The organism is Cyclobacterium qasimii M12-11B (assembly GCF_000427295.1).
GTDB classification, from domain to species: domain Bacteria; phylum Bacteroidota; class Bacteroidia; order Cytophagales; family Cyclobacteriaceae; genus Cyclobacterium; species Cyclobacterium qasimii.
In genome coordinates this window covers 1-53634 of record NZ_ATNM01000096.1, presented here as the reverse complement: position 1 = coordinate 53634, position 53634 = coordinate 1, and the positions used below count along the sequence as shown (strand labels likewise).

At 37.5% G+C, this 53634-nt stretch carries 48 protein-coding genes and 1 pseudogene; 13 read left to right on the top strand and 36 right to left on the bottom strand.

What is annotated here, in order from left to right; all coding sequences use genetic code 11:
* On the top strand, positions 1 to 515 hold a 515-nt coding region (locus ADICYQ_RS10125; RefSeq protein ID WP_040415619.1), incomplete at its 5' end, for a molybdate ABC transporter permease subunit.
* The gene (locus ADICYQ_RS10120; protein ID WP_020893111.1) at positions 508 to 1185 is read left to right on the top strand and encodes an ATP-binding cassette domain-containing protein; all 678 of its coding nucleotides are present in this window, start codon (positions 508 to 510) and stop codon (positions 1183 to 1185) included. The genes ADICYQ_RS10125 and ADICYQ_RS10120, both read left to right, overlap by 8 nt.
* 260 nt (positions 1186 to 1445) lie before the next feature.
* On the opposite strand, the gene ADICYQ_RS10115 is transcribed toward ADICYQ_RS10120, so the two are convergent.
* Positions 1446 to 2678, bottom strand: coding sequence for a DEAD/DEAH box helicase (locus ADICYQ_RS10115; RefSeq protein ID WP_020893110.1), 1233 nt, complete (start codon positions 2676 to 2678; stop codon positions 1446 to 1448).
* A gap of 771 nt (positions 2679 to 3449) precedes the next feature.
* Here ADICYQ_RS10115 and ADICYQ_RS10110 point away from each other — a divergent pair.
* Together ADICYQ_RS10110 and ADICYQ_RS10105 are read left to right on the top strand one after the other, a co-directional pair.
* Positions 3450 to 4652: an MFS transporter gene (locus ADICYQ_RS10110; protein WP_020893109.1), complete on the top strand. Its 1203-nt coding sequence runs from the start codon at positions 3450 to 3452 to the stop codon at positions 4650 to 4652.
* A 380-nt stretch (positions 4653 to 5032) separates the two neighbouring features.
* The gene (locus tag ADICYQ_RS10105) at positions 5033 to 5638 is read left to right on the top strand and encodes an alpha/beta fold hydrolase (protein WP_161625593.1); all 606 of its coding nucleotides are present in this window, start codon (positions 5033 to 5035) and stop codon (positions 5636 to 5638) included.
* Between the two features lie 103 nt (positions 5639 to 5741).
* On the opposite strand, the gene ADICYQ_RS10100 is transcribed toward ADICYQ_RS10105, so the two are convergent.
* The 3 genes from ADICYQ_RS10100 to ADICYQ_RS10090 form a co-directional block, all read right to left on the bottom strand.
* Complete coding sequence (locus tag ADICYQ_RS10100; RefSeq protein ID WP_020893107.1) at positions 5742 to 7028, bottom strand: M56 family metallopeptidase; 1287 nt, start codon at positions 7026 to 7028, stop codon at positions 5742 to 5744.
* A complete protein-coding gene (locus ADICYQ_RS10095) occupies positions 7025 to 7396 on the bottom strand; it encodes a BlaI/MecI/CopY family transcriptional regulator (RefSeq protein ID WP_020893106.1) in 372 nt (123 codons plus the stop codon). Before ADICYQ_RS10095 ends, ADICYQ_RS10100 begins: the two co-directional genes overlap by 4 nt.
* Positions 7397 to 7589: 193 nt before the next feature.
* Positions 7590 to 8315, bottom strand: coding sequence for a 4'-phosphopantetheinyl transferase family protein (locus ADICYQ_RS10090; RefSeq protein ID WP_020893105.1), 726 nt, complete (start codon positions 8313 to 8315; stop codon positions 7590 to 7592).
* A 448-nt stretch (positions 8316 to 8763) separates the two neighbouring features.
* Here ADICYQ_RS10090 and ADICYQ_RS10085 point away from each other — a divergent pair, with 448 nt between their 5' ends.
* Both ADICYQ_RS10085 and ADICYQ_RS10080 read left to right on the top strand, forming a co-directional pair.
* Positions 8764 to 9204 (top strand): response regulator, encoded by a 441-nt coding sequence (locus tag ADICYQ_RS10085; RefSeq protein WP_020893104.1) that lies wholly within the window; start codon positions 8764 to 8766, stop codon positions 9202 to 9204.
* Between the two features lie 137 nt (positions 9205 to 9341).
* The gene (locus ADICYQ_RS10080; protein ID WP_040415603.1) at positions 9342 to 10919 is read left to right on the top strand and encodes an FG-GAP repeat domain-containing protein; all 1578 of its coding nucleotides are present in this window, start codon (positions 9342 to 9344) and stop codon (positions 10917 to 10919) included.
* A 173-nt stretch (positions 10920 to 11092) separates the two neighbouring features.
* Here ADICYQ_RS10080 and ADICYQ_RS10075 read toward each other — a convergent pair whose 3' ends face one another.
* On the bottom strand, positions 11093 to 11839 hold the full coding sequence (locus ADICYQ_RS10075) for a DUF4488 domain-containing protein (protein WP_040415600.1): 747 nt from the start codon (positions 11837 to 11839) through the stop codon (positions 11093 to 11095).
* Between the two features lie 304 nt (positions 11840 to 12143).
* On the opposite strand from ADICYQ_RS10075, the gene ADICYQ_RS10070 reads away from it, so the two are divergent.
* Entirely contained in the window at positions 12144 to 12755 is a 612-nt protein-coding gene (locus ADICYQ_RS10070; RefSeq protein WP_020893101.1) for a hypothetical protein, read from the top strand.
* 2 nt (positions 12756 to 12757) lie between these two features.
* Positions 12758 to 13852, top strand: coding sequence for a Gfo/Idh/MocA family protein (locus tag ADICYQ_RS10065; RefSeq protein ID WP_020893100.1), 1095 nt, complete (start codon positions 12758 to 12760; stop codon positions 13850 to 13852).
* A 7-nt stretch (positions 13853 to 13859) separates the two neighbouring features.
* Here the strand turns inward: ADICYQ_RS10065 and ADICYQ_RS10060 are convergent, their stop codons facing one another.
* The 8 genes and pseudogenes from ADICYQ_RS10060 to ADICYQ_RS10020 all read right to left on the bottom strand — a co-directional run bounded on the left by ADICYQ_RS10060 (position 13860) and on the right by ADICYQ_RS10020 (position 22580).
* A complete protein-coding gene (locus tag ADICYQ_RS10060; protein ID WP_020893099.1) occupies positions 13860 to 14618 on the bottom strand; it encodes an EcsC family protein in 759 nt (252 codons plus the stop codon).
* Between the two features lie 3 nt (positions 14619 to 14621).
* Positions 14622 to 15203, bottom strand: coding sequence for a DUF1572 family protein (locus ADICYQ_RS10055; protein ID WP_020893098.1), 582 nt, complete (start codon positions 15201 to 15203; stop codon positions 14622 to 14624).
* Positions 15204 to 15434: 231 nt separating this feature from the next.
* On the bottom strand, positions 15435 to 16688 hold the full coding sequence (gene metK, locus ADICYQ_RS10050; protein ID WP_020893097.1) for a methionine adenosyltransferase: 1254 nt from the start codon (positions 16686 to 16688) through the stop codon (positions 15435 to 15437).
* Between the two features lie 80 nt (positions 16689 to 16768).
* Positions 16769 to 17440, bottom strand: a complete 672-nt coding sequence (locus ADICYQ_RS25935) for a hypothetical protein (RefSeq protein ID WP_020893096.1) — start codon at positions 17438 to 17440, stop codon at positions 16769 to 16771.
* 285 nt (positions 17441 to 17725) lie between these two features.
* Positions 17726 to 20683 carry a protein translocase subunit SecDF gene (gene secDF, locus ADICYQ_RS10035; RefSeq protein ID WP_020893095.1) on the bottom strand — a complete coding sequence of 986 codons (2958 nt, stop codon included), beginning with the start codon at positions 20681 to 20683 and terminating at the stop codon, positions 17726 to 17728.
* Positions 20684 to 20791: 108 nt separating this feature from the next.
* Entirely contained in the window at positions 20792 to 21169 is a 378-nt protein-coding gene (locus ADICYQ_RS10030; RefSeq protein ID WP_040415594.1) for a hypothetical protein, read from the bottom strand.
* A 174-nt stretch (positions 21170 to 21343) separates the two neighbouring features.
* Positions 21344 to 21961, bottom strand: a pseudogene (gene udk / locus ADICYQ_RS10025) (uridine kinase).
* A gap of 37 nt (positions 21962 to 21998) precedes the next feature.
* A complete protein-coding gene (locus ADICYQ_RS10020) occupies positions 21999 to 22580 on the bottom strand; it encodes a non-canonical purine NTP diphosphatase (RefSeq protein ID WP_020893091.1) in 582 nt (193 codons plus the stop codon).
* 380 nt (positions 22581 to 22960) lie between these two features.
* On the opposite strand from ADICYQ_RS10020, the gene ADICYQ_RS10015 reads away from it, so the two are divergent.
* From ADICYQ_RS10015 to ADICYQ_RS10005, 3 genes are all read left to right on the top strand, one after another.
* Positions 22961 to 23545: an LOG family protein gene (locus ADICYQ_RS10015; RefSeq protein ID WP_020893090.1), complete on the top strand. Its 585-nt coding sequence runs from the start codon at positions 22961 to 22963 to the stop codon at positions 23543 to 23545.
* A 342-nt stretch (positions 23546 to 23887) separates the two neighbouring features.
* Positions 23888 to 24637 (top strand): SDR family oxidoreductase, encoded by a 750-nt coding sequence (locus tag ADICYQ_RS10010; RefSeq protein ID WP_020893089.1) that lies wholly within the window; start codon positions 23888 to 23890, stop codon positions 24635 to 24637.
* A 58-nt stretch (positions 24638 to 24695) separates the two neighbouring features.
* Positions 24696 to 25568, top strand: a complete 873-nt coding sequence (locus ADICYQ_RS10005) for an RNA polymerase sigma factor (protein ID WP_040415587.1) — start codon at positions 24696 to 24698, stop codon at positions 25566 to 25568.
* A 120-nt stretch (positions 25569 to 25688) separates the two neighbouring features.
* Here the strand turns inward: ADICYQ_RS10005 and ADICYQ_RS25930 are convergent, their stop codons facing one another.
* From ADICYQ_RS25930 to ADICYQ_RS09940, 13 genes are all read right to left on the bottom strand, one after another.
* Positions 25689 to 26105 (bottom strand): DUF7079 family protein, encoded by a 417-nt coding sequence (locus ADICYQ_RS25930; protein WP_020893087.1) that lies wholly within the window; start codon positions 26103 to 26105, stop codon positions 25689 to 25691.
* A 131-nt stretch (positions 26106 to 26236) separates the two neighbouring features.
* On the bottom strand, positions 26237 to 26887 hold the full coding sequence (locus ADICYQ_RS09995; protein ID WP_020893085.1) for a class I SAM-dependent methyltransferase: 651 nt from the start codon (positions 26885 to 26887) through the stop codon (positions 26237 to 26239).
* Between the two features lie 572 nt (positions 26888 to 27459).
* A complete protein-coding gene (locus tag ADICYQ_RS27110; protein ID WP_051160166.1) occupies positions 27460 to 28200 on the bottom strand; it encodes a CRTAC1 family protein in 741 nt (246 codons plus the stop codon).
* Complete coding sequence (locus tag ADICYQ_RS27105) at positions 28130 to 29737, bottom strand: FG-GAP repeat domain-containing protein (protein ID WP_051160165.1); 1608 nt, start codon at positions 29735 to 29737, stop codon at positions 28130 to 28132. The genes ADICYQ_RS27110 and ADICYQ_RS27105 overlap by 71 nt, the downstream gene beginning before the upstream one ends.
* Before the next feature lie 98 nt (positions 29738 to 29835).
* On the bottom strand, positions 29836 to 30057 hold the full coding sequence (locus tag ADICYQ_RS09980) for a hypothetical protein (protein ID WP_146948455.1): 222 nt from the start codon (positions 30055 to 30057) through the stop codon (positions 29836 to 29838).
* 353 nt (positions 30058 to 30410) lie between these two features.
* Positions 30411 to 30836 carry a hypothetical protein gene (locus ADICYQ_RS09975; RefSeq protein ID WP_040415581.1) on the bottom strand — a complete coding sequence of 142 codons (426 nt, stop codon included), beginning with the start codon at positions 30834 to 30836 and terminating at the stop codon, positions 30411 to 30413.
* A gap of 181 nt (positions 30837 to 31017) precedes the next feature.
* Positions 31018 to 31560 carry an STM3941 family protein gene (locus tag ADICYQ_RS09970; RefSeq protein WP_020893080.1) on the bottom strand — a complete coding sequence of 181 codons (543 nt, stop codon included), beginning with the start codon at positions 31558 to 31560 and terminating at the stop codon, positions 31018 to 31020.
* A 327-nt stretch (positions 31561 to 31887) separates the two neighbouring features.
* Positions 31888 to 32943, bottom strand: coding sequence for a metallophosphoesterase (locus tag ADICYQ_RS09965; protein WP_020893079.1), 1056 nt, complete (start codon positions 32941 to 32943; stop codon positions 31888 to 31890).
* A 237-nt stretch (positions 32944 to 33180) separates the two neighbouring features.
* Entirely contained in the window at positions 33181 to 34647 is a 1467-nt protein-coding gene (locus ADICYQ_RS09960) for an apiosidase-like domain-containing protein (RefSeq protein ID WP_020893077.1), read from the bottom strand.
* Between the two features lie 751 nt (positions 34648 to 35398).
* A complete protein-coding gene (locus tag ADICYQ_RS09955) occupies positions 35399 to 35884 on the bottom strand; it encodes a succinate dehydrogenase/fumarate reductase transmembrane subunit (RefSeq protein ID WP_235114543.1) in 486 nt (161 codons plus the stop codon).
* Between the two features lie 24 nt (positions 35885 to 35908).
* Complete coding sequence (locus ADICYQ_RS09950) at positions 35909 to 36400, bottom strand: hypothetical protein (RefSeq protein WP_020893075.1); 492 nt, start codon at positions 36398 to 36400, stop codon at positions 35909 to 35911.
* 59 nt (positions 36401 to 36459) lie between these two features.
* Positions 36460 to 37044: a Crp/Fnr family transcriptional regulator gene (locus ADICYQ_RS09945; protein ID WP_020893074.1), complete on the bottom strand. Its 585-nt coding sequence runs from the start codon at positions 37042 to 37044 to the stop codon at positions 36460 to 36462.
* 333 nt (positions 37045 to 37377) lie between these two features.
* Positions 37378 to 38433 (bottom strand): metallophosphoesterase, encoded by a 1056-nt coding sequence (locus ADICYQ_RS09940; protein ID WP_020893073.1) that lies wholly within the window; start codon positions 38431 to 38433, stop codon positions 37378 to 37380.
* A 258-nt stretch (positions 38434 to 38691) separates the two neighbouring features.
* Between ADICYQ_RS09940 and ADICYQ_RS09935 the strand changes: the two genes are divergently transcribed.
* Positions 38692 to 40005: a serine hydrolase domain-containing protein gene (locus ADICYQ_RS09935; RefSeq protein WP_020893072.1), complete on the top strand. Its 1314-nt coding sequence runs from the start codon at positions 38692 to 38694 to the stop codon at positions 40003 to 40005.
* Between the two features lie 623 nt (positions 40006 to 40628).
* Here ADICYQ_RS09935 and ADICYQ_RS09930 read toward each other — a convergent pair.
* From ADICYQ_RS09930 to ADICYQ_RS09910, 6 genes are all read right to left on the bottom strand, one after another.
* Positions 40629 to 41486: a hypothetical protein gene (locus ADICYQ_RS09930; RefSeq protein ID WP_040415576.1), complete on the bottom strand. Its 858-nt coding sequence runs from the start codon at positions 41484 to 41486 to the stop codon at positions 40629 to 40631.
* Positions 41487 to 41767: 281 nt separating this feature from the next.
* Positions 41768 to 42316 carry a hypothetical protein gene (locus tag ADICYQ_RS09925; protein WP_040415573.1) on the bottom strand — a complete coding sequence of 183 codons (549 nt, stop codon included), beginning with the start codon at positions 42314 to 42316 and terminating at the stop codon, positions 41768 to 41770.
* A 124-nt stretch (positions 42317 to 42440) separates the two neighbouring features.
* Positions 42441 to 42929: a hypothetical protein gene (locus ADICYQ_RS09920; protein WP_146948450.1), complete on the bottom strand. Its 489-nt coding sequence runs from the start codon at positions 42927 to 42929 to the stop codon at positions 42441 to 42443.
* Positions 42930 to 43140: 211 nt separating this feature from the next.
* A complete protein-coding gene (locus tag ADICYQ_RS09915; RefSeq protein ID WP_020893067.1) occupies positions 43141 to 44088 on the bottom strand; it encodes a beta-propeller domain-containing protein in 948 nt (315 codons plus the stop codon).
* A 111-nt stretch (positions 44089 to 44199) separates the two neighbouring features.
* On the bottom strand, positions 44200 to 44757 hold the full coding sequence (locus tag ADICYQ_RS28460) for a Fic family protein (protein WP_235114541.1): 558 nt from the start codon (positions 44755 to 44757) through the stop codon (positions 44200 to 44202).
* The gene (locus ADICYQ_RS09910) at positions 44706 to 45752 is read right to left on the bottom strand and encodes a hypothetical protein (protein ID WP_020893065.1); all 1047 of its coding nucleotides are present in this window, start codon (positions 45750 to 45752) and stop codon (positions 44706 to 44708) included. The genes ADICYQ_RS28460 and ADICYQ_RS09910 overlap by 52 nt, the downstream gene beginning before the upstream one ends.
* 1089 nt (positions 45753 to 46841) lie before the next feature.
* On the opposite strand from ADICYQ_RS09910, the gene ADICYQ_RS09905 reads away from it, so the two are divergent.
* Positions 46842 to 48596, top strand: coding sequence for a DUF5060 domain-containing protein (locus ADICYQ_RS09905; protein WP_081652327.1), 1755 nt, complete (start codon positions 46842 to 46844; stop codon positions 48594 to 48596).
* 241 nt (positions 48597 to 48837) lie between these two features.
* Here the strand turns inward: ADICYQ_RS09905 and ADICYQ_RS09900 are convergent, their stop codons facing one another.
* From ADICYQ_RS09900 to ADICYQ_RS27400, 4 genes are all read right to left on the bottom strand, one after another.
* A complete protein-coding gene (locus tag ADICYQ_RS09900; RefSeq protein ID WP_146948446.1) occupies positions 48838 to 50784 on the bottom strand; it encodes a hypothetical protein in 1947 nt (648 codons plus the stop codon).
* A gap of 730 nt (positions 50785 to 51514) precedes the next feature.
* Entirely contained in the window at positions 51515 to 52081 is a 567-nt protein-coding gene (locus tag ADICYQ_RS09895) for a methyltransferase domain-containing protein (RefSeq protein ID WP_020893060.1), read from the bottom strand.
* A gap of 206 nt (positions 52082 to 52287) precedes the next feature.
* Positions 52288 to 52803 carry a UCP032817 domain-containing protein gene (locus ADICYQ_RS09890; RefSeq protein ID WP_020893059.1) on the bottom strand — a complete coding sequence of 172 codons (516 nt, stop codon included), beginning with the start codon at positions 52801 to 52803 and terminating at the stop codon, positions 52288 to 52290.
* Between the two features lie 176 nt (positions 52804 to 52979).
* Positions 52980 to 53634: hypothetical protein (locus ADICYQ_RS27400; protein ID WP_040415562.1), on the bottom strand; the 655-nt coding region annotated here is incomplete at its 5' end.

The window sequence follows — 53634 nt, the reverse complement described above, 5'->3', positions numbered from 1 at the left end:
CTACTGTGTTGGGTTTTTATCTTTTATTGGCTTTCAGTCCGGAAAATCAACTGGGTAAATTTTTAGATCAGTATTTTGACCTGCGGTTGGTGTTTACCTTTCATGGCTTGGTTTTGGCTTCGGTCATTTATAGCCTTCCCTTTATGGTTCAGCCGCTACGTTCAGGATTTTCAGGAATACCCAATGCATGGCTAGATGCTGCAAAGACGATGGGAAAAAGCTCCTGGGTTACCCTTTTCCGCATACTATTGCCCAATATGAAGAATGCACTGATCACTGCTGGTGTGCTCACATTTGCCCATACAATTGGAGAATTTGGTGTCGTGCTAATGGTCGGCGGCAACATTCCTGAGGAGACCAGGGTGATCTCTGTTGCTATCTACAATGAAGTAGAGGGTATGAATTATGCCATGGCCAATCAATACAGTTTGTTATTAATTGGCTTTTCGTTTACCGTCCTGTTGGTTACTTACCTGATCAATCACCGTAAAAACCACATGCTCTCCTATGATTGAGTTATCGCTTAAGAAAGCACTTGCCGGAGCTGAAGGGAAAATAGCCCTGGACATTTCCTGCCAAATCCAATCGGGAGAATTGGTAGGCTTATATGGGCCTTCGGGTGCCGGAAAATCCAGCGTCCTACGGATGATTGCGGGCTTGATGCGTCCTGATCATGGCATATTGGCTGTTGGAAATGAAACATGGATAGACACTGAAAACAAGTTTTTTTTGAAGCCTGAGAAGAGAAATATAGGAATGATCTTTCAGGAGTATTCCATTTTCCCCAATTTGACTGTTTATGAAAATCTAGTGTTCGCCTTAGACAAAGGACAGGACAAAAGTTTTGTGGATGAATTGTTGAATAGCATAGGGATGGAAAAGATGGCAGGTCAGAGTCCCATGAAATTGTCAGGAGGTCAAAAGCAGCGGGTTGCTTTGGCAAGGGCAATGGTCCGGAAGCCAAAAATTTTACTTTTGGATGAGCCCCTTTCTGCGCTGGACATGGAGATGAGACGAAATTTACAGGAATACATCGTTAAATTTCATCGGGAATATGGACTGACGACTTTGCTTGTAAGTCATGATGCTTCTGAAATTTCCCGTATGGCCCAGCGTGTATTGGTTTTGGAAAATGGCCAATTCAGTTTTGATGGAAAGCCTGAATCGTTTTTTAAAACATCTTAACTTAATTAAGGCTTACCTCAATATAAAGAAATAATCCTTCGTAGACTTAGCCTGGTTTAAGAGGATGAATACCTTAGCAATTCCCGAAAACTGGGACTGCCACACCCTTTCCCGTCGCAATAGCTCCCCAAAAAGGGTTCGCAGTGACGAATTCCTACTTTTTAGGGGCCAGTCTTAAATCGAATTTTGGTTAATATGTCAAAAAAAATGCTATTGCCTCATTCAAGACAATAGCATTTGTAATACAACACAGGAAGTGTTTATCTTGACTTTTTTCTATTGGTGAAAAAGGCCTGCTTTTTACGCATTTTCTCTTTGTTAAAGTCCTTCTTCTCCATAGCAGACATGGGTTTATCAGTCTGAGGATAAGGGTTGTCTTCTACTTCTTTAATTTTCTGGTTGATCAACCTTTCGATCAATCGAACATAGGCATTTTCTTCTGGTTCGCACAATGCAATTGCAGTACCTGACTCTCCAGCTCTACCAGATCTCCCTATTCGGTGTACATAGGTTTCAGGATCTTCTGGCACATCATAATTGATTACATACTGAAGTTTGTCGATATCTATTCCACGGGCTGCGATGTCCGTAGCCACAAGCACTCGGATCGATCCCTCTTTGAATTGACTCAAAACCTTTTGTCTGTGATTTTGTGCTTTGTTGCCATGAATGGCCGCTGCATTGATGTTTTTACTCTTCAAGTTCCGGGTAATCTTATCGGCACCGTGTTTGGTTCTTGAAAAGAGCAAAACCTGGTCGATTTCCTTGTTTTCCAGGATATGGAAAAGCAAATCTTTCTTAGACTCCTTATTGGTATAATATACCTTCTGTTGAACGGTGTCAGCAGCGGATGAAACGGGATTGACCTCTATTTTAATAGGGTCTGTTAATATATTATCTGCCAATGAAACGATATTGTCCGGCATGGTTGCTGAGAAAAACAGGGATTGTCTTTTTCTTGGCAATAGTTTCAGGAGTTTTTTGATATCGTTGATAAAGCCCATGTCCAACATACGATCCGCTTCATCAAGAACAAATATTTTGACCTGGTCTAATTTTATAAAGCCTTGGTTGATGAGGTCAAGTAACCTTCCTGGGGTAGCTACTAAAATATCTACACCTCTTTTGATTTCATTTACCTGAGATCCTTGTTTTACTCCGCCAAAAATAACGGCATGTCTTAGTTTGGTATATTTACCGTAAAACTCCAGGTTTTCGTCTATTTGAATGGCCAATTCTCTGGTAGGCGTTACGATCAGAGATCTGATTGCTACTCTTCCTTTGTCATGGTTTTTTTCTGTATGTAATAATTGAATGATAGGAAGGGCAAAGGCAGCAGTCTTACCGGTACCGGTTTGTGCACTGCCTAAAATATCTCTTTTAGCCAGGATTTTTGGTATGGCCTGTTCTTGTATAGCAGTTGGTTCCTTGTAATTTCTTTCCTGAAGTGCTTTCAGAATAGGGGATATAAGTTCTAATTGTTCGAATGTCATGCTTAGCTTTTTATGATGGCATTTAGTGCCTGTATTTTGCACTTTTTAATTATTTTCATAAAGTGCAAATGAATAATTGGCCCATAGGCCGGTTTTGTCCCTATTTTCAATTGTTGTTCTAATAAGTTTGAAATAAAATCAAGACCAGTAAATGGTGGTCAGCTCCGACTTCACAATAGGAATTCCTTTTCCGGACTCCTAACTCGCCTTATTCTTTAGCAATTTCAACAGTCTCTATAAAAGCAATTGTATTTAGGGACTAAATAAAGTTCGTAAAGGTAGCTAGATTTATTGGATTGAAGGAGTCTTAAACCGTTTTAAATCAAGAACAAGCTGACATGACCGTGTCAATGTTAATATTTCTTATATAGGAATAAGCAAAATGGCTTTTAAATGCAATCAATTAGCGAGTTCTTTTTAGGCCAACAGGGATTGAATTTTGGAAGGAATGCTTAATTGTGTCTTAATTCTCATTGAAGCCAACAGCTATTGTCTATAGAATTACGATTCAATAATTGGCTTTAATAAAACCGGTTTGGGATTTGTCATTTCATCGCAAGTACAACAATAAAGCCAAAGTCATGTTGGACTTTTATTAAGCACCTTCCTAAATCCTGTTGGTAAATATTTTCATCCCCAAATCAGTAAATGTAACCTGATTTCTGACTAGTTTCAGTGGTCAATAAATAATCTATTGCCTATTTCGGATTAAACGAAATCTTAAGAACTTTCATAAGCCTTTGTGGGTTCTAAAGGGATAATTTCTAAAGAATGCAAAAGGAAAAATTACTGCTTTGGACTTTGGCAGCCATCAATTTTACCCACATAGTGGATTTCATGATTTTGATGCCATTGGGGCCTCAATTGATGCGCATTTTTGAAATATCTCCTCAGGAATTTGGACTTTTGGTTTCTTCATACACTTTTAGTGCTGGGGTCAGTAGTTTTTTCGGTGCCTTTATTTTGGATAAATATGACCGGAGGAGCATTTTAATGTGGGTGTTTTTAGGCTTTTTTGTAGGTACATTGGCATGTGCATTGTCACCTAATTACCCTTTTTTATTGTTCTCAAGAATTTTATCTGGGCTATTTGGAGGCCTTACCTCCGCACTGATCTTTGCGATTATAGGAGATGCCATTCCGGACCATAGAAGAGGAAGTGCTATGGGCCTGGTTATGGCTGCATTTTCTGTTGCATCAGTAGTAGGAGTTCCGTTTAGTCTTTTTATCGCCAGCATGTCCAACTGGCATGCGCCTTTTTTCTTCCTGGCATTTCTAGCGGTGGTTATTCTATTGCTGATTTATAAATTCGTCCCTTCCATAAAAGTGCCAAAGAAAGAAGGGAAGGACATGCCAAGTCCTCGTCAAGTGATCATGCGGGTAACTGGAAATGCAAATCAAATGCGTGCCATTTCGCTAACAATAATGATGATGTTTGGTCAATTTATGATCATTCCCTTTCTTAGTCCCTTTATGGTGGCAAATGTTGGTTTCTCTGAACTTCAACTGACCTATATTTATATGGCGGGGGGATTTTTCACTGTTTTTACTTCTCCATGGGTGGGACGATTAACAGATAAATATGGGAAAGTTAAAATATTTACCATATTTATGAGCTTAAATGTGATACCGATAGGCATTATCACCCATTTGGGACCAACACCTATTTTGCTGGCTTTGGTTGTTTCCACATTGTTTTTTGTCACTTCTAATGGGCGAATGGTTCCCGCTGCAGCCCTGATTACTGGTACGGCGAAATCCGAAAACCGAGGCAGCTTCCTAAGTTTTAACTCCTCTGTGCAACAATTGTCAGCGGGGCTTGCTTCTTTTTTTGGGGGGATGATTTTAGTTGAAAATGCTGCCGGTGAACTTCAGAATTTTGGCTACATAGGTTATATTGCTATAATCATTAGCCTGTTATGTATTCCACTTATTCGTAGGATTAAAGTTGTAGACACCTCTATGGCTGAGTAAGTATTATTTAGTTAAAAGCAAGTTTTATTAGAAATATGGTTATTTTCTATCGAATTTATTGATGGAATGACAATATTATTTTACTTTTACCAATGGGCACCCACATCTATTTTTAATCACCCAAATAACAGATCACCTATATTATTAATTAAAATGACCGAAAGATTTTTCTATCGGGGTTTAGGTATATTCCTAAATACACTGAATAGCGTTGCGCCATCTAAAAGTGGCAAATTAGGATTTAAGTTTTTTGTTCACCATCACGTCGCAAAATCACTAAATCCCAATATGCGTTTCTTCGAACAGCGGAAGAAACGGATTTAAAGTTTAATGGCAAATTAATCCGTCACTACCGTTGGGGAAATGGGCCTAAGAAAATAGTGTTTCTTCATGGATGGCAAAGTTCATCTTTCAGGTGGAAACAGTACATCGAATTGCTTTCCGAAGATCCAGCGTATACTTTATTGGCTTTTGATGCGCCTGCACACGGACAGAGTGGAGGGAAACTGTTTACTGTTCCAGCTTATGCATCCCTTATTAATAAGGTGTTAGAGGGGTATGGTCCCATTCATGCCGTAGTTTCCCATTCAATTGGGAGTTTTTCATTCTTTTATGCGCAAGCCAAGCACAAACTACCAGTGATTAATAAACTTATTGCTTTGTCAACTCCTGGTAGTGCCACTGAATTTATCGGTTTTTATAAAAATTCATTGAAATTAAATTCTGAAACAGTAAAAAGTATAACGGAGGAGTTTCAAAATGTTGCTGGGGACGATCTGGATAAGATTAGTTTGCCTTATTTGGCCAAGAATTTATCTATTCCTGGACTTATTGTACATGACCAAAAGGATGGATTAACTGATTTTAGCAATGCTCGCCTTCTTAATCAACACTGGCCTCAGGCTGAACTCATGACGACTACTGGTTTAGGACACCGGCTACGTTCTCCTGAAGTGGTAAAGGCCGTTATAGATTTTATCAAGTAATAGGACTTGCAAGTATACTATCGGCTGAGAAATAAGATTCCCGGCCGATAGTAATAATTTTACTAGCGACCGGGAAAATCAACTACAAATAATCCATTCTTATTTAATTCAGCTTAAATCTTATAGGAAAACGCATTTTTACATTTACATTTTTACCCTTTTGTTGTCCGGGTATCCAATCAGGGGAATTTCTTACTACTCTAAGTGCTTCTTCATTTAGGCTAGTGGCTAATGCCTTACGCGCTTCATCCTCTTCCCCAGCGCCTATTCCCTTTAGAATGGATGCATCTACTACATTCCCCTCATCTGTGATCGTGAAAACAAGGTAAGCGGTGCCTTCTACTTGGGCGTCTCTGGCGGCTTCTGGGTATTCAAGGTTTGCGCTAAGGTAATTGTTCCAACCTTCCATGCCACCCATTGGAGAAGGCATGTCTTCCACTACATCGAAAATACTTTCTTTCATTACCATCTCAGTAATAACAATTTCTTCCTCTTCCTGAGCTTCCAAATTTGGCATGTCCTCATTTGGTGTACAAGAAATTAATACAAACAAACAGGCAAAGAGCGGTAGCGCCAAAGCATACATGCCCCGGGCCATCCATTTTGATTTGGGTTGTGTCATCATTGTTAGTCTTTTTTTGATTTGAAATTGATTGAAATTATGCACTAATAAGCTTGAGTTTTTGGGTTTTGCGAGGTTGAGCAAAAGCCTGGCGTATTCTTGCAGAGGATAGGTCTGTGTCATTTTCTCATCCACCTGGTATTCATGAAGTACCTCTAATGCTTTTTCATACATCCGATAAATAGGATAAAACCAGAAGACTATTTTCACTACTTGTATCAGTAATTTGTCCAGGCTATGTCGGTAATCAGCGTGCGTGGTTTCATGTGCGATAATCCAATCCACCTTTTGCTGCAACTGAAGAGCACCTTCAGGTAAGAAAATTAAATGGAAAAAAGAAGATGGCTCAAAGGTAGGGTGCTCTAGAATGGTGTATTTTCCGTTGTAAAAAGCCTTGGCTTTTCGTGTTTGCAGCATTAAGGAAACAATTCCTATTATAAACCGGCTCAATGTAAATAGCATGCCGGTTATATATACTCCTAAAACCAAGTTTGATAATGAAAATGGGGAAGGGGTATTTTGCACTTGATTTGACCCGTTCATTTCAAACTGTGGCAGCTGCATTACAAAGGCTTCATTTCCTAAATTAAGACTGCTTATACCCGTTAAGTTTAATGCAGGAAAAACCAATGCGACAATTAATGCACAAAGTAGAAATGCCCTGTTCCAAGCGAAAAAAGTTTTTTTCTCAAGGAAAACCTTGTAAAATAACCAGAGTAGGGTCAGGCATATGGCTCCCTCCCACAAATAATTTATAAGATGTGTCATGATGATTTCTTTTTAAAGTTCTCGACCATTTTTTCCAAGTCCTGAATGTCCTTTTCTGATAGTTTATCCTCCTTCACCATAAAAGACAAAACATTCTTGGCAGATCCTTCAAAGTAGTTTTTAACCAAAAGATTAAAACTACTGTGTTGATAGGCCTTTTTATTTATCAATGGAAAATACTCGTGCGTATTGCCGTAAGTCTTATGATCCAGATATCCTTTGTTCTCCAGCTGTTTTATCACTGAAGCCAGGGTAGTGTAGGGAGGTTTTGGCTCAGGAAATTGATTCAGAACATCTCTCACTAGCGCTTTCTCTAGTTCCCAAATGATTTGCATCACCTGTTCTTCATTGTTTGTTAGTGCTTCCATGACCTAAATGTATTAAATATAATTTAGTTTACCTACGTAAAAATCGTAAAACTACGAAAAGTACGTAAAATAGGCTTTAATCGTGCTTACGGCTATTAAATTTGTTTTGATACTTAAGTTATGGAGAAAAGTTTGGCCTACCTTGAGTGTTGTCAGTTGCTATCACCATCTTTTTTCAAAGGGGCAGCAACTATCAATAGTTTAAAAAGCGAATAGTATTAAGCGGGTTGGCCGCACAAAGACTTACAGCATAGATTTGATCCATCAAGAAGCTTTTAAGATCCCAATGCTCTTTAATTGACAATGAAGGAAATTCGAATTCCTGAGCTTCTTCCATACAGGTAAATTGGTTTAGCTCATCAACCATGCCATTGCTGGTAGCTTTTAAGAAAGCTTCTTTTCGAGTCCAAAATTTAAAAAAATCTGTAGTTGAGTCACCTGATTCCTTTATGACTTTGATTTCTTGCCTATGAAAACATTGTTCCATAAGTATGTCAGTTATAAAATCCCCTGTTATTTTTTCAATATCGACTCCAAGCTCTTCTGGACCGAAAGCAATAAGCACCCAATCTCCTGAATGGCTGATATTGAAATAAAGCTTATGTACTGGGGAAATACAAGGCTTGCCGTTTGTTCCTATATTTAGGGATACTTGAGCAACTTCTATGTTTAAGTAGCGAGCGATTAAATCCTTGGCGCATGCATGTCCTATAATGAAACGGGTTCTGTCTTGTTCCCGCAAATAATTACTGGCCTTTTGAAGCTCCTCAGGAGAAAGAAATTCTTGCAACGCTGACAAATTGTGAAAGCTTAAGTCGATGTTTATTCGCCACAAATGCACTTCCTGTCCCTGTAGATTTTGGACAGTATTTGAAGCCCAAACAGGAGGTGCAATTTGTTCACAATTTATGGAAGTCATACTCATCTACTATTGTCATTGATTAAATCCTGATTATACAATAGGGCTAATTTTGAAGTCATGCCATCATCCATAAGAATGACGCTTGTTTATTCGGGTAAGATACTTACAAAACCCGTAATATTTATTTTTCAATCGGGTACATTCATCTTGTTGGCTATTATTATCGAAATCTCTCACGCTTTATCATTTCCTTCTGGAAGTCCTTTGATGTTCCTTTCTCGACTTGTAAATAGAAACATTCGGGAGGTCTGAATCAATAATTAATTCAATGATTAAGTTTGCTACTAATTTTGATTTTTTATCAATTTTTGAAAATGCTGAAATAATTATAAACTGAAAATTGAATTTGAATTCTATATTTTTGTTGTTGAAAATAATTATTTGTTAATTAAATATTAATTTTTTACTATTATACTCTTTGTAAGCATAAACACTACTTTTTTCAATGAATAACAGCAACCCAGCCAACCCTACTTTTAACTTAGAGGGTAAACAATTTTTAATCGTGGATGATGATCCTATAATAAGAATGGTAATGAGTTCCATGTTTAAAAAATGGCAAAATACTACAATTGAATTGGCCAATGATGGGTCTCAGGCATTAAAAAAATTACAAGATTCCTACTTTGACCTTATCATCATGGACTTGAATATGCCAGTTCTAAATGGATACCAAACTGCCAAAGCCATTCGTGAAGGAGAGTGTGGGGATTTTTATAAAAAGATTCCGATCATTGCTATTACAGCTGACCTTTCTGAAATGGCAAAAACCCAAACAGAAATAATGGACAGGGTATTGACCAAGCCATTTGACTACGAATCCCTTGAAATAGCAATACAAAGATGTTTGTTTTCAGATATGCGTTTGAGTATGGAAGCGAGTTAAATTCCAGTATTAGCGTATTTTCATAGGGTTATTTTTCATGGTATTTAGTATCGAAACAAAATAAATGGTCTTGCTTTTAGAAGACCTTGGTTATCTTTGGTATTCATTGTCTATCAGATCCAAACCCTTGAATATTCATGTTGATAGTTCGTTACTTCTTTGCTTTAACTCTAATTGTGCTGGGACAGGCTTGTAATAGTGGAGACCCTCAAAATCAAAAGAAAGACAAAACTTCATCCACAGCAAGTATAAAAAAGGAAGTACTGCAAAATCCCCTTGAAAAACCTGCGAATGTACTTGCCAGAACTTATTGTACAGGATGTCATTTGTATCCGGAACCCCAGCTATTAGACAAGGCTACCTGGGAAACAGTTCTACCTAGGATGGGCCATTTTTTTGGTATCTATGCAGACACGACTAGAGCCGGACTTATAGAAGGTGGTAGGGCTGGAGAAATAGTGGAACGTGGGAATATTTTCCCAAAAGACCCCACTATTGATACTTTGATTTTTAATAAGATAAAAGCTTTTTATCTAGATGAGGCACCAGCGCAACTCCCTGAGGCTTCTACTAAGGAGATCAAAGAAGGGTTAAGCTATTTTAAGCTTCACAAACCTGCTAGTAAAACAAAAAATCCGATGCATTTGATGGTCAAAATCATTGGTAAGAATCAATGGTACATCAGTGATGTTGGAAGGTCTTCTTTTGCTATCATGGACAACCAATTTAAAGTTCAAAGAACAGCTTCTAGTCCTGAAGGTACGGTATGGGTTCATCAGGGGAATGAGCATACCTTTGCCCTGGTTATAGGAACTTTTAATCCAACGGATATGGACCTTGGTTTTGTCATGCGATTGCCAAACGCTCCAGGAGAGCCAACCAAAATAATTGCAAAGAACCTACAAAGACCAGTTCACATGGACATGGGAGACCTTGATGGGGACGGACTGGAGGACATGGTGATTGCTGAGTATGGGAAAAATACAGGAAGTCTTGCCTGGTGGAAACAAGATCCTTCAGGTAATTTTCAGAAATTTATGTTAAGAAATAAGCCTGGCGCAACTAAAGCTTATATCCGAGACTTAAATAACAATGGTAAAAAGGACATTATTGCACTTTTTGGTCAGGGAGATGAGGGTATATTTGTTTACCACAATCAAGGAAATGGGAAATTCGCAGAGGAACCTGTTTTAAGGTTTCCGCCCACTTATGGCTCCAGTTATTTTGAGTTGTTCGATTTTAACGGTGATGGGAAAGAGGACATTATCTATACTGCCGGTGACAACGCGGATTATGACCCGATAGTAAAGGCTTATCATGGGATCAGGATCTTTCTCAATGATGGGACAAATCATTTCAAAGAAACCTTCTTTTATCCGCTTAATGGTGCATACAAAGCCGTTGCTTCTGATTTTGACAACGATGGAGACATAGACATAGCGGCAATTAGTTTTTTTCCGGATTATGAAAAAAGTCCTGAAGAGAGTTTTGTTTTCCTGGAAAACAAAGGGGAGATGAATTTTGAGGCCCAGACTTTCCCTGAAAGCTCAGACGGTAGGTGGATGGCAATGGATGTTGGGGACATGGACGGTGATGGAGACCAGGACATACTATTAGGTTCCATGATCTTTGGGACGGATCATACCCGATTCTTTGAGAAATGGTCAGCTGGTACCTTGCCTTTCGTGTGGCTTGAGAATACCAGTAACAAATAGAAAAAATAAGCCAAAAGGCAGGTGATGGCTTATTTCTTGAAACTCATATAAATGTAAATAACAATCTACCTTAAAGTTGGTATAGCCAGTTTATGGTACTGAAAGAGCAGTACCTGCATTCAGGCAAATAGCTCATGTTCATGGTAGATTTCCACAAGTCGAAAGCTACCTCACTATTTCTCGTCAGTACTGTAGGCTTCTTCATAAGGTGACCAAATTTCATAAATAGGATCCCCTTTTGAACTTAAACCAGTATGATGCCATTTTCCATCGACAACCTCGTAGTCAAATTCCAGATTGGCACCTACTCTACTATCGTCCTTAGAAAAGAAGGTGATTTTTTCTGTGTATTTCCCATCTTTAGCTTCATACTCGCCGCCGCCTGTGCCACCAAATTCTTTTGTCTCAGAATTGAAAGCAATCCATTGGAACCTGCCACCGCTTAAAATTTTCACTGTTCTCCTAGCTCCTGGTGTCATTTCCGACATATTATCGCCCCTCTTTCTTCCTGTAATCACCCAATTTCTTGTGAGGTCATCGCTTTCTTTCGATACCCTCTCCCAGATTTCTATGAGGTCTTCGCCTTTTATTTTTGTAGAGATGACGAGTCGATCATTGGCAAAATCCAATGTGAATCGATTGGTGGTTCCAATTTGATCCGGGTCTAGGGTTAAGAAATCCAGGTGCTCTTCATACACATTTCCCTCAAGGTTGTATTGGCCTCCCCCGGCATAAAGAAATTTATCCCCTTTCAATTCTTTTGCCCCAAAGGAAAAATAACCATCCTGGTAGATTTTTATAAATTCTTTGTCGGTAATCGCTGCGCCATTTTGGTGGGTCAATGTCCATGCACCTTCCAATTCCTGGGACATAACCGCGGTGCTAATGGTAAAGCAGATAATAAAAAGGATCGATTTCATAACTCAGGCTTTATTGTTAGACATAAATTTAATTATTTATTGATACAATATCACAAGACATGGGTAAATTTCCCCACACTGAAATGGTTTTTTTGATTGAATCATTAGTAGCATTTTAATTTTAAAGCGTGTTAACTTATCAAACCTTTGTTTAAAATGAAATAGAGGCTTAGAAGGTGCAAGATGTCGTTTTTTTGAATTCTTGATGAAAATGATTTTGGTTTTAAAAATTATTTATCAGAAACAGTAGCAATGAATTTTGGCTGAATTTTTGGTGCATATATTTGATATTAAATTTATTAGAATGCAAAAACCTCTTGTAATATTTATTCTCACCATTTTTTTATCTGCTGGCCAATATCACATGGCCATCGGTCAGAGTTATGGCACGAGTGGTGGATTAAGATTGGCCAACAACGATCAAGGTCGAATGTTGGGTCTTACAGTGCAGCAACGTATCGAAAAAGGTTTGACAATCGAGGGCATTATTCAGTCTGATTTTAGCTACAATACCACTGCTCATGCCATTTTGGAAAGACATCGGCCTTTGTTGACCAAAAGACTAAATTATTACTATGGGGCTGGTGTTTCAATGGGAATCGAAGAAAGTCGTCAAAAAGTCCCTGAAAGCATGCAAATCATACAAACCTATGGCAATGGAACTTTAGGTGTAGACTTGATTGGTGGAGTGGAGCTTACTTTGTTGGGTATAAATTTCTCCTTAGATTACAAACCAAACATCAATATCGTTGGAAGAGAGCCTTGGTACAGTGGACAAGTTGGTATCTCTGCGAGGTCTGTTCTCGTCAAGGGAAATAAACAGAACAAGAAAAAAAGACAAAGGAACAGACAAAAAAGACGCGCCAACCAGGATGGGTTTTTCCATAATTTAATTGATTCTATTAAAAATAAATAGCCATGAGAAAGCCGGTAGTTGCCTTTTTTACGATTGTTTTATTGCTCCCTATTCAACTTCTTTTGGCACAATCACCAGTGAAAATAGCAGTGGTAGGTCTTACTCACTCCCATGTCAACTGGATACTTGGTAGAGAGGACATTGGTGATGTTGAGATAGTAGGGATAGTAGAGCCAAACAAAGCTTTGGCCAAGCGATTAATGTCCAAACACAATTTAAGTGAGGAACTGCTCTATCCAGATATGGAGTCCCTATTTTCAGCGGTAAAACCAGAAGCAGTCACCGCGTTTGGGTCCATTTATGAACATTTGGAAGTGGTGGAGGCCTGTGCCCCACGTGGGATTCATGTGATGGTAGAAAAACCCCTGGCGGTCAGTATGGAACATGCCACTAAAATGGCTGATCTGGCCAGGAAGCATCAAATTCATTTGCTGACCAATTATGAAACCACCTGGTATGCGAGTAACCATGAGTTGAGGAAACGTTTAAAGGAGATGGCTATAGGTCCAGTGAGAAGGGTAATAGTCAATGATGGTCATGAAGGGCCCATGGAGATTGGAGTAAACCAGGAGTTTTTAGATTGGTTGACCGACCCGGTGTTGAATGGAGGAGGAGCGGTCATTGATTTTGGTTGCTATGGCGCCAATTTGATGACCTGGCTTATGGAAGGAAAAAAGCCTATTTCTGTAACTGCCGAGCTGAAACAAATCAAACCCGATATTTACCCACAAGTGGATGACGAAGCCACCATTTTACTAGAATATCCTGATGCTCAAGGGGTGATTCAAGCATCCTGGAACTGGCCATTTAGCCGAAAGGACATGGAAGTGTATGGCAAAACAGGATATATGGTAGCCAAAAACAGTACCCTTCTTCTAAGCAGAACCGAAGGAGAAAAGCAGGAAAAATCTGAAAACTTGGTCAAAAGAGGCAATCCATATAATGATCCATTTGCTTATCTGGCAGCAGTTGTGAAGGGAGAAATAAAAGTAGCAGCGGAAGACTTGTCTTCCCTGGAAAATAACCTGGTGGTTGTGGAAATTCTTGATGCTGCCAGGGAAAGTGCCAAAAAAGGAGAACGGGTTTACCTAAAGTAGGCTGGAATTAATCTAGTTTCTTTGCCTTTTGGAGGTGCCTTAAACGGTAGGCCTGAATGGCATTCTTTCCTAGTAATTTACTAAGTCTGTAATTGGCTACTGCACCAATTCCTGCTCCTATAATAGGAATCATTTGCGCTAATTTTGCCAAATCCATATAATCCCGGTATTCCAATTGGAATTTCCTCCAATCAAAATCATCTAGATTGTCAGGCAGCGTACTGGAATATTCGTCCCAGTTTTCTAAAATGTCAATGGTTTCATTTCTTGTTTTCTGTGTAGAAAAGGTGAGTTTAAAAATATGCAACATAAATAATCGCTCCTTGAAATCTTTGGTGTCATGCCCAAAGGCGGCGGAAATATCGAAAACCATCTTCATCTTTATCGCCAGAAAGGCCGGTAGGTCTGCAAATCCCATCAAAATGCCTCCAGCTCCAGTAACTGCACCTTCAACAGATGCTGTTCGGGTATAGATTTTTATGCTTTTTCGCGCTTTAAATTCTTTGACTCTTAGTTGGCCACCGAGGAAAGGTTTAGGGGCAATAAATTTATTTCCTATTAACACTCCTTTAACCATTTTTTCTATGGCATAGGTCACTGCCTGATGAATTTTATCAGGTATGATTTTATTAATGGATCGCTGGGTACCACTGGTCATTCGATTGATTATCGAAGGGCTTTTCTTGTTTTTTTCCAGCCAAACTTTTAGCTCCTTTTGGGCCAGGGATTCATATTGTTGGTCTATGTATTCTTTATTTATCGACATGCTTTATTTCCCGTCTTTCTTTAGGTAATCATCCGAAAATTTCCCGTCATTTTTGGGCTGATCAAATCGCTCTTTATTGAATGATTTGGATTCTCCTTTGGGAATGCTGAGGCTTTCCCAGGAACCCAAGTGCAGCATTTTTGACAGGTAGATCAATTGACCGACATGGGTGGAATAGTGGGTCAATTGACGACTAATTGCTTCTATCAAGCTATGTGATTGGTTTCTGATATATACCTTTTTGTCAAAGTCCGTTTCATCACAGCCTTCTAATGCTTGAAAAAGAGTGCTCCATCCAATTTCCCAAGCCTTCATCAATTCCTCCCTGTTTTTAAAGTCATTGTCAAATTCCGCATCCCTATTTCGCCAAGGTTTTTCCCCATCAGCGGTTAAGAAATCAGTCCACCTGGAAAGCATATTTCCAGACAAATGTTTGACAATCATGGCGGCACTATTGCTGTCCTCATTGAATTGCCAAAATAACTTTTCTTCAGGAATTTGATGAAGTGCTTTCTCACCCAGGGTTTTATAATAGGTGAAGAGATGCAGGCTACTTTCGAGAAATACTTGTGGATGGCTTTTCATATCAATTGTTTTAACGGAATCAGTTTGTTTAGGTTAATTCCTGATAATTGAAGGGCATATTTTGTAGTGTTTTAGACAAGGTTAAGGCTTGCGTATAAATCCATTTAAGGCTTTATAGGTAAATATTAATTTCTGTTTTAATGCTGACAAGATCTCTCGGAAATATGGGAGAGCCCTAAACAAAAAAAGACAGCCTTTATGGCTGTCTTTTGAATGTGCATTTAATTTTAATTAAATGTCGAAGGCTTTTTTAATGACCGTTACATGGTCCAGTTTTTCCCAGGTAAATAACTCTACATCCAGGGTAATGGACGCTTTATCAGGTGCGATAAACGTTTTGGTGACAACCTCATTTTCTCTACCCATATGACCGTACGCTGCAGTCTCTTCGTAGATTGGATTTCTCAGTTTAAGTCTATTTTCAATGGCAAACGGACGCATATCAAATAGGGTCTCAATTTTACGGGCAATTTCGCCATCAGATAAAGCGATATTGGCTGTACCGTAAGTATTGACATAAAGTCCCATTGGCTTTGCAACCCCGATGGCATAGGATACTTGTACCAATACCTCATCTGCTACACCTGCTGCTACCATGTTTTTGGCAATGTGCCTGGTTGCATATGCTGCAGATCTATCCACTTTTGAGGGATCTTTTCCTGAGAAAGCACCACCGCCGTGAGCACCTTTTCCTCCGTACGTATCTACGATGATTTTTCGGCCTGTCAAACCAGTATCCCCATGAGGACCACCAATCACAAATTTCCCTGTTGGGTTGATATGATACTTGATGTCTTCAGTGAAGAGCTTTTGTATGGCTTCTGGTAGCTGTGCTTTTACCCTAGGGATAAGAATAGCAACTATGTCTTTTTGAATTTTTTCCAGCATTGGTTTTTCTTCACCAAATTCATCATGCTGGGTGGATACAACGATGGTATCTATTCTTTCAGGTGTATTGTCATCACTGTACTGGATTGTTACCTGGGCCTTGGAATCAGGACGAAGGTATTTGATCTCATTGCTTTCTCTACGCAATGCTGCCAGCTCTTTTAATAACCTGTGAGACAAATCAAGGCCTAAAGGAATATAGTTGCTGGTTTCTTTAGTAGCATATCCAAACATCATTCCCTGATCTCCTGCTCCTTGTTCTTCTGGATCAGTTCGGTCTACGCCCTGGTTAATATCTGGAGATTGCTCATGGATAGCAGAAAGAACACCGCATGAGCTACCATCAAACATGTACTCACTCTTGGTGTAGCCAACCCTATTGATAACATCTCTTGCAATTTTTTGGACATCCAAATAAGTTGAAGAATTGACCTCACCAGCAAGGATTACCTGACCAGTTGTAACCAAAGTTTCACAAGCCACTTTAGCATTGGGGTCAAAAGCCAAAAAATTATCAATAATTGCATCTGATATTTGATCAGATATTTTATCTGGGTGACCTTCGGAAACAGACTCCGACGTGAATAAATAGGACATACACTGCTTTTTTTGATTAAAGTTTAAATTTACATCTAATGGCGAAAATTAAAAACTATATTTTCAAAACGAAGCACTTTTTAAGTGTAGTACTTATTAAATACTCTAGGAGCAAAAAAGGAAAGGCCCAATGAAAGGTACATAATTCCAGCAAGGAACTGTACCCAAATAAATACGTGACCTACAACATAATTGCCTATTGAAGGATAATAGTAGGTTAAAATAAAAAATATGTAGCGCTCCCCATAGGAGAACAATATGAGGGAAGCCATCCAGAAATAGGGCAATGATAGAAGGTTGACATCTCTAAATTTACTTTGCTTCAATATGTCTTTAAAAAAAATAACACTGTATGACAATACCAAGGCATGTCCTATAAGGTAGGTATAGGATTGTAGGTTTAAATCGATAGGTTGTAAGTAAAGACTGATTAATATACCGACGAATATAAACCCAGCCGTTGCAGGAAGTACTGTTTTTTGAAGTTGACAACTAAAGGGTAACTGACTGAACAGGAGCAACATAGTGGTGGGCCTGATGTAGACATACAGCAGGTTAAACAAATAAGCGTTTCCTGCAACACTTGCTTCTGAGTTTGACCAGATGAATACAGAAAGTAATTCTGTAAATAAAATAAGTAAGACTAGAAAGTTAATTCTTCTATATTCCTTAGGATTGAAACCCAACATCAAGTACAGTGTTGCAAACAAGATCCCAAGTAACAGTGCGATGGAATAGAATGACAATTGCATATGGTTATATTAAGAAGGTGCAAGTTATCATTTACTAAAAATTTAGACAATACCGTGTTCAGGGTATTTTATTTGCATTTTGAGCCCCAAATTGCAGGCACATAGTCTATTATCTGCTGAAGTTACGCCTGGATCAGCTAATTGTTGCCATTTTTCTGTTTCTGATCAAAAACTTGCGGAACTTAGCTTAACCTTTTTTCTCCATATAGAATACTGCTTAAACACAAAAGAGCCATCCTTTTTGGGGATGGCTCTTTTTATAAAAATTAATGCTGATTTTTTGGTTTAGGAAACCGTTTCTTCGTTTTCACTGTCGATCTCTCTTTTCATTAAATCAACTACTACTGGAGTAGCGATATAAATAGAAGAGTAAGTACCAACTAGAACACCTATTAATAAGGCGAAAGAAAAGCCTCTTAACACTTCTCCACCAAATACCAGTAATACTAGTACTACGATAAGGGTGGTAGCAGAAGTAATAAGTGTTCTGGCCATTGTTTGATTGATTGCATCATTGAACATTTGTACCATTTTACTTGTACCCCTGTTGGCAATGTTTTCTCTGATCCTGTCAAATACAATTACTGTATCATTTATGGAATAACCAATCACTGTCAACATAGCAGCAATAAATACCTGGTCAATTTCAAAGGTGGCACCAAAAGCACTTGCGATAGCGAAAGCAGCGATTACAAAGAAAGTATCGTGTATCAATGCAATAATAGAAGCAAGTGAGAACTGCCATTTTCTAAACCTCAACAGGATATAAAGGAAGATGGCAACTAGTGAGAAGAACATGGCCTCCAAAGAAGAGTTTTTGATGTCATCCGCCACTGTAGCACCTACTTTATTTGAACCTGTAATGGAGAAGTCTCCACCGGAAAGTTTGGTAGCATCATCCAGGTAAGTAAATCCTGTGACAGCAGCAATACCATTTTTTACCCTATCTTCCACTTCCCTGTTCGCTTCGTCATTGTCCTCGTTTACTAAATAGGAGGTGGTCACTTTCAGTACATTATTAGCACCGTAAGTTTTTACTTCAACTGCACCATCAAATTCACTGTCAAGTCCCACTTTTAATTCTGAAGCAGGTACTGATTCGCTGAATTCAACTACGTAATAGCGTCCTCCTGTAAAGTCAACGCCAAATTTGATACCAGACGTTAAAGCCAATACCATACCGACTACGATAATACCAGAAGATATGAGGTAAGCTACTTTACGTTTGCCTAAGAAGTCAATATTTAGGTCACTGAATAAGTTTTTCGCAAAAGGAGTAGCGAAGGAAATATTGCTTTTATCACCTTTCTTACTCATCCAATAAACAATCACTCTAGTAATAAATACTGAAGAGAAGAAAGAAGATGCGATACCAATCATAAGAACGATAGCAAATCCTTTTACAGGGCCTTGACCCAATGCGTACAAGATTGCTCCAGTAAGGAAGGTCGTAACGTTTGAATCAAGAATAGCACTGAAAGCCTTATCATACCCACTGCTAATTGCCTGTAGAATACCGGAGCCATTTTTTAGCTCTTCTTTTATCCTTTCAAATATCAGAACGTTTGCATCTATCGACATACCTATCGTAAGCACGATACCTGCAATACCTGGTAAGGTAAGCGCAGCGCCTAACTGGGCCAGGATACCAAGAATAAAGAAGATGTTAAATAGCAAAGCAGCAATTGCTACAAATCCACCTTTCGAGTAGTAAGCGATCATAAATAGCACTACCAAAACAAGACCAGCAATCATAGAATTGATTCCTTGATTTCTAGCTTCAACACCCAAAGTAGGACCTACTATGGCTTCCTCTACTATATTGGTAGGAGCAGGAAGAGTACCTGATTTCAATATATTAGCCAAATCCTTGGCTTCTTCCATTGAGAAATTTCCGGTGATTTCAGACTGTCCAGAAGGAATTTCTCCTTGTACTGTAGGGGCAGTGTATACATAATTATCTAATACTACTGCAATCCTTTTGCCTATGTTTTCTGAAGTTAATTTTCTCCAGTTTCTAGCACCTTCTGCATTCATTTGCATGCTTACAGCTGGTCTTGAGGCTTGATCCAAAGATTGTCTCGCATCCGTAATCACATCACCTTCTAAAGGAGCCTGATCCGTTCCTCTTGGGGCTTTGATAGCATGTAATTCCAATAATTCAATTCCGTCCTGAACCTGAGGTTTCACAGACCACATGAATTTTACATCTCTTGGTAACAATGCTTTCACATCGTCTCTTTTCATTACCCTGTTGATGGCAATGGTATCTCTTAATTCATAAACCAATCCATAATTTGCTTTTAGCAAAGCAAAAAGAGGAGAAGCGTCTATTCCTAAAGAATCTGCATCAGTAGCACCTTCAGCAAGTTGTCTCTCAAGGTCACTTTCTAAACCTGTAGTGTCAGTCGCCGCTGGCGTGTCAGAAGATACATTTGCTGCCTTTTGGCTTCTTGCTTCTTCTACAAGGAAAGCATTGATTTGCTGTAACGCATCACCATACTCATCCATTTCTGCTACTTGCCAGAATTGTAACTTGGCAACACCCTGAAGAAGGTTTCTTACCCTTTCAGCATTGTCTACACCTGGAAGTTCAATTTGAATCCTTCCGGTATTTTGAATTCTTTGAATGTTTGGTTGTGAAGTACCAAATCGGTCAATTCTGGTTCTTAAAATATTGAAAGACCTGTCAATCGCATTTTCAATTTCACTGTCAATGATATTTAAGATATCAGTATCAGAGGTCTCTAAAGAGATTCTTCCTCTATTGGCCGCTGTAGCGAAAATAGTATTCAATGACTTATCGCCAGCCTTTTCCTGCCAAGCCTGATAAAAGATGTTTACAAATTTATCATTAACAGTTTTGGCGCGCTCTTGGGCAACGGCTACAGCTTCATTAAAAATTTGATCCTTGCTGCCTCCAGCAAGACCTTTTACAATTTCTACTGGAGAAACTTCCAGTGTTACATGCATACCTCCTTGAAGGTCAAGTCCTAAACCAAGCTCAGTGTTTTTAACTTCCTGATAAGTAAATGGTAGGCCTAAGAAATTATAAACGGGCTCTCTCCAGATTGAATCCAGGTAGGTTTGTCTTTTGTCAAAATCGACATTACCCGATTGGTCAGTTGCATAGGTAGTGGCTTTCTCATGCACATTGTTGGAAACCAATGTGAAAGATAAGTAATACAGGCATAGGGCTGTAATGACCACCGTAAAAAAAACGATTATCCCTTTGTTTTTCATGTTCGTTGATTAGATATTAAATGTTGTATTTGATTTTGTATAGCATTTTTCATTTGAATCAAAGATTCAATGTTGGCAGTAAATGAAAAATTTAAAGATTGGTGTTACTCAGGGTGCATTCACAGAAATAATCTGCTCAAAAAGTATTTTGAATAATTGATTGTATTCAAGATCTGTACCTAATAGAAAATTGGTTTGAGGCCGGTCGGCAATAATGATTTCATAGATGAAGTGGTATGCAAAATCAAAGGCATACATTACAAAAGGAACTACAGCATCTATACCAGAGTGAATAAAGGTCCGCGTATCATTTGATTCTCCATCTTCATTGTCAGAAGATAAATCCAATTGTACTTCTAAAGAATTTTCCTTGGAATCAAGGCTTAGCACAATCTCTGAACTGGAAACAAATACGCAAAAAAGCATTACTATCAGTAATGTAAGCCTTTGGCGCATTAATCCTCTATTTTTCCTGTTCAGTTTCATGGGTTGCAAATATAAAAAAGTTTTTCCAATTAAGGCATGGCTGTCCTTTTTAATTTCACTTGTCAAACATGCTGTAATTCAGGTTTTTATGGTTTTATATCCTGGGTTGGATAGAATTTAGGACAGCAAATTGAGATATAGAAGGAATAAAACAGGAAGGATCAGTTGGGTTAGCTACTTAATTTTGGCACGTAAAAATGTTTTTATGACCTCTAATGCTCTTTTAAAATCGCTGTTATTGGGCACAATCAGGTCGGCATCGTGTTTAAATGGTGCAATGTACTTTTCATAAGTAGGCATGACATGCTTTTCATATCTGTAAAGCACATCGTCAAGATCATAACCACGCTCGACTTTGTCTCTTACAATTCTTCTTTTTAGCTTGATGTGTTCCTTGGCATCTATATAAACTTTTAGGTCCAATAGATTGGCAAGTTCAGGGTAGTACAAAACAAAAATACCTTCAACCACCACTACAGGGGCAGGAGTGAAAGTCAGCATTTTCGGCTTTTTGTTGGGGTTATTAAAGGTGTACTCCTGCCGGGTGATGGTTTGACCATCCTGGATCTTCCGGATATCTTCGGCATATTGTTCAAAGTCTATGGAATCCGGCGTGTCAAAATTATGTATGCCGCGCTCATCCATAGGCTGCTGATGCCTCGGTTTATAGTAGTTGTCCTAAGAAATCAAACATACCTGCCCAGGCTCGAAGGAATGCAATAGCTTATCTAGAAAGTGTGTTTTACCCGAAGCACTTCCGCCAGTAATTCCTATGATAAATGGTTTGGTCATATATTGATAATTTCAGAATTCAATAGTTACGGAGAATTTACGAAGATTTTTCTTTTAAAAACGTAGCCAATAATCTTACCGCTTTACCTCTATGGCTGATGGTGTTTTTTTCTTCCAGCGATAATTCCGCAAATGTTTTGTCATAACCCAGGGGTTTGAATATTGGGTCATAACCAAATCCACCTTCCCCAGATCTTGCGCCGATTAGTTCTCCTTCAGCTTTGCCATTAAATGCCCACTCTTCGTCTCCAATAATCAAAGCAATGACGGTTCTGAAAGCAGCTTTTCGGTCCTTTTTCTCAGCCATATTTTTCAACAGCAAGTCAACATTCCGGTCATCGCTCCTTGGTTCTCCCGCATACCTACCCGAATAAACACCGGGAGCACCGTCTAAAGCGTCTACTTCCAATCCAGTATCATCGGCGAAACAATCCACCCCGTAATGGGTTTTGACGTAACGGGCTTTTTGAAAAGCATTGTCCTCAAGCTTGTCACCGGTTTCAGGTAATTCCTCCTTACATCCGATTTCTTCAAGGGAGACAATTTCAAACTCTTTGCCTAAAACAGCCCTTACCTCTTTCAGTTTCTTTGAATTATTCGTAGCAAAACAGATTTTCATAACGTAAAATTACTTTAGCTTTTTCAAAAACCTTTGTTAAAACGTACTTTTTTGATTGAAAAGAAATTTTTTGACATCATTTCCCCTTCTGCCGGCTTCTTTCCTCTTCCCAAAAGGTACTTTAAATATAAGCCTATTATAAATTTCTTTTTAGCTTTGAACCCATAGAAGCAAATTACCCAACTATTGTTAGGATAGCGTGATTTATATTTAAAATGGCTTTAATTGGTTTAAGGTTTTGAACCAGATAAATAATTGGAGGGAAGTCAATTCTAATCTGATTGGGTAAAACAACCGTATAAAAAATAAAATCCCGACCTAAGCTAATGAATTTCTATTTTAGCACTGGTTACCAAAATTAAGTATTAAATATGTTTTCATTGAAAAATATCACCGTCTACTGCGGATCAAGTACTGGAATACTTCCAGAATATACGAGTCAGGCCAAAGCATTGGCCAAAGAAATGGTCAAGAGAAAGCTGGGGCTGGTTTATGGTGCCGGAAATGTAGGACTTATGGGGGTAATTGCCGATGAGATGCTAGCTTCCAAAAGCCCTGTTTATGGAATAATCCCCCAAAAATTAGTAGACATAGAAGTGGCACACCAAGGCTGCACAGACTTGATCGTAGTGGAAACGATGCGGGATAGGAAATGGCTAATGGCCGAAAAAGGCGATGGTTTTATTGCCATGCCCGGTGGAATAGGTACACTGGAGGAATTGTTTGAAATCATGACGCTCAATCAGCTGATGTACATCCAAAAACCATTGGCCCTTTATAATGTGTCCGGCTATTATGATAAGTTGTTGGATTTTTTAACCCATGTCGGTGACCAGGGTTTTTTGAAACCCGATCAATTGAGTAATTTAATTGTTGCTGCTGACCCTGTGGAGTTATTGGACAAAATGGAAGCTTACCAACCTTCAGGCACTCCTGATTGGCTGCAAAGGAAAAATAATCGCTAATGGGGTTAACTTATGGATTTAACCAGGAGTAACCCCACTAGCCACAATAATTTAACCCCTAACAGGGATTTTTTGATATTTATAATTTCACTAACTCCGCCACGTAGATTACCAAATGCATCTAATGCATAGAATGAAATCTCATCCGGCTGCTTTCTGTCTGAATGCTGCCATCCATATTTTTTCAATTGGCATTTCTGACAGCTCTACTTGGACCTATTCGCTACTGTACGGTCACCCGTTCTATTTTCATATAGTTTTGTAACACCTCTGTTTTTCCACTGTCTAAGTAATAGAGACAAAAATAAAATTCAGGTTTCAATTATTTTAAATAACAAAACAATGGGAAAATTAGAAGGTAAAGTAGCGGTCATAACAGGAGGAGCAAGTGGTATTGGTTTAGCAACAGCTCAAGAGTTTATTGATAATGGCGCCAAAGTAGTTCTTTTTAGTAGAGGGCAAGAAGCTTTGGATGCAGCGGTAAAACAATTGGGTGCCAATAGTCATGGTGTAAAAGGCGATGTTACCAATCATTCAGATTTAGAAAGGTTATTTGCAGAAACCACCTCTAAATTCGGAGGAGTTGATACCTTATTCATAAATGTGGGAAAAGGAAAATTAGCGCCTGTAGCAGATACGGATGAAGCATTTTTTGATGACATGATGAATGTAAACTTTAAAGGGGCATTTTTCACTTTGCAAAAAGGAATCAAAAATTTGAATGACAATGCTTCTGTGATTATCACAACCTCGTATTTAAACGAAGTAGGGTTTGGAGGAAGCAGCTTATTAAGTGCTAGCAAAGCTGCATTAAGGTCATTGGTTCGCGTTGCTTCAGCTGAACTTGCTGACAAAGGAATACGTGTAAATGCAGTAAGTCCTGGTCCAATAGGAACACCATTTTGGGGTAAAATTGGTTTACCAGATGATGTGCTTGCTGGTGCCGCAGAAGCTATAACCGCACAAACAGTATTGAAACGTTTTGGAAACCCTGAAGAGGTAGCAAAGGCTGTATTGTTTTTGGCTTCAGACGATTCGTCGTATATAATTGGTGAGGAAATTCCCGTGCATGGAGGAATCAACGCTATTTAATTCATCAATAAGCCTCATTTTGATATATTTGAAATGAGGCTTTTAAATTTTTATGCATATGGCTGATTTTCTTTCAGATAACTATACTGACTTTGGCGACAACAAACTAGTTGAATTGTCCATCGATGGTGATAAAAAAGCGCTTCAAACTTTGATTATTCGGCATCAACTTTTTGTCTATAACCTGGCCCTTAAAATGGCAGGAAATGTTCAAGATGCAGAAGATTTGACGCAAGAGGTTTTTATAAAAATAATTACCGCCTTATCAAAATTTAAAATTGAAAGTAAATTCACAACTTGGTTGTATAGGATTACTGTTAATCATTTTATTAACAGTAAAAAACAAAGTGCTAAAGCAAGATTTGTGAGCTTCGACAGTTATTTTGATTCTATAGACGCTGTTCCAAGCACTGATTTAAATGATCAAGAAGAAAAAGAGCTTAAAGATACCATTGAAGAGATAAGAATTAACTGTACCACCGGTATGTTGCTTTGTTTATCAAAAGAACAACGGATGATCTATGTTTTGGGTGAAATGTTTGAAATTGGTCATACCCTTGGAGGAGAGATTTTAGGCATAACACCAGGTAATTTCAGGGTTAAACTAACGAGAACGCGTAAAGAACTTTATAATTGGATGAACAAGCGCTGTGGTTTAGTCAATTCCGCCAACCCTTGTAGGTGTTCAAAGAAAACAAGGGGGTATATAAATGATGGAAAAGTAGATCCTGGTAATTTGAAGTTTAATACGGGGTACAAATCGAAAATCAGCGCATTATCAAAAAAGAAAGCTGTAGCATTGACCGATACAGTAGATGAACTAAACAAACAAGTCTTTCAAAGTCATCCTGCACAAACACCCGTGCAATCCTCAAAAATTATAAACGATATATTAAATAATGATTTAATTAAATCGATTTTAGACTTGTAAAAAAAATGCATCCGAAGCATTGAAGAGGTGTGATTTCAAGGCACAAGAAAGGGTTGATCAAGGGCTGAGGTTAACCCTTCATTCTTCCGAATGAAAATTGTCTCTTTTAACGTTTCATGGTCACCAAAGGAAGTGGTGCAGAAATGGCTTAATGTATTGGTGCATTTTTTCATTTCTTTTTTTTACGCGCTCCCAATAATCCTTCTTCATCCAATACCAGAGTCGGTTGTTTGCTCGGTACCAAAATTTGAAAAGGCGGCTTGTTCGTTTCTTATAGTTCTTCTGACATTTTGAAAACAGCCAGTCCTTGTCAAATCCCTCCCATTCACCTGCTACACTCAAGAGGTTCATTTGGAGTACTGGAAAGACTTCATAGCGATCAATGTCCATGATTTCTTCAAGGTCGTATGGGGACTTATGAAAAGTCTTGCAAATTTCTTTGAAGTCTTCTTCTTGTAGTTCCGTGTCCAGGTAAAATTTGGAAAGTGCTTCCCAAATTGGTTTTCTGTTCGCTATGTCGGTTTCGGTCGGGTTCAAGGTCAGTTTTCTGATTGTCTAAATTCCCAATGTGATAGGGGCTTTTTCTTTATCCAATAGCGGGTTTTGGGTGAAAATTCCAATGGAAGAACTTCATCTTTATTGGAGAAAACTAAAAATTGACTTTGCTGCTAGGGCTGTCTCTGAAATATTGTAAGATGGGTCGCTTCACCCATTTCAGTTTCAGTATTGCTTGAATGAAATATTTGTTTTAAACCACAACTTTCAAAGGATTCAAGGTACTCATGATTTAAAAGCCATGGAGGTCCATTTTCAAAAGTTCTTTTACCTTCTTGTGTTTCAGTGATGACCAATAACTTTCCGTTGTCTGCTACAAAGTCGGAGATGTTCTTTATCAAAGTTTTCTCATACTTAGGTGGAAGGGCTTGAATGGTGTAGATTTCTAATACAAAATCAAATTTTCGGTTCCAGTCTGAAATTCCTTCTAATAAATCGGCTTGAATAAATTTAACCTCAGCATTTGGAAATCTGGTTTTACAAAGTTCTATTGCACTGTTTGAAACATCAAATGCGGTTACTTTAAATCCTTGTGATTCAAGTTCAATGGCATCGTCACCCATCCCACAGCCGATTACCAAAGCTGTTTTTCCTTTTTGCGTATTTGGGTTATCGCTTATCCAACTTTTAAATACTGGATGGGGCGCCATATTTGCCCATGGAACACCTTCGCCTCCTTCATCAGCGTCAGAATAAAGCCTTTCAAACCAGTCGGTTGGTTTATTCTCCTCTACTCCTAATCTGTTTTTTGTTTTTTCGTCCATTTGTGAATTTTATAAAATATTTGGCGATTATTTACAATGCTTCGGCTATGGTTATTAAGGAAATAGAAATAGGGGACTTTAGATTAAGCCTTTAGCCAAAGCTTTTTGTTTTATTTTTTCAATTTGAATATATATCAAAAGGCCCAGCGGACTTGGTTAAAAACTTTGGTTTAAATAACAAAACCTGCATTAATCATGGCCATTTTTAGGCTTTCGTCATTTTGATATTTATCCATTTGAACACCACCAAAGTCAAAAATATACAGAAAGATATATAACACATTGGTATGCCGTTACTGGTGTTAGGGCAATCAGCAATGCCGAATAATTGAGACATGGTGCCATAAGTTGCAATCGTTAAAGCGATGGCTGTTCCTATAAAATATACCTTATTACTCAAACTGAATAGATGTGCTATGAGTGGAACAATTAAACATGCCATAATAATATAGCAAGCAGGTATGCCCAAGATTTGTGGGCATACCTGCTTTAGTGTGTATTCTCTGTATACCAATCCGCCTGCTCCATAAATTCCAAAACTGAAAACAAGGGTAATTAATATGTTAATTAATTTACTCAACATCTGAGGTTTCTTCTGCTATAATTTCAGGCACAAAAGTTATTGTGTTAATGCTAAAATCTTCTAAATTTTGCGTTTCACCATTTACATATTTCACTTGGATGCTTTTAATTTGCTCTTTTCCCAAGCCAAAATGCACAGCTGCTGATTGATCAGAAACCAAGCCTTCTCCGATAACATAGTCTTCTGTAAGGACCTGTCCTGAGCTCGTAGTTAATATTACTTTTGCGCCAATGTTCTTGGCATTTTCTGCAAATCGTAATTGAATAAAATTGTTTTCACCACCATTATTGATAAATACCTTTGTGGGCGACCCTATATTTACCCATACTAAATCAAGATATCCATCTTGGTTAAAATCACTAACCAGCGGTGTAATTCCGAAATTTTTGTTGACTACACCACTCTTACTTTCTGTAGCGACAAAGGTATGGTCGGCTTTCTGCGTTAGAAAACGACCAGGTAATTTAAACAATTTGTGTGGTGGGAATTCCACATAATTCTCGGCAACAATCAGGTCTTGCAGGCCATCGTTGTTCATATCGGCCATTGCTGCTCCCCAGGAAAATTCATAATCGCTTACCTCAATTTTTTTGGCTACATTTTCAAAAATAAAGTTTCCTTTATTTTCAAAGAATATCCAATCAGAATCAAATTCACTTTCATCTACCGTACCTCTTGCTAAAAAAATGAGGAGCCGTTGAGCCGGTATTGGAGAACATAAAATCCACATTGCCGTCATTGTTATAATCTCCTACAGCAATCCCCATAGGATAGCCGTATTTATCTGTTGTTGGGTTAGGCTTTACAGTAAAAGTGCCATCGCCATTATTCTGGTAAGTTCTTACTTCACCAGTATCATGTGCCACTACCAAATCTAGCCAGGAATCATTGTCAATGTCTACAAAAATCCCCATAAAGGTATTGTGCTGGTAGGTTAGGCCAGATTCTTTGGTAACGTCTTTAAACGTATTGTCTCCATTATTCAATAATAATTGACTTATCGGGCCGTATGTTTTACTGAAGTTATTTTGGCCCACCATCTGTTTTTTACGGATGTAGTTTGATATAAATATATCAATAGTCCCATCCTTGTTCACATCTCCCAATGCAAACCCAAGAGGAGAAGCATTGTCGGCTAAAGGGTAGTCAACCTTTTTAGGCGTAAATTTTCCGCCATTGTTATAATAAATTGTTATACCATCTTCACGAGAAATGATTAGGTCTGAAAAGCCATTGTTGTCAAAATCAGCCGAAGCGGCGCCTAAGGTTGAAAGGTTTTCTTTTTCTTGAAGATTAACACTTTTTGAAATGAGGGTAAAAGAGCCATCTTCATATTTGAAAAGTTCATCTTGATGATTGTACCCACCTCCTAAAAACAATTCATCTACTCCGTCATTATCAATATCTATCAAAGCAGAAGCTATTACAGGAAGTGACTCTTCTCCATTATGTTCTTGCGTAAAGGCAATAGAGGCTTCACTAAATGTGGGAATGAGATTGTCATCAATCTCATTGTTATAAGGATTATTGCCGTCCATTCCAAAACGAAGGAGAACGAATGACACAATTACCAGCACTAATGCTAAAACGCTAAAAAAGAAATATTTTAAAATTTTCATATTAACTGGTTTGTTTTTAAGTTGAAATAATAGAATAGTGAAGAATATAAAATGAGTTACGTTCATAGCTATTGGCGCAATGTGAATACCCAAAGGCTTGAACCAGACCAAAGAAGAAATGGTGATAATTAAAAGTACAATAGGGTTAAATATAGCCAACCATTTTGGCAAACCTTGTTTGTTTCTCAAAATCAGTAATACATATACCCCAGATAAAAGGACAATTATTATTCTTAAAGCCCAGACTAAAACCTGGTAATGATCTTCATAGGATTGAAGGTAAAAGGCATAGTCAGCTGTGCCTTGACTTCGCTGTAATACTTCAGCTCCAAAATATCTGGAGGATATCCAAATACCGCCAATAAAAAATGCCAAAACACCCAATACCAAAAGCATGTTTGCTAAAGCCTCATTAGATTTTTTAAAGAACGCACTAACGCCATAATAACCAGCAAAATACAAAGGGGCTCCAAAGACTGCAAAAAAATGTCCTATACTGGCCCGTTTTAAAGGCACATGCTCTAACATACTTACTTCTCCGCCTGGGCCTTCAGGTAGAAAGTGCAACAAATATTCGCCAATACCGACGAGTACTGAGCCTAACAGGCCAAGTAAGATTAGAATTTTAATATTCCTTTTGTTGTTCATAATTGACTGGTGCTAAATAATTGACAATATTATTTCTAATAAAAAGTCACCGTTGTGAATAATTGCCTTAGTAATGATGCCTAAAGGTGGGTAAGAAGTCATAGTATCCCGCAGGCTGCTATGATTTCCTTTACTTTAATATAGGGTTTTTTATTCATTAAAAACCCCATCAAATCTTTTATTGGCTTTTTACTTTCTTCTCCTTGCCAAAATAAATGTCCCCACTTGTTGTCATAGGTCTTTAATTCAGAATTTGTAATCTTCTGACTTGCATATTTTGCCATCTCAATATTAACAGACTTATCATTTAGACTATGCAAAATAAGCGTAGTGCATTTTATTTTATCAATTACCTCACCTCAAATAACCTGGTCTAAATCATTCTCAAATCCGCTACCTGATTTTGCTTAAATGTCATTACCGAACGTTGATATATATCCATGTTTTACCAAAGGAATTGCGTTAAACTAACTATTTATCAGTCGATTATGGTGGTTTTCCTTTAACAAATTAAGGGATTCTGACATGGGTTCCAGTGAAGTGGCGACATTTTATTGGAAAAAGCCAAAATAGAACTTTTCAACCAGAGCTGTTTGGTTTATTATAGAGGTTTAGGATTAAAAAAAGTGTTTGTTAGCTTAAGGTTGGAACCGTGTCCTATGGTAAACCTTTTTTATGGACCCTGAGCCTGTCGAAGGGTCAAGCTTTTTGCTATTCTTAATTCAAGTATAACAAGTGTAATTATAATCATAACTTCAAGTATAATATAAATCCAACCGAATTGTGTTATTTCTTGATAATGCCAAAATGCTAAACCGATTGATAGGCCACAATAAATTAGGTTCATAATAGCAATTCCTTCTAAGAATATTCCTAAATTTTCGTCAATTTTTCGGTAGCAATAAAAATCATAAATAGCAAAAAGGCAGGGTAAAACTGCAAGAAAATATAGCGTTGATTTAGGAATTCCAAAAATTCTTCTTAATTCAACTAACACAATTCCCAATAAAAATGCTGACAGGATTGCCCCAATTCCATCTATCATGAAAATTATCCTTGGATTCTTATTGATATTTTTTACCGTTTGATCAAATAACATCTTGGAATTTATCTTGAATTTTATTTTCCTTGTCTGCTTGCTGCCAACGCCTAGCTATGATGAGTGGGGGTTAGAAAGCACTAACCTTTCCTCTAGCACATAGCCACGTCTTATTTTAAATTTATTCATTGTGGCGGACTTTGCAAATACCGGCAAAGTTTCTTGACTGACAAAACCCCATTCATTCATAGCTGTTATTGTAAGGTGTTTTACTTTTTTCCAGGTGCTCCTTTAGCAGTCGTTCAAGTTCATCTGCCTTAATGGATAGAGAACTTGCCATTATTGTTAAGGGTGAACCCAGTGTTTTATTATTAGACTTCACTGTTCTTTTCGCAAATCCATTTTTTGCTCGATCAATATATTTAGCTGGTTTGCTTGTCTTAACTACTATGATCTTCGTGAAGGAAATTTTGAATGTCTTAAATCCTGTCACATCTTTCCATTCGATTAGACCGAGATCAAACACGTTGGAATTATCCCAGATTCCTTCCTCACTAATTCTCAGCCCTATTTTAGAATCCAGAAGTTTTCGAGTTATAAAAATCAAGCACCTTCCAAAAAAAACAAGACTCGCTATTCCACCGATTCTGATAAATGTTGGACTCGGATATCTGAAGGAGACATAAGCTGCTGGTTCAAATGTGAAAATGACTCCTAATAGAACGAATACTAAGGCGCCAATGAAATAAAGGATGATCTTGGTTTTACTTAGAGGTATTTCCATTGATTCGTTCTTGCGTTCTGATATGACCTACAACAATTGTATATATACATGTTTAATCTCGGAGTTCCGTATATATCAATTATGTAGCCAACCCCTTTGATTTGTAATTCTATAACAAATTAAGAATTTAGGACAAGGATTCCAGTGGAGAGCTGACATTTTTAATTTAAAAGGCCAAAATAAGACTTCTCGGTTTATAAGGGTTTCAATAAAAAGATCTATCGATAATTTTAAGTGTACTCCCATGTCCAAAGGGAAGTCATTGTGCCTACTGCTGCAGTATTTTATTTGGGTTGATACTTATTGTCAAGAGCGCTGCTTCTCCTTTTACTGCATAGGGTAATCCAAAGTAAACATGCTTGTGGGACGTGTGAGGAATTTATCCCTTACAGGCGAATAAGTCTGGACTTCAATGCTGTTTTTTTCAGGATAGAAAGTCATGATGCGTAAGAAACCACTTCCTGCTTTGATCTCAGGCTTGTCCCAATACCAATAATCTGCCTGAACCTGGTGCACAATATTTCCATGCTTGCCTTTGCTGCTCAGCAAATTCTCCATGGCATGTCCGGAAAGAACGAGAAAGATGTTCTTGTGTTGGCTAACAAATTTCTCCCACATTTCTTCCCCTGAGTTGCCTTTCACCAAATAGTTGTCATCACCTGTCCGTTCTCCCTTTTTTCTGCTTAGGTAACTGTGTGTGACAATGATGGTCCGGCAATCAGAATGCTGTGCTACGACTTTATTCGCCCATGCAAGCGTTTCGTCCCGAGGCTTAAATTCCAGGCTGAGCACAAGAAACTTCATCTCGCCTTCTTTCAGAAAGAGGTAATAGTTTTCGGTTTTCCCATCTTCTTTAAAATGCAGCTTTTTATTACTGCCGAGAATCGGTTTGTACAAAGGGTTCTTTGTGAAACGTGAAGGTTCGAAGTAGGAGCTAAGTAGGCTTTCACGGGAATGACTTGTTTTATGGTCTTCTGCTGAGTATCCCATGTCATGGTTTCCCGAGGACAATATATAAGGAACGGTGTTGTCAATGGTCTTGAAAGCTTTATCGGCTATTTTCCATTCTTCATCGTGGTCTGTCTGTGTGATATCCCCAACATGAGCCACTAATGCGATATTCAGCTTCTTTCTGTTCTTTTTGATCCACTCCGTCTGCATAAAGAAACTGTCACGCTGATCACCAATTCCCGGCCAGTGCTTCTGTGTCTCCTTATGCCTCGTGTCAGCATAGCCTTGGGTATCAGGTAGAACGATAATCGTGAATGGTTTATTGGTGGCTCTTTTGTTAAGGCTAGCACATCCATTTACTAAACTAAAAATAGCGATAAATGCTAGCCACAAAAACAAGCGCATCCCTCTACCTAAATTAGTATATTTCATTAGTAGTATGATTATTTCTTTGCCAACAAATTTGAAAAATTTATACCGGATATAGATCAGTTGTTTTTTTAGTCTTCCGACCTACCCACTAATGTATAGACCCAAATCTTTGTAGGATAATTTATCTTTAGTTATTCTGGAATTTTATCGATTTTAGAGATTCAAGATGTGTTTTGGGATCAAAATTGTGAGCTATTTCACTACCTAGATCTACCTGAAAGGCTATTTTCCATGCAATCACTTCTTTTTCTTCAAGTACAAAACTGAAGCACCTGTAAATGGAGCAACGATTGCTTTATAACTACCACCTTTAAGTGTTTCTGTTCCTTTGATGGTTCTATTGAGTACCGGGAAAAACCATTCTACCTCAAATTCTACATTTGCATCTCTTAGGTCTAAGGTTCCAGTGCCATCTGGCAAATACACTACATACTCTTCACCGGGATTGGCAAGACAGAACCTAGTGGAACAGAGTTGGTCTTGGGGCGTCATATTTACTAAATCGATGCGATTTGCCAATTCAAGAATTTGCCCCATGTTTTCACGCAAAGGTTCATAATCGGGATGGTCGGCATCATTTTTTGTAACGCCACCGATATAAAATATGCCAGGGCTTTGCTTCCTGTCGTAGTTTCCTGCCAAAGGCACCCACGAATCCATAAAAATAGGATTGTGCCCACGAACAAATGATTTCCATGCCCACATATAGGTACCCCAATGGCCTCCCAAGTGGTCTGTATCAAGAATAATTACTTTTTCGCCAGTATTTGCCGGAGGATCATTTTTATAATCCTGAACATAATCAGTGCCCTTGTACATCCAGGAAATGGGCTCCGGAGTGGGGGATATCCAATCTGCAGGGCTTTCCCATAAATCATCATTAAACATTGGCGGGTTGACAACCACAGCATGCGTCATGCCCACAGGGTGCTGTTTGGGCATCGGTTTTTCCATCCTTTTTACCAAATTAACCATATGGTATTGCCATTTTTTGGTACCGCCTTCATTTATAATCTCGTAGAGAACATTGTCTAGATCATTTACTGTTTCAATTACCTTTTTCACATACGCTTCCTGGTGTGCAAGTACATCGCCATTGTTCATCGAATGTAAAGTGCCCATTTTTTCATCATCAAAACCATTGTTTTTAACCGATTGTCCAACTCCGTTTATATTGTTGACAGGATTGAGTGGATGATACTCCCAAGGATCACTGCCGGGTGTTTTTAAGCGGTTTTGACTCCAGCCCTGAAAAAGCATGACAGAAACATAAATCCCCAAGTCTCCGGCTTCTTTTGTTCGATTGCGAAGGCGCTCGAAATAAGCTTCGTTCCATTGGGAAACATCATACATTTCTTTGCCATTTTTTTTAACTGTTTTATAGGGGAGTGGCGAGAAAATAACCTCATTGCTAGTCCAGGAAGCGTTTTTAGAATGCTCCCAGGTCCATTGACGAATGAAATTATGATTGTGGGCTTTAAGCATTTTCAAATAGGCCTCATAATCGAAAAGTGCTTCGTCGGGTGTTTTGCTTTCCTGAAAATTAGCCCAGGTATGTGATCCGGTTAAGTAAATTGCTTTGCCTGAATTATTGGTAAAATAACGTCCATTCTCTGGGTGAACCTTTAATGGGCCATCAAGCTGCTGCGCACTTATCTGAAGTGTTACTAAAAATAGGAGTACAATTAGAATGTTTTTTTTCATGAATTAGCAGTTTGGTTATATGGATTTTGCATCTTAAATGAGGTTTTCTTTTTTAATTCTATCGGCTTTATTCGTTTTAAAATGCTAGAATTTAAATTTCTCTAAAGCTTAATAAACTTTGTTAAATGGGCGAATATTTTCTTTAGTTTCCTTATTTGTGTGCATGTGTCCAGATCGAATATACCGAATTATTCCAGAGGGTGAAACTCGTGCAAACCATAAGCAAGTTGCAAAGCTTTGCTTTATTTCTCACAGGGGTAGTTTGCCATGAGAGATCTGTTGGCGGCTTAGCAGGAAGTCGGCAGGGCAGTGACCCAAAGTCTAATTCTGATTACTACTATAACTTTGTCACGCCTAAGAAGAAAAGGTTACGAGTCTATGGTTTCCTATTACCTCAAATCCCAACCTACAATCCAGTGAACTGGGGCTTAGCGTAAAAAAAAAATGATCTTAAGAAATCATTTTATCGAAGAGCCCGAAGGTAGGGCAGGTACTAGACCCCCAGTCGACCGGGTGGTACTTCGGCAAGCTCAGCAGAACTGTGAGTGGCGCATTCCCGAAGGGTCGTGACAGGCTGTGGGCTTATAGCCTATGGCCGTCTACTCGATTGACATTTCGTTTTTATTTCCCAATCAATATATTGTATTCTTTTGGTATTTCTACTCCATTGAATCCATTTGTCAATCCATATAATATAATTACGGTTAAAAGTATTCCGATAATTAAAATTCCATAAGATTGCTTAATTGGTTCAATACCAAATATTTTTCTTTAATTTTTTCGAATGAACTGCTGAAATATGTCCGAAAAACGAAATGATTGCAAGTCCATAATATGGGATAAAAAACAAATTTAAAGGAAACGTATTAAGTCCAGTAACTCCAAAATAAAAGTTAGTGTCTAGCTCCAAAACCAATCTGCCAAATAATACGGCACTTAAATGAAATACTAAAAAAATAGCAAGGTAAAGTCCTGTCCAAATTTGAAGTTTTTCAAATAAATCATATTTCGTTTTACGTTTCTTTAAGAACAATTTTATTCCCGAAACAATTTGTGTGGCAACGGTAACAAGCAATATCGTTTCAGCAATTACATTCCTATAAATAATCCTTAAATCATTCATCAGATTAATATGGGCTTCTGCTCCAAAAAGACTATAAAAATGATTAAATAAGTGTAGGCCTACGAAAATTGTAATCGTAATTCCTGAGAAGTAGTGTAGTTTTTTTACGTTCATTTTTAAGCTCTGTTAGCTATGATTTTATTTTAGAAATCCGTCTGACATTTTTCCAATGTTTACCCCTTCTGCTTTTGTGAATTTTATTTCGCGAACAAATTCCATATCCCCCCATAAATAAGCATTTCCTTTTAAGGCTTTGGTTGCATTCATTCGTCTATTTAGTCTTGAGATTTCGATTCCTGATGCTTTCCTTTTTTCTCCCAATTCACCATAAAGTCTAATTGCGGGATATGAACTAAACTGAAGTTTGTAAAGTGCTTTTAGCCAAAACCATTTGCTGCTATTCACGCCTAAAACACATATGTTTTTATTCGTTTTTGCATTTTCCGGTATTGTCTTTGGGAATTTTTCAAAATAAAAACCTGTATGGTCCATATTTAAAAACAGTGTTCCGATTGGTGTCACTGTTGGCATATTGTCTTTGGTAACAGAGGCAATTGAAACGGACAAGCTTGTTTTAAAACTTACATTAAAATGATTTTTAATAAGCTGCCAATTTTCTTTTATGTCCATAATGCCTTGATTTGGTTGTTCAAACAAAGCTCTTAATTGAAGGGCACAAATCTTTTGACCTAAATCAAATCACCGTATTTTTTTGTTCTTACTCTACTTAAAGTTTCTTGTGTTATTCCGATATATGAGGCAATATCACCCAATGAAATGTGTGATTCGATTTCAGGGAATTGTTTTAGCAAGAATTCATATCGTTCTATAGCAGTTGCGAATTGTAGATAAACAACCCTTTGCTGAAGTTGAAGCATTATTCTGGTTATGACTTTTCTTGAAAGCCTTTCAAAATCGTGGTATTGATTTGATAGTTCTGTTAATTTTTCGCGCTCAAACTCTAGAATAATGCTGTCTTCAGTTAGTTCAATACAATGCTCACTTGGTGCTTTCAGGAAATAACCTGTTATAGCACAAATAAATTGATTGTCGAAAGCAAACCAATCTGTAACTAATTTCCCGTCTTTTAAGTGATATGCTTTTGCACTTCCTTTGTAAATAAAATACAGTTTGTTCGTAAACTTCTCCTCTTTGACTAATTGAGTTCCTTTTTTAAGCTCTAGAATTTTGCTGTTTTCTTTCCAATCATCAATAGTTTCCTTTGATAAAACGGAATACTCTTCTGTAATTTTTCTGATAATTTCATTTAACATAGAGTTCTGTTTTAATGAATGCCAATATCTGTATATATCCATCTATAGACATTGGAGTTGCGTATATACACGCTATGTAGCCAACCCCTTTGATTTGTTTTCTTTATCAAATTAAGGATTTCGGACAGAGATGCTAGTGGAAAGACCACATTTTTATTGGTAATAGCCAAAATACAACTTTTCGGACAGGGCTTTTTGGTTTATAAGGGTTTCAATAAAAAGATCTATCGATAATTTTAAGTGTACTCCCATGTCCAAAGGGAAGGCATTGTGCCTACTGCTGCAGCATTTTATTTGGGTTGATACTTATTGTCAAGATCCCTACTTACCTTTCTACTGCATAGGGTAATCCAAAGTAAACATGCTTGTGGGACGTGTTAGGAACATAGCCGTTACAGGCGAATAAGTCTGCACCTCAATACTGTTTTTCTCAGGGTAGAAAGTCATGATGCGTAAGAAACCACTTCCTGCCTTGATCTCAGGCTTGTCCCAATACCAATAATCTGCCTGAACCTGGTGCACAATATTTCCATGCTTGCCTTTGCTGCTCAGTAAATTCTCCATGGCATGGCCGGAAAGAACCAGAAAGATATTCTTGTGTTGGCTAACAAATTTCTCCCACATTTCTTCACCTGAGTTGCCTTTCACCAAATAGCTGTCAGCACCTGTTCGTTCTCCCTTTTTTCTGCTTAGGTAACTGTGTGTGACGATGATGGTCCTGTATTCAGGATGCTGTGCTACCACTTTATTCGCCCATTCAAGGGTCTCGTCCCGAGGTTTAAACTCCAAACTAAATACAAGAAACTTCATCTCGCCTTCTTTTAGGAAGAGGTAGTAGTTTTCAGTTTGCCCATCTTCTTTAAAATGCAGCTTTTTATTAAAACCGAAAAGCGGTTTGTACAAAGGGTTCTTTGTGAAACGAGAAGGTTTGAAGTAGGAGCTAAGTAGGCTTTCACGGGAATGACTTGTTTTATGATCTTTTGCTGAGTATCCCATGTCATGGTTTCCCGAGGACAATATATAAGGAACGGTGTTGTCAATGGTCTTGAAAGCGGTATCTGCTATCTTCCACTCTTCATAGTGGTCTGTCTGTGTGATGTCGCCAACATGTGCCACTAATGCGATATTCAGCTTCTTTCGGTTCTTTTTGATCCATTCCGTTTGCATAAAGAAACTGTCACGCTGATCACCAATTCCTGGCCAGTGCTTCTGTGTCTCCTTATGCCTGGTGTCCGCATAGCCTTGCGTGTCGGGCAGAACGATAATTGTAAAAGGTTTATTGGCGGCGCTTTTGTTAAGGGTAGCACATCCATTTACTAAACTAAAAATAGCGATAAATGCTAGTGGCAAAAACAAGCGCATCCCTCTACCTAAATTAGTATATTTCATTAGTAGTATGATTATTTCTTAGTCAACAAATTTACGAAGAAAAACAGGGTGGTGAAGGGCGGCCAGCCGTTAAATGCTTGATATTACCGGTCGTTATTGCTTTATTTTTCTGTAGTTGTAAAGTTGAAATGTGGTAAGACTTGATTTTACTCTGCGTTTTTGGTCTTGAATAATGCAACTTAACTACGAAAGGCAAAGTATACACAAAGGCTTTGTATTAAAAATACATGGTATAATTTCTCTATTTTTAAGAAAAAAATGGCTATAAATTTTAAAGCCGTCTATCTGGCAAGTCAAATATTTATTGCGTTATGCTTTTTATTTATCAGCACACAAACCAGCGGTCAAGATATAGAGGCAATAAAAATTAATCAAAAACTTGACGCGATACGCGACATGCCATTTAATACTCCGTTCGATCGTAGTGATATCAATCTCCTTAACTGGCAACATTGGCCTTATAGTCGTTATGCAAGTCATCATCCACGTGAGTTTATACCGATGGCTACTATCCACGCTGACCCTGAAGCGCCAGCACTTGCCGAAATAAAAAATGACCCATTCAATCTCAAGAAGCTAAGGATTCCTGTTAATAAGGAGAAAGAGGTGCTATTGCCAGACCTTCTGAAGTCAATACAAATGAAAGGCTTTGCCGTTATGCATGATGGCAAATTGGTTTTTGAAACCTATGACCAAGGAATGCAAAAACATGATATTCAAATTTTACAATCTAGTTCAAAAACGTTCACTGGTATGTTGATACACAAGCTAGCGAACGAGGGCTTAGTAGACTTGGAAGCAAATGTAAACGAATACTTACCTGACTTGGATGCCGACGTTTTTAAAGGGGCTACACTGCAAAATCTGCTTGATATGGAAGTTGGGTTTCCTGATTTTGGCAGTTATCATAAGGCTGGGGATTATGGCTATTTGAGTGAAATTCATCTGGGACTGAAGCCAAAGGGGCTAGGGGTTAAACGCCGTTCTGTTCTTTCATTTATTCAGCAGTTTCAGGAACCCACTTTTGCTGCCGGCACTAAATTCTCCTATAACGACATGAATACACAGGTGTTGGCTATGATTGCCCAGAAGGTAACAGGTAAGCAATATGCTGAGTTGATAGAAGAAACTTTTTGGCGACCTTTACAAGCCCGATATGATGGAGCTGTTGCAATTGATGAAGACGGTAATCCAGGTGCTAGTTTTGGAATGGCAATAACCCTTAGGGATGCTGCTAGATTTGGTCAAATGATGTTAAATAGAGGTAGTTATAAAGGTCGCGAAATAATCCCTGAGCGTTATTTTCAATCAACATTTGATCAACCACTAACAATTTCTAAGTCAAGCTATAAATTGTTGGGTCAAATAGAGGAGTACAGAAATCATGTCTGGATACTGCGAGACGATGCGTTGATGTATACGGTAGGTTCATTCGGCCAGTTTATTTTTGCTGATTACGATAATCAAGTCGTCATAGTCTTAATGGCAAATTGGCAAAATAATTCTCACCTTGAAAACAACGAGAATTTGCTGCGAATTGTCCGTTCTATAGGCAAACAAATTGGACAGTAACTGCTTTATAGTCAAATGCTTTAATGACAAGATTCGTTCCCGTCTTACAGGGTTCTACTTTTTATCTCTCTTTTATGGTTAGTGCTATGGTCAAGTGCAGTAGCGCTTTTTACCATACTTACTTTTCGGGAAATAGGCACATAATTAAATGTGAAAGCAGTTCGAGTTAACCCCCAAACCGCTATTGTTTTTATACATTGTTGAACCAACCCTTCCCAGGAAGCCGGCAGTTATAGCCATTTCTTCCTACATTAGGCCTATCGTTAATAGTCAATATTTTATGCTATGAAAAAAAGTAATCTTTCATTGAAAAAGCCTGTTAAAATGTGCCTGACTTTGATTTATAGCTCAAAAAATTCCTTGTCGATAACTATTAGAAGTAGAGGGAAAACCACACTTAAACCATCAGAAAAATGGCCCTAATCTTCTGAAAAAGGCGAAGGAACAACCTATAACCACTTACTTATTAATTCTCCAAGCGCAAAAAACAAAAGGAGAAAACCATTCCCCATATTAACCCTAATTCCCAAGGTACTGAAGTGTACCCTAAGCCTGGCCTCTGAGCACGGTCCCTGAGCTTGTCGAAGGGCTAGCTCTCAGAATGATTAGTTATTGGGCATAGCCTATTTCTCTTCATATTCGTGTTCAAAGGTGTACTTCTCTCCTTGAACATACGTTCCATAAATAGCATTAAAACTACCAACCGAATATCCACTTTCACTGATTAGTCGGCCTTGCTCATCAAACATCTGTTTTTGATATTCAAGAAGGTTGCCCGAGGGTGTTCTAATTTCTTGACTGATTAAATTCCCACAAGAATCGTATTCGTAAACTACTTCGTAGTATTTCTCATTTAAATAGTTATCATGTTTCTCAAAAACAATTTCGTTGTTTTTATATTTGTATTCAATTAAAACTAAAACATTTCCATTTTCATTTTTCTCTTCATATTTCAGTAAGTTCTCCGATTCATCAAATTCCTGAAATCTAGTCGCTAATAATCTCCCGTCATTATCGGTTATCCTTATCCGTTCTGTTCGAGTTTTAGGGTCATATTTTCCATCATGCCGTTCAATTAATTCATGGCCTTCAAAGAACTCCCTTAAAAATTTAATTCCATCCTCGTTTTCAATAAATCGTTCTATTTCTTCCTCATGTTGGATTGTCCTTTTGACGAAACCTTTATCCAAATATTCAAAAATCATCTCCTCAAAGAGTTCTCCTGCCACAAAGAGCTTTTTACTTACGATATCCCCATTTGAATTATAGGAGTATTCTGTTCTTGATCCTTCTTTTCCATCTGTTAGTTCCCGTTCACAAATTAGAATTCCATTAACATCATATTTATTATAGCCTTCGGTTTGACCTGGGGATTGATAATCATTAAATGAGATTATTTGGCCTGATTCATTTAGGATGTCTTCATAAACTAGTTCTCTCTCTTCCTTCTCAAATATCCTATATGTTTTTCTATACGTCATGATGATTATGCCCAACGTTTGGCTAACTACGGTTTAATGCAGTTAAGGTTTTGTGTGTGCCCAGCATGGGAATCTGACATTGAAGATACCAAATTATTCCAGAGGGTGAAAACTTGTGCCGAGGTTCATCAGTATCCCTTTAGTACGGGCGCTCCTGATTAAATTAGGGACAAGCTGTGGCCCGCCGTATTAGCAAGTCGCAATTCTTTCCCTGATTTTTCAAAGGGTTAGGACAGGCTGTGAACTTATGGTTCCTCAACGCTACTCGATTGAGCAACGTTTTATTCCTTTTTAGCAACGCTATTTATCCACAAGTAATCACTCAAAGTTGGGTCAACCGAGATTTTAACGCCAGTTGTTTTATCTGTTATTTCATTGAAATCATGGTCTTTGAAAAATGGATTTTCAAAAAACTGATGGAGATTAATGCCAAACATTTCTAATTTCCCAACCTTATGTTCAGCTTTAATTTCCTTTTGCAATTTATTCTTCCTTATGACATAATTTGCGATTGAATTATACATTGCTGAATAACCTACACAATTTGCTTCATTGGTATTTATCAATTCATTTGGATTAATAGAAGCCCTATTTATTGTAAATTTCAATTCCTCATTCGTTATCTCATCAGCGATATCCATAATTGTTTTCAAGTTGATTGCTCTGTTTATCAATTTACTATCGATTTTTTCAATTAGATTCCTGTTGCTTATCTCAGTTTCTGGACGTGTTCCAATTTCGTTGTATGTGATTACTAATCTGAAAATGATTCCTCTAAATAGAATCAGTAATAGGATTGAGATTCCAATAATTTTCAAGGATTTTTTCATTCTGAATTGTCGGTAACGATTAGACTAATATTTTTCATGATAGGAATCTAGCCGGATTAGAAGTGTTGGAATTGGTTTATATGAAACAGTATGACTAATTTATAGCCATAGCTGAAAAAGATTTTTATTTTATTAATTTCTCAATTATATTTTCTGTAACATTTAAATCCGCATTGTTTTTTAAGTAAATGAAATTAGGTGCCATTACATTACCAATTCCTAAAATACCATATTCAGGATTAAACAGAATAGGGCTAGTTCCATCTATTTCCGGTTCTTTCATTTCGTAATAAATAAATTCCCTTTTTGAAAGAGAAGGTATTTTAAAATTTCCCCCTTCTTTTGGAATGTATTCCCACATTGAAAATTTTAATAATTTTGATTTGGGTATGTAGAATACATTTATGTTTTTACTTTGGTCAGTTAGATTTTTGTATTCGTATTTGATTAGAGTGTCTCTATTTTCAATTATCAGTTTGTAGTCCTCAGTTCGTTTTAGAGAGCCCAAGTCGTAAACATGAAGAACCCTGTTTTCGGTAAAAATTCCTTTTTTTGAATTGGAACAAGAGACTGAAATCAGCACAATAATTATTATTTGGAATACTTTTCTCAAAATGCTTTATGACGTTTGTATTTATACATGATTAATCTCGGACTTGTGAAAATGTGGACTATGCTTCTAACTTCATCGGTTTATTATTCTTTATCAAATTAATGGGCCAGCCAACAGAATGCTTGGTTATTAAGTGACGTTATAATTTTAAAAAAAGGCAAATCATTCCAAGTCTATAATTTCCTTTATTCTAAAGGACATTCTCTCCCTATTATTTCAAAGGGGTTCCTTTCAGCGCTACTCCATTTGTTGTTAATACCTGAAAATGATGCACTCTATTCACCCCTTCGTACTTCCAGACCATTTCTTTTTCAGGGGTTAACTCAAAAAGCTTGATCCCCTCTTTCGCTCCATAGCTCGCAATCACTGTATTTCCATTGGGTAAACGCTGGGCACCACAAGGATCTTGAAAAGGGCTTCCTTCAAAATCTTCATTGCTTACTTTCCAAACTACTTTTCCAGCAGGATCCATCTCAACTGTTTTATTCCCATTCGTTAAATTGATCAGGGTATTACCGTTGGCAAGACGAATTGCTGTAAATGGCCAGTTTTTAGCCTCTCGACCACCTAATTCGGGTAAATCTGTACGGAAAGTCTGTAGTACCTCGCCCGAAGGGCTGTATTCTTTAACCGCAAAGGCCAATAAATGGGGGACAAGATAGTTTCCGTTGGCTAATTTTCGGGCCATACGGGTTTGCATATGTGCATTGTCGGTTTCAGGTTGCAAAGGAACGGCTACAGCGATCTCTCCCGCTTGGTTTACCTCCAATATTCGAGGCTTATCTCCTAATTCTGTAATGAGGGTATTGCCATTATCCAAACGAACAGCGGTACCTAATTCCTTGTTTAACGCTGACTTTTCATATCGGAATACGACCTTTTTATCCTTGTTAAACTCTAGTACTTCTTCTGACCAGCAAATCAATACATGTCCATTGTCCAAAACATATCCATCTCTCGCACCTGGACGTTCAGCATCCCAAAGGATTTCTCCTGACTCGCCCAAAATTCCCGTAAAGTCGGGCCCTGCAATAAAAAAGGAGTGGGTGATTTCTGCCGCAATTGTTTGTTTTGCAGATTCGCCCGAATTGTTTTTCGGAGAACTACAGGCAGAAACAAGTATGCCAGATAGCAAAAGGAGGTAGCTGTGTAGTTTCATGTTTTTTGGATTATGATACTCAAAAATAGGCCTACTGGGTCTTTCCAGGTTTTCTTGATGCTGTCTGTCATTTCTCTTATTTCTGTCAACGTTTAGTGTAAAATGCCTTTTCTATTTATTAAGTTGTGCAACTGGTTTTCCTTTTAGGACAGACGCTACCAACCATGCAATAAATTTTGCAAATGGTTCTATATCTTGATCAACACTAGCACTTTCTAGAGCATTCATGTAATTCTCTCTTTCTTGAACAGGAATAACAGTCCAGGGATATCCTCCTGAGGTCAACATTACATTCATAAGAAATCGTCCCATCCGTCCATTGCCGTCCATATATGGGTGAGTATATACAAAAATGAAATGTCCTAAAACTGCTCGCACACCTGCATGTTCTTCATTTTCTAATAGTTCAAATAATATAGGCATTGCATCCCTTACACCCTCTTTGTTTATAGGAGTATGCTTTGATCGTCCAATATAGACTTGATTGTTTCGGTATCCTGCCAAATCAGATGGTTTTAGTAATCCTACTGTTACACCAGGGCCAAATAATTCTCTGTACCAGTCACCGTGATCTGCATCCGCAATTAGGCCAGCATTTTTTCCATTTAAAATTTTAATTATACTCTTTTTGACAGCATTAAAAGCCAGCCAATACCCACGTGCTGCCATGGTGTCTTTTTGTTTTTGTCATCTTCATTTCCTGTTGTATCCCAATCTCCAGAACGTACACGTTCGATTAAATTTGAGGTAACGTTGTATTTTTCTATTGATAGAGAATGATATGCATCTGTGGTATATAGTTCTTCTATTTTCTCTAGAAAAGTGTCTTTGTCTTTTGGGATTCCTGGCTCCTTGGGGAAAACATCAATGATTATACTTCTCATCTCGTACCACATAAGTTTTATTCGATTAACATATGGGGATTTTTCCCTTGAGTTGAAATTATCTGGTGTAAGGTCTTTAAAAGGATCAGTTTCTCTAATATCGTACCCAGCAGACTTCATGGTCTTAATGATATCATCAGCAATTTTATTTTGTCCTAAGTTCCTATAGGCCCCGGCAATTCTTCCAGCGATTTTGGAATGTCCTCCGTCTAAAAGGATTCTCAGTAGCTCAGAAGCGTCTTTAATTATCATCAAAGACGTTCGTGCATCTGTGGATTGTTTAGAGAATATTGATGGAGTAGAATGTACAATTGAGGCTTCCAGATTTGCTATTCGCAAACCATTCCATTCTTCAATTTCTGCTTTGTCTGGAAGAGTGGACTTCATGACAAAAATAGAGGTACCAAAAATCAAATCGGTTGGAAGATTATTTCCTTTTGTGCTTCTTATTATAAGTTGTTTTGGTACTGAGTTGTTGCTTGCATGTATTTGTAACGATTGTTCAGCTGATATGCAATAGTCATCTCCGTAACGGTTTTGAAGGTAACGAGAACAAAATTTCCAAAATGAAATATTCCATGAAGTACTATCCCCTTTTTCTTCCTGGTATGGTGCAGAGATATACCAACCTTTTAATACTTCTCGAATGAATCCATTTTTGATAAGTCTTTCTTTGTGAACTCTGGAGAGGTCACTTGCTTTGATGCCAACAATACCTTTTTCTTGAATAACTTTGAGTTTTTCTAAGGATTCTGCTAATTTTTCTCCAGGTGTTGCCATTTTTTCGTAGCGTATTTATTGATTAGCGCTGTGTGATCATTATTAAACATGGAAGAGCTATGTTTATTGTTTAATGATGTGCGATTATTATTGGTTGATGTAATATCGGCAGCTTGATAACCAATTGCAAGAGATGTTGACTAAAAAAGGATTAAGAAAGAATCCTCTATATCAAGAGCATTCTCTCAATTTTCTAGTTATGGGATACAAGGTCTTGGCTAAACTGCGTTTTAATGCAGTTTAGCCTTTGTGTGTGCTCAGCATGGTCATCTGGTATCTAAGATACCAAATTATTCCAGCCGGTGAAAACCTGTACGAAGTATTAGCAAGTCGCAATTCTTTCCTTGATTTTTCACAGAGGGTTGTCGTGAGTGGCCAGGTGAAGGCTTAGCAGGAAAGGCTGCTAGGCTGTGGCTCAAAGTTTAATTCTGATTACTACTATTACTTTGTCAGCCCTGCCAAGAAAATAGTATATATCTATGTTTTCCTATTACCTCAAAACGCCACCCAAACCGGCGAACCAGGGAAAATTGATCTCTTAATTTTATTATAGAGAAGCGCCTGAAGGTACGACACTGCTAATCTATAATCTACTTATCCCGAAAATTTGAATCTTTTGGATAAATATATCATGCAATCCATCCCCTTACATGTAAATGATATTGTGTACAAGGATCTGATCAGATATCTTAGTAAATTCAGCCAGGAAGTAATTGAAGAAAATGATACGTTTTTTCCATAAACAATTCCTGGAATAGGAATTAGCAAGCATTGGAGAAGTTAAAGCGAAATACACTACTTTTAAACCCAGATTATGTAATAGAATTCGTGATGAGTGTTGCAATCGCAAGAAAATCAGGCTGTTTGGAGATTTTAGCATAGCACCGCTATGGTGAAATTGAAAACAGCAACGAAGTGGCTGATTTTAAAGCGATTTCACCACGTAATAGAATGTCTATTGCATATTTCGGGTTAAAGCATTGGAAAAAAGGCTTGATGACACTATTCGGAAAAATAAAGCTTAGAATACTCAAAACATTTGAGGTAAATTAAACATATAAACTTTTTAATTCCCATAAATTATATCCCATGAAACGACAATGCGTCTCACATAATGATCGGAAAATGATATTCAATAGCATATTAGAGAAGCTTGTTAAAAGTAAGAAAATCAAGTTGACATTGATGTTATTCATGTGTTTAAATGCTGTATTTGCAGTGCATGTGTATGAGGTGGTAGAAGTTAGCTTTAGCGCAAATAACAAATATAACAATCCTTATATGGATGTTAATTTTGACGTAACTTTAAACGGACCCGGAGGAAAAACCTACACAATACCCACTTTTTGGGATGGTGAAAACACATGGAAAGCAAGGTTGGTAGCCACTGAACCAGGTACCTGGAATTGGTCTACAGGTACTGGTCAAACCAAGGACAATGGTCTGGATGGCAAAAACGGATCGTTTACAGCTGAAGCATGGACGGAAGCTGAAAAAGAAATTAATCCAAACAGACGAGGTTTTATCAGGACCGCGTCAAACAATCGCAGCCTGGAATATGCCGATGGAACTCCTTTTTTTCTAATTGGAGATACATGGTGGTCTGCACTTACCAGAACATATCGCTGGAGTTCTTCGGAAGGCGTTTCGAATATATCTTTTCAGGATGCAGTTGGCCTTCGAAAAAAACAAGGATTTAACAGCATCAATATAATCTCAAGTTTCCCAACGGACAATATTAAAGGAATTTGGCATAAAAACACACAAGGTGAAAAAGTGGCTGAGGATGGAACAACTCCTTTTCAGATCAATGGCGATGATTGTGACCACTTGCGCATCAATCCGGGCTATTTTCAGCAAGCTGACAAAAAATGGCAATACTTCTCGGACAATGGTTTTGTTATTTTCCTGGAAAGTGTGCGAAGGAGTGAAGCCTGGCCAAATGAAAGCAGCATTGAGAAGGACGCTTTTATGAATTATACGAGATATATTTGGGCTCGATGGGGATGTTACAATATGATTTATAGTTGGCTACATATGGACGAAGACCAAAATAAAAACACATGGAGCAGCATGTTAGAGAAAAGTATTTCTGAGCTGGGTTCCATGCCTTACGGGCAGCCAAGAACAGCAATGACTCCCCACGTCGGCAGCCATGATTACTGGAACAGTAATATACAGGCCGGTTTGGATGTTCACAATATAAGCAATAACAATGCAAGGGAAAATGATACTGCATTTCCTGAATTGCGCGAAATATTTTACCAGACAAACAAGCCCGGGTTTAATATTGAGGGCTTTTATCCGGATTTTTGGTGGGCTAACAGTCCACAAGGCGGGATGAGTCAGGATGAATATGCTTTGTTTATAGCTTACGGATGTGTTTTGAACGGCGGATTTCCTGGCTATGTTTGGGGTGATGCGTATTGGGGTGGCACGCATTATAAAACGGGTGATCCACATATAAATGGTTTTAATCGCTGGAGTGCTGCTAAAATGAAACACCTGGCTTCTTTTATACTCGATGAAGGTTATGATTACAGAACATTGAAGCCTGCTTCGGTTACACACTTGGTTGATAATTACGATGAATTTGTTGCATTGGCAATTTCGGAAGACCATCAAACAATACTGGGAATTGTTCCTGTAGTAACCATGGATCGTGATATTATAATTAAAGATTTACCAATAGCGCAAAAGTATCAGCTCGCATGGTGGGACATTGATAATGGAGGGTGGCAAGGTCAGGCAGAAGTAACTTCTCTTGGAAGTGGAAAAATCACACTCCCTGAGACTCCCAATAAAAAGCAAAGTTGGGCTTTCAAACTTACAGTTGCAGAGTAGTCATTTAAAAATTCTGATATTACTTTAATTGGAAAAGGCATTCCGGACTTTGGCCTTGTATTCCTTCAGACGTTGGCTGTTTAAGTTCGCCATAACAGTCCGATAGGGGGTACATAAACAGCCTGAGAGCGAAAAACACTCAGGCTGTTTTTTTTGAGCTGATAATAAAGCCAAGTACTCCTATGCGGATATAAGACGAATTATAAAAGAAAGAAAAACGGACTTGGACCAACGTTGCCACTTATCTATCAGCACTTAATTTTTGCAACACCTCCTGTAATTTATTAATATTCGCTTCATTTTGTCCCCACTTGTCATCAGGAAAACCAGTATATAAAAGGCCTCTATTTACTTCGTACAATAGAATTCCCCCTACTCTTTTGTCCTTTTCTATGTCACTTAAAAAATCGTATTCCACACCATCACCTTGAGTGAAGTAATTGTGAACCCAGACCCGTTTCCTTTGATTATTGGCGTATGTTTTAATGCTATCTGCCATCAAAGGTTGGTAATCTCCATTATAATAATGTTTAAGGGTTACCTCATCGGCCAAATCAATTGCTTTTTTCCAATCAATAAGGACCTTAGGCATGGCCCAGAAACCCAATTCATTAAAATCATCGGACAATAGGGGCTCTTCATGTGCTTGGCGCAAGTGAACCTGCATTTTTTTACCTGAGGCGTGTAGCACATCAGCCGCTTTTTCTAAAAATGACATGAAATATTCCCCTCTGATTTCCATGATTTTCAATGGATCTGCTTCTGCCTCTAGTATATCAACACCATATTTTTCCTTGTAACGTTTTACAATGGGTTCATTATACCCATAATTCACATAATCAGATACCATTCCAGAATGATTTTGGAGTCGAAAATCAATTCCGTCAAATCCCATTTTCGTCACGCGCTCTACTTGGTCCAGCCAATACTCCTGCACTTCAGGGTAGGCTTCACAAGGGGTTCCTCCCATGTATTCTCGCTTGCCTTTTGCTATTCCATACACCGGACTACTAGTCCAACCATCACCCCAAAAACCTGCCCCTTGAAATTCAAATTCAAAACCCCAATCCATAAACAAGTTGCTCGCCTTTTCACCTTTAACAGTTTTATCCTCCAGCCCCCATTCTCTGTCTTCCGGAGATTTCATTGCTTCTTCTTTACTTAATGGACTTCTTACATGAATACCAGTAGTAATTGGGATTTCTCCTGAAGCGGTAAATACGCGTATCATTGAATAAGGAATGGTGTATAAATCCTTATGCTGTCCAAGGGTTATTGCCAAATACGAATCTTGCTCAGGTATGTTAAAATCTTCTAGTGTTAAAACCAACAATCGCTTTGGTAAATCTTCAACCAAAAATCCGTTGGCATCTTTTACCTTACGGTGTTCAAATTTTGACGCTACCTTTATTTCCCCCTCATATTTAGTGTACCTGCCATTGTCCTCGCTATGCCAAAGGGTAATTTCAGGTATTTGAATTGCTGCATCCGAAAGCCCCTTAAATTCAAAATATTTCTTAGCCGATGTTTTATCTCTGAAAGCATCTAGACTAAAAGCAACTTCCAAGGATTGAATAGGCTCCTTTAACCTAAGTAAGATAGAATCTTGTTCAGGCTTTCTTTTGATTCTTAATTCAGGATTGTTGGCTATTAAATTATCAAAATTGATGTGTTGTCCTCCGATGGTCGGGATTTGTTTGCTAAGCGCAGTAGAGGCGCCGTGTGGAATGGTAAATCCTGTTCCTGACTCGTATGGCTTTATAATTGCCCAGGCTTCCATGCCCAATCTTTGGGCTTCGTATAAATAGACATAATTCGGATCTCCAAGTGCCAATATAGATTCGAGGGTATGATTTCCGGTGCCCTTATCAGGGGACATCACGGAAATGGTTGGGTCGGAAAAAGCAGAATAACCGGGCTGACTCAAAATAAAGTAAACCCTCTTGAAGCCTAATTTTTTTAGAAATATCATTTCATCTCTGACCTCCTTATAACCATGAAAACCCCTTAGGTGCGGCATAATATCAACAACCGGAGCCATTAATTTACCACTTTTGGTAGGCATTGGAAGCTCCTTTAGTAATGATAGATCACCAACTTTAGCCATTGAAGCGTCAATAGTCTGGGCTAAAGCTGAAAAGTTCACTAGTATCAATAGGATTGTTAAGGCCTTAGGTATTTTCATCATGACTTAATTAAATTGGGTTTTTGTTTAAGGGCGAAACTCTAATAGCCCTTAAAAGAATAAAACGATCTTCCAGAGTCAAAAATAACATTCTTATTGAGTGATATTGCAATTCTTATTGGCTTTAGTAAGGAAGCTCCGGTTTTTATAGATTTTGCTAAATAGGCAAAAAAGAACCCTAGGTCAAAGAATAACTTAAAAGCAGGGACTTTTTAATTCTACCAACGCAAAAGTAAAGGGGGGAGACCATTCTTCATAGTAATATTAGTTTCGTATTAGGTGATTTGGACCCTGAGCATGGTCCCTGTGTCTGTCGAAGGGTGGCGAAGGGTTCCAGTCGTCAGAATACTTGGTTATTGGGTATAGTTTATTTATTTTTTGTTTAAAATGATGAAAGTAATTCTTATCTTTCTAGTAAGTTTTTATGTGGCTTTAGTCCTGAAGAATCTATTTTCCAAACAGCGTAACATCAATTCCAAATGTTAAATTTGACTCTCCTCTTTTTTTAAATATTGCTAATTTGACCTAAATTTATTATCACATTATTATTTCAATTACAGCCGATGTGGAATTCAAATTCATTTTACTTCTTTAGAATTAGCTCAACTCTTATATAATAAGGCGATTCTGTATCTTCAATTTTAAAATTTACATTATTGATATTATAGTTTACTCTTGATTAGGTGTCTTGTATTATCGTCCTTATGTGATAAGGAAGTGCTTTAATTGATTTTTATATTTTTTGAGCAATGATTTCATATACATGCCAATGTTTTAATCTTTGTTCAATTGTAACTGAATCATTTTCGTATTCTTTAAAATGTAGAATATTAAAGTTGTAAAAAAGGTTTTTAATTTCATTTTCACTAAATAAATTAACGTGTTTCCAATCATCATTTAATCCTAAGAAATTACCAACAAAAAATGAATCGGTTTTAAGTACTTTACACATTGGAGACCAAATTAAATAAAAACAGGTCTTTTTCATAAATGGAAATACAAAGCATGCGTTAATTAATGAAATGTTCTGCCATGACAAATCTTTTATATCAGAATGCTCAAATTTAAATTTTAGTTCATACTTATTTGGAATGTTTCGCTCAATAAAATATCTACTTTCATTATTTTTATCAACACCAATTACATCCCAATTATTCTTCAATAAATATAGCGCATCGTTACCGTTTCCAGAGCCTAAATCATATGCTTTTTTATCAATTATCTTTCCATCATATTTATTCAAAAAATGAATTAATATTAAATTTGGTATTAGAGCACTTTTCTCATAAAATTTGTTCATCTCATTTTAAAATGTTATGCATTTTTAATATCTCTAGTTATCCGGATGACTCATAATTATTGCCCTGTCTCAGATTAATAATTACCTATTATATGTAGTTGCTTGGTAAAAACATAAACTGTTTAAAGTAAAAATGTAACTACCTTGATTTCTAAGTTTTTAAAAAGCCTAAATGAATTTAGCTTGTTTTAATTCTTATTTTTTTGTTAGTCCGGATAACTACAAAAAACTGCACATCTTGTTCCACCACAACCGCCTCCACTATCTGATGAATGATTCTTTACTTCTTTTGGCCACACGTTTATTGGTGGATTTACATTAAAAACTTCTTTATAGTCTTTAATTATAGAAAGATATCCATTTTCAAATTTTTTAGTCATCTGTGTAAACAAATCATTATTGTTTCTAGATTCAAGTAGTTGTGTTTGGTCCTGAGGAATGTGGTGGATAAATTTCCCTAATTTAGTACAAAATTCATGATATACTTTTGTGTATTTTAAAAAAGTATGCCAAATCTGATCAATTGGTCCAGTAATTTGATAATTAGCTTTAGGATTTACTGATGCCATTACTAGCCATTTTTTTAGTTCAATAGTTCTCTCTAATGCTTCTTCAAGTTCTATGCCTTTTTCAATACGATGTGCTAGAGCTATTTCTGTCAAATCAAAATCCTTAATCTTTTCGAATTGGACTTTCGCATGTGCTATTGTTAAATCATCCATAGGTAAATATATTATTAATGTCAAAGAAATAAGTAAATTCTTGGTTTAATTAGAGACATAATTCACGTTATATTTTATTCAATTATTAAGAATATTTTGATAAATAAACTACCAAATGTCTAGCTTTGTTAAAAAAAACGAACTAATTAATGACAATAAAGTCATGAAAAGTATTTCTATAATTTAAATAATGAATAACCTAAAGCAAATCCAATCCAATGTTTTTTATAGTAATTCCATTTTTTAGCATTGTCCCCGACACTATAATCCCAACCTATAAAACCACCAAGATTAATTTTATTATAACTATAAGACAGTCCTAACCCTATTGTGCCTAATCCTTTAGTATGTTCAATTTCAGAGTCTAATGGCTGATTTGCTGCAGAGGTATTACTTGCATTTAATTTTACTGTTGAAGTCCCTAATAATATACCACCAGTTAAATTATAGGTGTTAGTAATATTGTCTACATCTTTTCGATGGAAAAAAGATGTTTTTCCAAATAAAGTTTTTCCGATAAATAAGTTTGCATTAAAGTCAGTAGTGAACTCTTCGCTAATACCATCATCTTTATTCTTGAATCTATATTTAATTGGAATAGTTAGTGCAGAAACTGTCCATTCATTAAACGATAATTTTATAGTTTGTCTATTTTTTAGTTCATAATAATATACATCTCTTTTTCCAAAATCACCGTATTTATCTTTAATTAGATATGGATTTACGGTTAGTTTATTTTTGTCAAATTTTACAAATCCTTTAATTCCAGTTCTTAAAACATTTTCTTTTTTTTCAATTATTTGTTTTTGGTAAAATTCTTCATCTATAACT

Coding starts and splice junctions, on each gene's coding strand:
- ADICYQ_RS10080 (WP_040415603.1), top strand. CDS start 9,342: ATGTTGATAGTTCGTTACTTCTTTGCTTTAACTCTAATTGTGCTGGGA.
- secDF (WP_020893095.1), bottom strand. CDS start 20,683: ATGAAAAACAAAGGGATAATCGTTTTTTTTACGGTGGTCATTACAGCC.
- ADICYQ_RS09905 (WP_081652327.1), top strand. CDS start 46,842: ATGAAACGACAATGCGTCTCACATAATGATCGGAAAATGATATTCAAT.
- ADICYQ_RS09915 (WP_020893067.1), bottom strand. CDS start 44,088: ATGAAACTACACAGCTACCTCCTTTTGCTATCTGGCATACTTGTTTCT.
- ADICYQ_RS09945 (WP_020893074.1), bottom strand. CDS start 37,044: ATGTTAAATGAAATTATCAGAAAAATTACAGAAGAGTATTCCGTTTTA.
- ADICYQ_RS09935 (WP_020893072.1), top strand. CDS start 38,692: ATGGCTATAAATTTTAAAGCCGTCTATCTGGCAAGTCAAATATTTATT.
- ADICYQ_RS09960 (WP_020893077.1), bottom strand. CDS start 34,647: ATGAAAAAAAACATTCTAATTGTACTCCTATTTTTAGTAACACTTCAG.
- ADICYQ_RS10110 (WP_020893109.1), top strand. CDS start 3,450: ATGCAAAAGGAAAAATTACTGCTTTGGACTTTGGCAGCCATCAATTTT.
- ADICYQ_RS10085 (WP_020893104.1), top strand. CDS start 8,764: ATGAATAACAGCAACCCAGCCAACCCTACTTTTAACTTAGAGGGTAAA.
- ADICYQ_RS09955 (WP_235114543.1), bottom strand. CDS start 35,884: ATGAACGTAAAAAAACTACACTACTTCTCAGGAATTACGATTACAATT.
- ADICYQ_RS09950 (WP_020893075.1), bottom strand. CDS start 36,400: ATGGACATAAAAGAAAATTGGCAGCTTATTAAAAATCATTTTAATGTA.
- ADICYQ_RS09895 (WP_020893060.1), bottom strand. CDS start 52,081: ATGAACAAATTTTATGAGAAAAGTGCTCTAATACCAAATTTAATATTA.
- ADICYQ_RS10115 (WP_020893110.1), bottom strand. CDS start 2,678: ATGACATTCGAACAATTAGAACTTATATCCCCTATTCTGAAAGCACTT.
- ADICYQ_RS10005 (WP_040415587.1), top strand. CDS start 24,696: ATGGCTGATTTTCTTTCAGATAACTATACTGACTTTGGCGACAACAAA.
- ADICYQ_RS09900 (WP_146948446.1), bottom strand. CDS start 50,784: ATGATGAAAATACCTAAGGCCTTAACAATCCTATTGATACTAGTGAAC.
- ADICYQ_RS09940 (WP_020893073.1), bottom strand. CDS start 38,433: ATGAAATATACTAATTTAGGTAGAGGGATGCGCTTGTTTTTGCCACTA.
- ADICYQ_RS28460 (WP_235114541.1), bottom strand. CDS start 44,757: ATGGCAGCACGTGGGTATTGGCTGGCTTTTAATGCTGTCAAAAAGAGT.
- ADICYQ_RS09890 (WP_020893059.1), bottom strand. CDS start 52,803: ATGGATGATTTAACAATAGCACATGCGAAAGTCCAATTCGAAAAGATT.
- ADICYQ_RS10120 (WP_020893111.1), top strand. CDS start 508: ATGATTGAGTTATCGCTTAAGAAAGCACTTGCCGGAGCTGAAGGGAAA.
- ADICYQ_RS10075 (WP_040415600.1), bottom strand. CDS start 11,839: ATGAAATCGATCCTTTTTATTATCTGCTTTACCATTAGCACCGCGGTT.
- metK (WP_020893097.1), bottom strand. CDS start 16,688: ATGTCCTATTTATTCACGTCGGAGTCTGTTTCCGAAGGTCACCCAGAT.
- ADICYQ_RS09975 (WP_040415581.1), bottom strand. CDS start 30,836: ATGTTATTTGATCAAACGGTAAAAAATATCAATAAGAATCCAAGGATA.
- ADICYQ_RS10065 (WP_020893100.1), top strand. CDS start 12,758: ATGAGAAAGCCGGTAGTTGCCTTTTTTACGATTGTTTTATTGCTCCCT.
- ADICYQ_RS09910 (WP_020893065.1), bottom strand. CDS start 45,752: ATGGCAACACCTGGAGAAAAATTAGCAGAATCCTTAGAAAAACTCAAA.
- ADICYQ_RS25935 (WP_020893096.1), bottom strand. CDS start 17,440: ATGCAATTGTCATTCTATTCCATCGCACTGTTACTTGGGATCTTGTTT.
- ADICYQ_RS09930 (WP_040415576.1), bottom strand. CDS start 41,486: ATGACGTATAGAAAAACATATAGGATATTTGAGAAGGAAGAGAGAGAA.
- ADICYQ_RS27105 (WP_051160165.1), bottom strand. CDS start 29,737: ATGAACAACAAAAGGAATATTAAAATTCTAATCTTACTTGGCCTGTTA.
- ADICYQ_RS27110 (WP_051160166.1), bottom strand. CDS start 28,200: ATGTGGATTTTATGTTCTCCAATACCGGCTCAACGGCTCCTCATTTTT.
- ADICYQ_RS10010 (WP_020893089.1), top strand. CDS start 23,888: ATGGGAAAATTAGAAGGTAAAGTAGCGGTCATAACAGGAGGAGCAAGT.
- ADICYQ_RS10100 (WP_020893107.1), bottom strand. CDS start 7,028: ATGACACATCTTATAAATTATTTGTGGGAGGGAGCCATATGCCTGACC.
- ADICYQ_RS10060 (WP_020893099.1), bottom strand. CDS start 14,618: ATGTCGATAAATAAAGAATACATAGACCAACAATATGAATCCCTGGCC.
- ADICYQ_RS09965 (WP_020893079.1), bottom strand. CDS start 32,943: ATGAAATATACTAATTTAGGTAGAGGGATGCGCTTGTTTTTGTGGCTA.
- ADICYQ_RS10055 (WP_020893098.1), bottom strand. CDS start 15,203: ATGAAAAGCCATCCACAAGTATTTCTCGAAAGTAGCCTGCATCTCTTC.
- ADICYQ_RS10090 (WP_020893105.1), bottom strand. CDS start 8,315: ATGACTTCCATAAATTGTGAACAAATTGCACCTCCTGTTTGGGCTTCA.
- ADICYQ_RS10070 (WP_020893101.1), top strand. CDS start 12,144: ATGCAAAAACCTCTTGTAATATTTATTCTCACCATTTTTTTATCTGCT.
- ADICYQ_RS09995 (WP_020893085.1), bottom strand. CDS start 26,887: ATGGACGAAAAAACAAAAAACAGATTAGGAGTAGAGGAGAATAAACCA.
- ADICYQ_RS09925 (WP_040415573.1), bottom strand. CDS start 42,316: ATGAAAAAATCCTTGAAAATTATTGGAATCTCAATCCTATTACTGATT.
- ADICYQ_RS10020 (WP_020893091.1), bottom strand. CDS start 22,580: ATGAAAATCTGTTTTGCTACGAATAATTCAAAGAAACTGAAAGAGGTA.
- ADICYQ_RS09970 (WP_020893080.1), bottom strand. CDS start 31,560: ATGGAAATACCTCTAAGTAAAACCAAGATCATCCTTTATTTCATTGGC.
- ADICYQ_RS10030 (WP_040415594.1), bottom strand. CDS start 21,169: ATGAAACTGAACAGGAAAAATAGAGGATTAATGCGCCAAAGGCTTACA.
- ADICYQ_RS10095 (WP_020893106.1), bottom strand. CDS start 7,396: ATGGAAGCACTAACAAACAATGAAGAACAGGTGATGCAAATCATTTGG.